Source organism: Chloroflexota bacterium, from assembly GCA_026389585.1.
Lineage (GTDB): Bacteria > Chloroflexota > Dehalococcoidia > UBA2247 > RBG-13-53-26 > JAPLHP01.
This window is the reverse complement of the sequence record JAPLHP010000030.1, coordinates 1-44,641: the sequence shown is the minus strand read 5'-3', so window position 1 is coordinate 44,641 and position 44,641 is coordinate 1. Positions and strand designations below refer to the sequence as shown.

At 51.5% G+C, this 44,641-nt stretch carries 41 protein-coding genes and 2 pseudogenes; 30 read left to right on the top strand and 13 right to left on the bottom strand.

The window, feature by feature from the left end; genetic code table 11:
* From NTZ04_02540 to NTZ04_02510, 7 genes and pseudogenes are all read left to right on the top strand, one after another.
* Positions 1 to 357: OB-fold domain-containing protein (locus tag NTZ04_02540; GenBank protein MCX5991197.1), on the top strand; the 357-nt coding region annotated here is incomplete at its 5' end.
* A gap of 12 nt (positions 358 to 369) precedes the next feature.
* Positions 370 to 1,614 (top strand): hypothetical protein, encoded by a 1,245-nt coding sequence (locus tag NTZ04_02535; GenBank protein ID MCX5991196.1) that lies wholly within the window; start codon positions 370 to 372, stop codon positions 1,612 to 1,614.
* 62 nt (positions 1,615 to 1,676) lie between these two features.
* Positions 1,677 to 2,087 carry a MaoC family dehydratase N-terminal domain-containing protein gene (locus NTZ04_02530; GenBank protein MCX5991195.1) on the top strand — a complete coding sequence of 137 codons (411 nt, stop codon included), beginning with the start codon at positions 1,677 to 1,679 and terminating at the stop codon, positions 2,085 to 2,087.
* A 364-nt stretch (positions 2,088 to 2,451) separates the two neighbouring features.
* Positions 2,452 to 2,679: pseudogene (locus tag NTZ04_02525) on the top strand (DnaJ domain-containing protein).
* Between the two features lie 510 nt (positions 2,680 to 3,189).
* Positions 3,190 to 4,257 carry an acetoin utilization protein AcuC gene (locus NTZ04_02520; GenBank protein ID MCX5991194.1) on the top strand — a complete coding sequence of 356 codons (1,068 nt, stop codon included), beginning with the start codon at positions 3,190 to 3,192 and terminating at the stop codon, positions 4,255 to 4,257.
* Positions 4,258 to 4,312: 55 nt separating this feature from the next.
* Positions 4,313 to 4,489 (top strand): annotated as a pseudogene (locus NTZ04_02515) (ISAzo13 family transposase).
* A gap of 150 nt (positions 4,490 to 4,639) precedes the next feature.
* Positions 4,640 to 6,328, top strand: coding sequence for an IS1634 family transposase (locus NTZ04_02510; GenBank protein MCX5991193.1), 1,689 nt, complete (start codon positions 4,640 to 4,642; stop codon positions 6,326 to 6,328).
* A 410-nt stretch (positions 6,329 to 6,738) separates the two neighbouring features.
* Here the strand turns inward: NTZ04_02510 and NTZ04_02505 are convergent, their stop codons facing one another.
* Both NTZ04_02505 and NTZ04_02500 read right to left on the bottom strand, forming a co-directional pair.
* Positions 6,739 to 7,611 (bottom strand): hypothetical protein, encoded by an 873-nt coding sequence (locus tag NTZ04_02505; protein MCX5991192.1) that lies wholly within the window; start codon positions 7,609 to 7,611, stop codon positions 6,739 to 6,741.
* A 207-nt stretch (positions 7,612 to 7,818) separates the two neighbouring features.
* The gene (locus tag NTZ04_02500; GenBank protein MCX5991191.1) at positions 7,819 to 9,945 is read right to left on the bottom strand and encodes a hypothetical protein; all 2,127 of its coding nucleotides are present in this window, start codon (positions 9,943 to 9,945) and stop codon (positions 7,819 to 7,821) included.
* Between the two features lie 594 nt (positions 9,946 to 10,539).
* Between NTZ04_02500 and NTZ04_02495 the strand changes: the two genes are divergently transcribed.
* Both NTZ04_02495 and NTZ04_02490 read left to right on the top strand, forming a co-directional pair.
* A complete protein-coding gene (locus tag NTZ04_02495) occupies positions 10,540 to 10,719 on the top strand; it encodes a hypothetical protein (GenBank protein MCX5991190.1) in 180 nt (59 codons plus the stop codon).
* A gap of 129 nt (positions 10,720 to 10,848) precedes the next feature.
* Positions 10,849 to 11,295 carry a DUF4145 domain-containing protein gene (locus tag NTZ04_02490; GenBank protein ID MCX5991189.1) on the top strand — a complete coding sequence of 149 codons (447 nt, stop codon included), beginning with the start codon at positions 10,849 to 10,851 and terminating at the stop codon, positions 11,293 to 11,295.
* A 249-nt stretch (positions 11,296 to 11,544) separates the two neighbouring features.
* On the opposite strand, the gene NTZ04_02485 is transcribed toward NTZ04_02490, so the two are convergent.
* Positions 11,545 to 12,366: a hypothetical protein gene (locus NTZ04_02485; GenBank protein ID MCX5991188.1), complete on the bottom strand. Its 822-nt coding sequence runs from the start codon at positions 12,364 to 12,366 to the stop codon at positions 11,545 to 11,547.
* Positions 12,367 to 13,000: 634 nt separating this feature from the next.
* Here NTZ04_02485 and NTZ04_02480 point away from each other — a divergent pair.
* Positions 13,001 to 13,303, top strand: coding sequence for a hypothetical protein (locus tag NTZ04_02480; protein ID MCX5991187.1), 303 nt, complete (start codon positions 13,001 to 13,003; stop codon positions 13,301 to 13,303).
* A gap of 13 nt (positions 13,304 to 13,316) precedes the next feature.
* On the opposite strand, the gene NTZ04_02475 is transcribed toward NTZ04_02480, so the two are convergent.
* The gene (locus tag NTZ04_02475; GenBank protein ID MCX5991186.1) at positions 13,317 to 14,516 is read right to left on the bottom strand and encodes a hypothetical protein; all 1,200 of its coding nucleotides are present in this window, start codon (positions 14,514 to 14,516) and stop codon (positions 13,317 to 13,319) included.
* 451 nt (positions 14,517 to 14,967) lie between these two features.
* Positions 14,968 to 15,894 (bottom strand): Swt1 family HEPN domain-containing protein, encoded by a 927-nt coding sequence (locus NTZ04_02470; GenBank protein ID MCX5991185.1) that lies wholly within the window; start codon positions 15,892 to 15,894, stop codon positions 14,968 to 14,970.
* 214 nt (positions 15,895 to 16,108) lie between these two features.
* Between NTZ04_02470 and NTZ04_02465 the strand changes: the two genes are divergently transcribed.
* Together NTZ04_02465 and NTZ04_02460 are read left to right on the top strand one after the other, a co-directional pair.
* The gene (locus tag NTZ04_02465) at positions 16,109 to 16,969 is read left to right on the top strand and encodes a hypothetical protein (GenBank protein ID MCX5991184.1); all 861 of its coding nucleotides are present in this window, start codon (positions 16,109 to 16,111) and stop codon (positions 16,967 to 16,969) included.
* Entirely contained in the window at positions 16,948 to 18,138 is a 1,191-nt protein-coding gene (locus NTZ04_02460) for a DNA adenine methylase (protein ID MCX5991183.1), read from the top strand. The genes NTZ04_02465 and NTZ04_02460 overlap by 22 nt, the downstream gene beginning before the upstream one ends.
* A 248-nt stretch (positions 18,139 to 18,386) precedes the next feature.
* Here NTZ04_02460 and NTZ04_02455 read toward each other — a convergent pair whose 3' ends face one another.
* Complete coding sequence (locus tag NTZ04_02455; GenBank protein MCX5991182.1) at positions 18,387 to 20,357, bottom strand: hypothetical protein; 1,971 nt, start codon at positions 20,355 to 20,357, stop codon at positions 18,387 to 18,389.
* Between the two features lie 603 nt (positions 20,358 to 20,960).
* On the opposite strand from NTZ04_02455, the gene NTZ04_02450 reads away from it, so the two are divergent.
* The 5 genes from NTZ04_02450 to NTZ04_02430 all read left to right on the top strand — a co-directional run bounded on the left by NTZ04_02450 (position 20,961) and on the right by NTZ04_02430 (position 27,558).
* Positions 20,961 to 21,317 (top strand): hypothetical protein, encoded by a 357-nt coding sequence (locus tag NTZ04_02450; protein ID MCX5991181.1) that lies wholly within the window; start codon positions 20,961 to 20,963, stop codon positions 21,315 to 21,317.
* Between the two features lie 580 nt (positions 21,318 to 21,897).
* Complete coding sequence (locus NTZ04_02445) at positions 21,898 to 23,274, top strand: glycosyltransferase (GenBank protein ID MCX5991180.1); 1,377 nt, start codon at positions 21,898 to 21,900, stop codon at positions 23,272 to 23,274.
* A 15-nt stretch (positions 23,275 to 23,289) separates the two neighbouring features.
* Positions 23,290 to 24,495: a glycoside hydrolase gene (locus NTZ04_02440; protein ID MCX5991179.1), complete on the top strand. Its 1,206-nt coding sequence runs from the start codon at positions 23,290 to 23,292 to the stop codon at positions 24,493 to 24,495.
* A 76-nt stretch (positions 24,496 to 24,571) separates the two neighbouring features.
* On the top strand, positions 24,572 to 26,725 hold the full coding sequence (glgP, locus tag NTZ04_02435) for an alpha-glucan family phosphorylase (GenBank protein ID MCX5991178.1): 2,154 nt from the start codon (positions 24,572 to 24,574) through the stop codon (positions 26,723 to 26,725).
* Positions 26,726 to 26,808: 83 nt separating this feature from the next.
* Positions 26,809 to 27,558: a flavodoxin family protein gene (locus NTZ04_02430; protein ID MCX5991177.1), complete on the top strand. Its 750-nt coding sequence runs from the start codon at positions 26,809 to 26,811 to the stop codon at positions 27,556 to 27,558.
* On the opposite strand, the gene serS is transcribed toward NTZ04_02430, so the two are convergent.
* Together serS and lysS are read right to left on the bottom strand one after the other, a co-directional pair.
* Positions 27,480 to 28,769 (bottom strand): serine--tRNA ligase, encoded by a 1,290-nt coding sequence (serS, locus tag NTZ04_02425; protein ID MCX5991176.1) that lies wholly within the window; start codon positions 28,767 to 28,769, stop codon positions 27,480 to 27,482. The genes NTZ04_02430 and serS overlap by 79 nt on opposite strands.
* Positions 28,770 to 28,790: 21 nt before the next feature.
* Positions 28,791 to 30,269, bottom strand: coding sequence for a lysine--tRNA ligase (lysS, locus tag NTZ04_02420; GenBank protein ID MCX5991175.1), 1,479 nt, complete (start codon positions 30,267 to 30,269; stop codon positions 28,791 to 28,793).
* Between the two features lie 140 nt (positions 30,270 to 30,409).
* Here lysS and NTZ04_02415 point away from each other — a divergent pair, with 140 nt between their 5' ends.
* The 9 genes from NTZ04_02415 to NTZ04_02375 all read left to right on the top strand — a co-directional run bounded on the left by NTZ04_02415 (position 30,410) and on the right by NTZ04_02375 (position 37,674).
* A complete protein-coding gene (locus NTZ04_02415) occupies positions 30,410 to 30,643 on the top strand; it encodes an AtpZ/AtpI family protein (GenBank protein ID MCX5991174.1) in 234 nt (77 codons plus the stop codon).
* The gene (locus tag NTZ04_02410) at positions 30,643 to 31,797 is read left to right on the top strand and encodes a F0F1 ATP synthase subunit A (GenBank protein ID MCX5991173.1); all 1,155 of its coding nucleotides are present in this window, start codon (positions 30,643 to 30,645) and stop codon (positions 31,795 to 31,797) included. Before NTZ04_02415 ends, NTZ04_02410 begins: the two co-directional genes overlap by 1 nt.
* Positions 31,798 to 31,825: 28 nt before the next feature.
* A complete protein-coding gene (locus tag NTZ04_02405) occupies positions 31,826 to 32,071 on the top strand; it encodes an ATP synthase F0 subunit C (protein ID MCX5991172.1) in 246 nt (81 codons plus the stop codon).
* Positions 32,072 to 32,270: 199 nt separating this feature from the next.
* Complete coding sequence (gene atpF / locus NTZ04_02400) at positions 32,271 to 32,783, top strand: F0F1 ATP synthase subunit B (GenBank protein ID MCX5991171.1); 513 nt, start codon at positions 32,271 to 32,273, stop codon at positions 32,781 to 32,783.
* 4 nt (positions 32,784 to 32,787) lie between these two features.
* Entirely contained in the window at positions 32,788 to 33,315 is a 528-nt protein-coding gene (gene atpH, locus NTZ04_02395) for an ATP synthase F1 subunit delta (protein ID MCX5991170.1), read from the top strand.
* Positions 33,316 to 33,410: 95 nt separating this feature from the next.
* Entirely contained in the window at positions 33,411 to 34,922 is a 1,512-nt protein-coding gene (atpA, locus tag NTZ04_02390; protein ID MCX5991169.1) for a F0F1 ATP synthase subunit alpha, read from the top strand.
* A 65-nt stretch (positions 34,923 to 34,987) separates the two neighbouring features.
* A complete protein-coding gene (gene atpG, locus NTZ04_02385; GenBank protein ID MCX5991168.1) occupies positions 34,988 to 35,839 on the top strand; it encodes an ATP synthase F1 subunit gamma in 852 nt (283 codons plus the stop codon).
* A gap of 15 nt (positions 35,840 to 35,854) precedes the next feature.
* A complete protein-coding gene (gene atpD, locus NTZ04_02380; GenBank protein ID MCX5991167.1) occupies positions 35,855 to 37,246 on the top strand; it encodes a F0F1 ATP synthase subunit beta in 1,392 nt (463 codons plus the stop codon).
* Between the two features lie 2 nt (positions 37,247 to 37,248).
* Entirely contained in the window at positions 37,249 to 37,674 is a 426-nt protein-coding gene (locus NTZ04_02375) for a F0F1 ATP synthase subunit epsilon (GenBank protein ID MCX5991166.1), read from the top strand.
* Positions 37,675 to 37,686: 12 nt separating this feature from the next.
* Here the strand turns inward: NTZ04_02375 and NTZ04_02370 are convergent, their stop codons facing one another.
* Positions 37,687 to 37,914, bottom strand: coding sequence for a KH domain-containing protein (locus NTZ04_02370; protein ID MCX5991165.1), 228 nt, complete (start codon positions 37,912 to 37,914; stop codon positions 37,687 to 37,689).
* On the bottom strand, positions 37,911 to 38,198 hold the full coding sequence (gene rpsP / locus NTZ04_02365; GenBank protein ID MCX5991164.1) for a 30S ribosomal protein S16: 288 nt from the start codon (positions 38,196 to 38,198) through the stop codon (positions 37,911 to 37,913). The genes NTZ04_02370 and rpsP overlap by 4 nt, the downstream gene beginning before the upstream one ends.
* 204 nt (positions 38,199 to 38,402) lie before the next feature.
* Between rpsP and NTZ04_02360 the strand changes: the two genes are divergently transcribed.
* On the top strand, positions 38,403 to 38,591 hold the full coding sequence (locus tag NTZ04_02360; GenBank protein ID MCX5991163.1) for a tautomerase family protein: 189 nt from the start codon (positions 38,403 to 38,405) through the stop codon (positions 38,589 to 38,591).
* 26 nt (positions 38,592 to 38,617) lie between these two features.
* Here the strand turns inward: NTZ04_02360 and NTZ04_02355 are convergent, their stop codons facing one another.
* Entirely contained in the window at positions 38,618 to 39,289 is a 672-nt protein-coding gene (locus NTZ04_02355) for a 50S ribosomal protein L25 (GenBank protein MCX5991162.1), read from the bottom strand.
* A gap of 123 nt (positions 39,290 to 39,412) precedes the next feature.
* The gene (locus NTZ04_02350) at positions 39,413 to 40,162 is read right to left on the bottom strand and encodes an alpha/beta hydrolase (GenBank protein MCX5991161.1); all 750 of its coding nucleotides are present in this window, start codon (positions 40,160 to 40,162) and stop codon (positions 39,413 to 39,415) included.
* Positions 40,163 to 40,329: 167 nt separating this feature from the next.
* On the opposite strand from NTZ04_02350, the gene NTZ04_02345 reads away from it, so the two are divergent.
* The 3 genes from NTZ04_02345 (at position 40,330) to NTZ04_02335 (ending at position 43,644) form a co-directional block, all read left to right on the top strand.
* Positions 40,330 to 42,240, top strand: a complete 1,911-nt coding sequence (locus tag NTZ04_02345) for a hypothetical protein (protein MCX5991160.1) — start codon at positions 40,330 to 40,332, stop codon at positions 42,238 to 42,240.
* Positions 42,241 to 42,303: 63 nt separating this feature from the next.
* Positions 42,304 to 42,978 carry an HAD family hydrolase gene (locus NTZ04_02340; GenBank protein ID MCX5991159.1) on the top strand — a complete coding sequence of 225 codons (675 nt, stop codon included), beginning with the start codon at positions 42,304 to 42,306 and terminating at the stop codon, positions 42,976 to 42,978.
* A gap of 156 nt (positions 42,979 to 43,134) precedes the next feature.
* Positions 43,135 to 43,644: a metallophosphoesterase family protein gene (locus NTZ04_02335; protein ID MCX5991158.1), complete on the top strand. Its 510-nt coding sequence runs from the start codon at positions 43,135 to 43,137 to the stop codon at positions 43,642 to 43,644.
* Positions 43,645 to 43,826: 182 nt separating this feature from the next.
* Here the strand turns inward: NTZ04_02335 and NTZ04_02330 are convergent, their stop codons facing one another.
* Positions 43,827 to 44,120: a hypothetical protein gene (locus NTZ04_02330; GenBank protein MCX5991157.1), complete on the bottom strand. Its 294-nt coding sequence runs from the start codon at positions 44,118 to 44,120 to the stop codon at positions 43,827 to 43,829.
* Positions 44,121 to 44,641 lie beyond the last annotated feature (521 nt).

Sequence of the window (44,641 nt, the reverse complement as noted above, 5' to 3'; positions counted from 1 at the left end):
CTGGCGAGCAAGTGCAAGAAGTGCGGTGCGTACTTCTTCCCGACAGTCCCATTCTGCGGAAATCCTGACTGCGCCAAGGACAAGGCCAACATGGAGGTCGTGCCTCTGAGCAACAAAGGCACAATGTACACCTATACTATTCACACGGCACAGCCGGCCCAGCCCTTCAAGATGGACCCGTTCAAGCCCTACGGCGTGGCCATGGTTGACGTCCCAGAGGGCATGCGCGTACTGGGCATGACCACTACCATCGAAGGCCTCAAGATCGGGCAGACGGTGGAGATGACGATCGGCAAGCTCTACGAGGATGCCGAGAACGAGTACATCACCTGGATGTGGAAGCCGGTGGGGAAATAGGAGATTATGACGATGAAACCAATGCGTGAAGTTGCAATCGTGGGCATCGGCCAGCATCCATGGGGACAGTTCCCCGAGAAATCTATGCAGGAAATGGGAGTGGAGACCATCGGCGCGGCCCTGAAGGACGCCAATATGACTTGGCGCGAAATCGAGAGCGCGGCCTTCGGCGCTTACATGTGGATCGCTGATCGCGGTGGCGTACCCTCCCTGCTCATGGGCACCTCCATCGCCCGCATGATGGGCGAGACCGGCATCCCAATGGTCAACTGCGTTAATGCCTGCGCCTCCGGACAGGCTATCCTGCGTGAAGCGGTACTGGCGGTCGCCTCTGGATACGCTGATACTGCCATCGCCATCGCCGCCGACAAGTCCGCTGGCGGGTTCTTCCGGCCCCAGCTCCGCGAGGCTGCTCCCACCAAATTTGACAAGGGTGGCTTCAATGATACCGACTACGTCCGTTTCTGCATGACCGGCGAGACTAACCCGGCCTACTGGGCCATGGAACTCAAGCGCCGTATGCACGACGTCGGCACCACCGACGAAACGCTGGCCTATGCCAAGCACCTCACATCCCAGGGCTCTGTGAACAACCCGTATGCCCGCTACCAGAAGGTCTTCACCATGGACGAGATCAAGGCCTCCAAGTACGTGGCCGAGCCACTCCGCCTCTTCGAAATCTGTGCCACTTCCGACGGTGCAGGCGCCGTTATCGTCACCACTTTGGACAAAGCCAAGAAGTACACCAAGAAGCCGCTTCTGGTCAAAGCCATCACGGTCGGCACCCCGACCTTCGGCGACCCGACCATACGGCTGACCTTCTGCTCTTCCTACCCGCGACCGGGCGTGCCCGACCTGTCCGAGTCCCGCAATGCTATAAAGGTTCTCTACAAGAATTCAGGTTTCCAGCCTGGGGACATCGACATCATCGAGCTCCCGGACAACTCGTCATGGCACTACCTGGTCTATCTGGAGTGCATCCTCGGTCTCAAAGCCGGCGAAGCCGACAAGATGCTCATGTCCGGTAAGGTACACCCGATCACGGGCGAACTCCCGGTCTGTTCCGGTGGCGGCGTGGCCGCCCAGGGCGAGGCCGTGGTAGCCCAGGGCCTTTCCCAGGTCTGCCAACTCGTCCGCCAGATGCGCGGCGAAGCGGGCGCCGGCCAGGTAAAGAAGACCAAGTTGGTCAACGGTCTTGCTCAGACATACGGCTACGCCGGCAACAATGCTGCCTGCATCCTGAGCAAGGCATGGTAGCAGTTATAGAATAATCATCTGGGCTGTCTCTATCGCAGAAGTCCACGAAAGGAGAACGGGATATGTTGAACATGGATGAAATGAAGAAGTTTGTCGGAAACAAGGGTAAGCCCACCGTTTTCGAGATCGACAAGACGATGATCAAGCGGTACTGTGAAGCCATTGGTGACCCTGATCCAAAGTGGCACGGTCGCCTGCCGCCAGGAATGTTGGCTGCCGCAATGCTAATGGGAGAGGGCGCGCAGATGCCTCCGTTTCCGTACCCCGGCATCGTTGATGCCGGGGGGGAGTGGGAGTTCCTCAAGCCGATAAAAGCGGGCGACACCATCACCATTGTGAATGAGTTCACCGGCGTCGAGGACAAGTCGAACGACAAGAGGAAAATGCTGCTCTTTTCCATGAAGTCCACGTTCACCAATCAACATAAAGAAGTAGTGGCCGCAGCCAGTGGCCGCGTGATGAACCTCGGCTAGAGAGAACAAGAGGATTTCTGCACCGAGAATACTACGCCAGTGGCAGCATGTTTGTAGTATAGGTGTAAGTCTGGCCAATCCTGATAGCCCTGTTCATGTTCAAATGGGCCCAGGTTGATGAGAAATCAACTCGGGCCCTGAACTTTTCATCAAGATTCATCCTCAATCATCAACCAGGCATAAATCACTAATATGGCAATCTGCATGCTCTCTCTACCAGCTTAATATCAAATGACAAATTGTATACAAGAAAGCTTATTACGGTGTGCTATACTCTATGATCGAGCGTTTGAATCACTGACCTGCGTTCGAATCGCTCATAACCCTGACTGGGCAAAATAACACAGAACCAATCTTCAATACAATAATGGTTAAGGACTACTATCAGATTCTAGGTGTTCCTGGGGATGCCAGCGACCAGGATATGAAGAAAGCTTATAGAAACCTGGCCATGAAATACCATCCAGATCGCAATCTTGGAAACGAGAAATGGGCCAATGAGAAGTTCAAGGAAATAAACGAGGCCTATGGAGTCCTGGGGGATAAAGAGAAAAGGAGACAGTACAATCAATTTGGAATAACCGGCAATGTTGGTGATATCTTCGGCAGCACTGCTACCAGAACTACCTTTGAAGATTTGATGCGGGAATTCAACGGAGCCGGTCTGGGCCACGAGTTCCTTGACGAAATATTCGGTGACATCCTTAAAGGTAAAGGAGGCTCATTCTCCTTCAGAACCTATGGCGGGCCAAGTGGCGGCATCAGGTTTGAGACTTGGCCACGGGGCAGGACTAATGCAGACGAGACCACCGATCATACCAAAAGAACACGGAGGCAAGATATTCGCTATGAATTGGCAATCTCTGCCGATGAAGCTGCCCAGGGAGTAAGGAAGCTGTTGACCCGGAAAGGCAAGAGAATGGAGGTAGGAATCCCCCCTGGGGTGAAAACAGGCAGTGTCCTGAAAATGAGCAATGCATGCAACATAACAGACAACCACCCTGGAGACATCTTGATTCGGGTCAAAATCAAATAGATGGCAGAGCCCCTGGCACAAGCAAGTAACCAGTACGCCATCTGTTATCGGTGATTATGGAGCCAGATGACGCTAGCTATAGCATATAGTGAGCAGATAAAAGGTTATGATTTCGGCCCTGGGCACCCTTTCAGGAGTGATAGGTATGCCAACTTCATGAACTTGCTGACGGAGAAGGTCAACAACTTTGAAGTTGTCGAGCCGAGGTATGCAACAGACAAAGAATTACTCCTTGTTCACGATAGAAACTACATCGACTTCCTGCAAGGTGACTCCAAGGGGATTTGGTTACCCAGCTACAGGTTTCTCAGCCCGGACACTCCCCTCCAGCCAGAAATGGAGAAAGCTGCCAGGTTAATCGTCGGAGCCTCTCTAACAGCAACAGAACTCGTTTGGAAGGGCAGTTTCACCAATGCCGTTGGCGTTGGCGGCGGCCTACACCACGCCAAAAGTAACTACGGGGCAGGGTTTTGCATCTACAACGATGTGGCTGTATGCGTTAAGAATCTAATTGAGAACCACGGTCTGGAGAGGATTCTGATTCTTGACACCGATGCTCACGCTGGAGACGGAACCTGCCAGATTTTCTACCAAGATCCGATGGTGTTGTTCATCGATATTCACCAGGACCCCCGAACCCTTTATCCAGGAACCGGCTTTGCCCATGAAATCGGGGAGGGAGAAGGCAAGGGTTTCACTGTAAATGTGCCTCTACCTCCAGGAGCCTCCGATGATGCCTACGAATGCGTATTGGATGAAATATTCACTCCTCTGGCAGAGGAATTTGCCCCCCAGATAATCATCAGAAACGGGGGCTCTGACCCCCACTTCGCCGATGAGCTGACTGACTTGGGGCTTACTCTCAAGGGCTTCGAAATGATCGGCAGAAAAGTGAGAGAAGTCGCCGAAAGAGTATGTGATGGAAAGGCAGTCGATCTCCTTGGAAGCGGATACAACCAAACAGTCCTGCCTTACGGGTGGCTTTCCTTGGTCTCAGGGCTGGCCAAACTCGACCTCGAGTTTACGGAACCTTTCTTGTTCTCTCTCAAGACTGACTACAAACTTAAAGAAACAAAAACGGTCATAAAGGAAGTCAAAGAGAACCTTAGGAGCTACTGGCGGTGCTTTGCTTAGGGACTGTCACTAAATAACCATTGCAAGTTATAGTATTCTATGCTATATTTAGGACATGGATACGCATTTGATCAAACAACGATTTGAATCCTTGGCAGGCTTTCTTGATGAGCGTCTTCGGAGGATTGTGGCTGCAGCGGAAGCCACCGCTATTGGTTATAGTGGGATTTCCATCGTCTCGCGTGAAACAGGGGTCTCGCGCCGCGCCATTTCGTTAGGATGCGAGGAGCTCACCTTAGCCCATGTTTGACAAATTGACATTGTTATTGGGGGAGGTTTAGCTTTGGGAGGGTTGGATCTGACGCCTGGCGGTTTTTGACGCGTAGTGACAGCATTGGCTTGACATGCTGGCTGTGGTCTGCTATAGTCAGCAGTGACAGCCATGTTTCTCAGATCCGTTAAGGCCCGTGGCAAGAAGGGCGAGAAGCACGAATACCTTCGCCTGGTGGAGTCGTACCGGGAGAACGGCGTCAACAAGCAGAAGGTAGTCGTCAACCTTGGCCGCAGGGACCTGCTTTGTGCCCATCTCGATAGTCTGGTGCGTCTCCTTCAGAAGGGAGACATCCCGGATAGCTGGGTGAAGTCGAGCCAGGTGATTCCCACACAGTCGGCCTGCTATGGGCCTGTCATGGTCATGAGACACCTGTGGCAAGAGTTTGGGCTGGAGGGTATCCTGGACGGCATCGGAGGTCAGAGGGAAAGAGACAACTCCCTGGCAGAGAGGGCTTTCGTACTGGCAGCCAATCGTCTTTGCTCTCCAGGGAGTGAACATCACCTGGCCTCGTGGCTGGAAACGGACTATGTCTGTGACCGGCATGGCCAAAGGTGGTTACCGGCGTGGGAAGAGCACGATAGAGTGCAGGTGAACCTGAGCTGGCTACAGCGCTGGTACCGCACGCTGAATGAACTGGTGGAGAACAAGGAGCGGATAGAGCAGGAGCTTTTCTTCAGGTTGCGTGACCTGTTTGCCCTGGAGGTGGAGCTGGTATTCTATGATCTCACCTCCACCTATTTTGAAGGAGAGGGACCACAGGAACTGGGGCGGTATGGGTATAGCCGCGATGGTAGGGGCAAGAACCGGCAGGTGGAGGTGGGTGTGGTCATGATAAACGGGTGGCCTATAGCCCATCATGTCTTTCCCGGCAACTTGAACGACTCCAAGACAGTAGCCGGCGTCATAGATGATCTACAGAGGCGCTTTGGGCTCAAGCGCGTGGTCTTTGTCGGGGACCGGGGGATGGTGACCTCGGACAATCTGACCATGCTTCGGGATCGGCAGCAGGGCTATCTGGTGGGACTGAAGCGGAGGAGGCGTGAGGGCATTTATGAGCTCATACAGAAGGCGACAGGGTCATGGCAAGAGTGTCCCGGGGAAGGGAAGACTCTGGTACAAGAGGTGGCCGGTGATGAGAGGGGCGTACGTGTCTTTGTAGTGGAGTCGGAGGAGCGGCTGGCATATGAGAGGGCGATGCGGGAGAAGGCCATGGAAAGGACCCGAGTAGAGCTTGAGGGTCTGAGGGCGAGGGTAAGCAAGGGACAGATCAAGTCGCCGGAGAAGATTGGAGCTGCAGCCAGCCGGATACTCTTAAGGCACCGCGGTCATCGCTACTACGGATGGGAGCTGAAGGAAGGGGAATTCCACTACTTTGAGCAGGCGAACCTGGAGCGGGAGAAGGCGTATGAGGGGAAGTATCTTATCCAAACAGAGGAAAAGGGCATAACGGCAGTAGAGGCAGTAGCAGCCTACAAGAGTCTCAGCGAGGTGGAGAGGGCCTTTCGGAGTCTGAAGGATGTCATCCGGATGCGGCCGATCTACCATCACACCGCTGCGCGTGTACAGGGGCACATATTCGTCGCGGCGCTGGCCCTTCTCCTCAAACGTGCCCTGGAGAAGAAGCTGAAGGCTCACGGCAGCAAGCTATCGGGAGAAGCGGCATTCGAAGCCTTGCGCACCATAAGCGTGGTAGAGATGGGGGTGGGGTCAGAGGTGAAGCGGGGAGTGACCTCCGGTAGCCACCGGGCCCGCGAAGTGCTGGGGGCCATGGGGATAACCTCCCTTTCTCTCCCATAAGACCAAACAAGAGGTCAAAAAGGCCTTTGTAGTGACAGACATGCCCCCAAAGCCCCTTTCTTGAAGCTACCCTTAACCCCTCTTGTCAAACATGGGCTAGATTGCCCAATATTCTACATCGAGTTGGGCCATTGTCAAATCGTGTAGCACTATACCAGGAGCATGAAAAAAACAGCGAAGGATTCTAGGCCAATGAAGTGAGGTAGTCAACCGAATGGAATGCAACCTCAGCTTCGAATATTACGAGGGCTTGTGGAAATACAGTGGGATGTGCAAAAAGAAGCCCCCAAGAGGGCCCGACTTTGGACACGCCATGAACATTCTGGACCCAAGTTGCCAATTGAACAGAACAGGCTTCTGTGTGATGCAACAGGATGGACGATTGTGCTCTCAATCCGCCTTGCTCTTTCCTACCTTAGCTTCGAGCGCTCTTCTTCTAGCCATTCCTCAATCTGGTCAATCTTCGCTCCTATATCCTGAATGGCACTCTCTTCTTCATCAATCCAACCTCCAACGCGATCCCTGAAATCGTCACTCCATGCAGACGCTTGCTTGTCGCGCAGCTCATCGAGATGAGATTCCTTGTGGTGTAAGACACCACTTAGTTTGTCAAGGCGCTCCTGAAGTTTTTCAATATTGGCGCGCACTCGATCTTCAAATGCTTCTCTCCCTTGCCTTTTTTGTTCGCGAAATGCCTCCCAAGCTCTGCCTTTTGCTTCACGCCATCTCTCCCAAGCCGCGTCAAGCTTTGCTTGCGCGTCGCTAAGTGCATCAAATGCTTCCTTCTTGTGCCGACCAAGCATTTCAACCTTATGCTCTGACAGAAGGTTCCAACCCTCTCGGAGCTTCCCAGAGCAGTGCAATAACATGTCCTTGGTTTCGTCAATTTCTGGTCCTGGGAGAAGCGCGTTAACCGCTCCTTTGACGGCCGTTTCAACTATCCCAAAAGTGACGGCATAGACACTTTCCTCGAAGCTGCTTGGTGGTGTCGCTTCGGAAGCGAGAACCATGATCTCGTCCTTCCAGCGGTCAGATGTGTTTTCCAGGTTCTCGCGCTGCGTTCTCTCCGAATTCTGCTCTTGCTTTACCCGCTCAACGAGGCTCTGAAAGCGATGCCAAGCTTGATCTTTCTCTTCCCGCGTAGGATAGCGCGTTTCCCTAAACGCGGCGCCTATTGTGCGAATGGAGTTCCAGAGCGGCTTCCAACGGGTGCGAAGCGGCTCGATCTCTTCGGCTTCGCTTTCGAGCAGGTCTATCAGCTGGTCTAGCGCGGAGTGGTCCATGCCCGATTATTGTACATCTGCGTGAGAAGGTCAACCTCTTGTATTCTCGTGGTTCTAATTGAACAAACCGCTATATTGTGCAGTAGTGATCCAAAAAGGCGGAGCCTTGTGCCATGCCTGCCGCGGACCTATAATTCGGCGCGTCAAGGATTCCGTTGCGACCTAACGGGTATTCGGTGTCGCCGAGTATTGGCGTCATGTGCCCTCTCAATGTATTGAATGAAACCCATGTTGGGTTACCCGAGGGCGGATGTGCGTCTTCACACACCCCTCTGTAAAGCGTCGATCCGTGGCCTCCTTGGCCCAGACGTAAGCCTCTCCGTTCCCAAGTGAGCTGACGTCCGAGGGCTTCAAGTTGGCGACGGCAGCGCATCCGCGCTTTATGTGCCGGAGCCAGTCCGGGGATGTCATACGATGCAAGATGACGATAGAGGACAGGCCGATAACTTTGTCAGGTATCGACAGCGGGTCTTGTGAGGCAATTACTAGAGCGGTTGCTTTATGGCGCATCTCTCGTACCAAGGTTTCGACCTCTTGCGCGAAGTCGGTGTGAAGGTATTTGTGTGCCTCATCTAATACAACAAGCTTCGGAATGCTTTGGCCCCGGAGTCTAAGATTCTGAAAACGGCGCAGGGAGACTAGGCAAAGGCGCATCGCCGCAAGCTCATCGATCATCTTATCTCGGATGTCTAGTATGGTTAGGAGGCCGGGCTGAGCGTAGTCGTTCCAGGATACCCCTTCATGGAGATAGCGTTGGGCCAGCTCGAGGCGGAGGGCCACCAGCCGCTTCTGGCCAGATGACATTTCCGACCGCTCAACGGTGTCCCAAATGCTCTCAACACCAATTGGGGGCTTCAAGTCTTGCAGGATAGCCTTGACGTACTCCATGTACAAGGTGTCACTACCAGGCACACCCATCAGAAGCTGCCAATCATCGGTGCTTAGCTCATTAGGATTGAATAACAACGGATGCACATCTATACCTGGGAGTTCTCTGCGGCGCTCCTCTAACCGTGAAGTTGGCACCAAGCAGATGACTTTCTCCACTGCTTGGGGCATGGCACCTATGGCCTCCTTGAGTGAGTGCAAATCCTTCTGTATTCTGTTAGGCGACCGAAGTCCCAGATACTCTGGGGGGTAACCTTCATCCTTGCTGTAGTGGAATACAACAGCAGCAAGGGGCTCTGTTAGTTGGTTAATGTTCGGAATCGACATGACGCCCATCTCCAGAATGACGCCAGTGGTATAGCTCTTACCACTGCCCTGAACGCCAAAAACGCTTATGGTCTGAGATTTTTCCTCTCCAGTTTCCTCGTCTAGGCCGATGCTTAGACTTAGCAGCACTCGACGCTTATCTACCCACCCCAATAGGCCCTGCTCCATTGCGCGCTCAGTGACCCCCAGAATTATCTCTCCTTTGCTATCGGGAGAGGCGGAGCTCAACTGCTTCTTCGGCACAACGGGCCAGGGATTCTTCTCAGGAATGGAGCCCTGTCGCAGCAGCATTTCTATAATTTGGTCAAGAAGAGGCCGAAACACTACGGCCTTGTACCGGTCTCGGTCAATCACCAAGAATGCCGGTCCGTCGTTTACCACCTTGGTCACGATCCCCTCTTTGATAGCCTCTTTGACAGAACCTTCCAGCATTTCCCTGGACACGCCGTTCCTCTCGAACTCTGCTAGGGTGGGTACGGGAGATCGACCCAGTAGGTTGAAATTCTGGATGGCGTCCTCCACCTCATCTAGGAAAGTCATATTGACCCCGACAAGCCCTCTGAGCTTTTCTGCTGCATCAGCGGTCAGGTAGATGAACACCGCCACCCATTTTGCCCCTTTGTATGCGCGGTCTTTATACTCGATGGCTAACTGCTGCTGTGCAAGATCGCTTCCCAAGTGAGTAATGTGGGGAAGGATCCTCCGGTGACCAATCAAGTCGGTCGATGATGAAATGGAGGTGACGCCGTCGAAGTCGTATGCGTCTTCCGGCACTCTCAAAGAATAGACATCCGCACCCTGGGATGCGGCTCTTAGGAAGAGTCCCACTATCGCTGGGGGATATCGCGACACAATTTCGTTCAGGACCTCCTCTGAAGCCTTAAGGTCAATGTCAACAAGCTCTCGTCCGATTACCTTGCCGCGCTCACTTAGAGTCGGCCAGCCCACCCCTAGCTGCTGGAGGACCTCTATTTGCCGTGATGCCACTTCCGGGGCTAAACGTCCGGCGCTAAGGTAAGATGCTCTGATTGCCTTCAAGAGCACATCAGCCGAATCGGTTAGGCCGTACTTTTTCAGCGTCTCCTTGAAACATTCCACTTCCGATAAACTGGATGTCATGGGCAACCTCCTGTTTTTTATGAAGTCGTTTGCTATACCTGCCGCGACTCTTGCAAGGGCAGTGCTAACATCTTGGCCTAGGAGCCTGGGTCACGACTATTTGCCCAAAGCTGGGCTGGGCGCAAGCGAACGGTTGTTTTGTGCCTAACTTATCCGCGTTGTCCGAGTGGTGACCCACCCTCCTAGATAAAGGCTCTAGCATCTGCATTGGCAGTCAGGGCCAATACAGCGTAGCCTTATAGGCGGCAACCTGTCAATCTTACGTGTGCCTTGGCACTGTTCGATTGTAGTTGATAGGTTACAACAGGGATTTATCTAGTTGGTCTTCTACAATCTGGCTGATCGTTCAGTACATGTCCTTTGCAGCACTGCTCTTTATCTTTTTTGATAAAATGATAAAGAGGTGGTATCGTACATGGGGCATTGGCCCAAGGTAGGCATGGTGATGGCTAGAAGTGACATTTGACATTGTGTATGTAGCAACAGCCCTGCCGGACATGCTTGAGGCAACGAGGAAGATGGGCCCAGGGATTGTCAGAGCCACACTAGGAGCAACCAGGGAGTTCCTCGTGGTTCTTGAGAAGGGGAACTTTTGTGAGCGTAGGCGTCAGGTCAGCTCTTGATCTTAACCTATTAGACCAGCAGGACCTGAGGGCTTATATTATCAACGCCCATCACTGCCTGCTCAAGGCGGTGGACAAGCTAATGCTCGATCTTCATCAAGAGCCCTCGAAGATAGAGCGGAGGTCGAGGGGTTTCCTGGGGATTTCGTAAGGGAGAAAAATGCCGTCCTTCAATTGTATTAGATGCGGACAGCAAAACAACCTTAACCTGTATGGCTACGGCGGTAGCTTTAAGGGAAAATTGACTTGTCAGAGTTGCAGAGCAGTTCATAGAGCACAAATGGAGGGTCACAACCTCATTGCTTTGGAATTAGCGGGATTTGATTCTATTCAACTACCACCAAATGTGCCCAGAGAGGCAAGAGAAGATTATCATGAAGCCCAGCGCTGTTCTCAAGTCGACGCCTATAAGGGTGTAGTAACTTTGTGTCGCCGCGCTCTACAGATCGCAGTCGAGTCTGTCGAGTCTAAAGAAGCAGATAAGAAAGGCAGCCTTAGAGACAAGATAGACAAATTAGCTCAGCAAGAAGTGATTTCTTCAGATTTTGCGAGCCTAGCTCATGGCATTCGTTTTTTTGGAAATTACGGCGCTCACCCACAAGAAGACGAACTTAAGCAAATAACGAAGGTGGAAGCTGAAACCACCTTTTACCTGACAGGACAATTGCTTAGTCGATTGTTTAAACTATCTGAGACCTCGACTGGTGATTGGCAAAAAGTGGAATAGGAATACTAAAAACTGGTCAAGATAAGCGGAAGCAAGAAAAACCTCGGGGTTTCGAGAGGTCTGTAGTCTGGTGGCTAGAATGGATGGATCAAGCGCGGCTGAACAAGTCCATTGCTTAACTATGCTCGATCGGTCTTCGCGCCGGCAGCAGTGTCGTTCGACATTCTGGCTTGCGGTTAGGTTCCTGTACTGCACGAAGTGACGAATTGTATCCTTTCGCCACGTTTTTCGTCTGCGGGCCAAAAAATCTTACGGGCAGAATCGTTTAGAACTATCGTCTTGAGGATATAAGCTTCTGAGGATCTCTCTTGATTTTTCTATGGACTCCTTGGCATCTTTCTTATACTTGTACAGAATTCCTGCTGTGCCTTTTTTAAGATCGACTCCATCACCACTGATATATCCCCTTTTTATCCGAATTGGAGGACTGCCTCTAAACTCAGCTAACGGAACAAACTCGTCTCGTGGGGAAATGCTAAGTAAATCTTGCGGTTCCTCTTCCACTAACAAGTGGATATGCTGAACTCTCAAATCATTTACGACATTAGATAACTCTATCACCTTACTTGTCACAAGCCGTCTGTTGTCATCCTTCAAGAAACGTATCAGATTGCCTAACATAGGCTTCTCGAACCTTTTCTTTAGCTCTCTTTCTAGCCGCTTGTCCTTTATCTTAAGCCTTAATGCTCCCTCCAGCATGGTCGCTGACAGAAAGATACAACCCCTAAAATGGCCATGAATATATGCCATCGATGCGTCGTTCCAAAGTCGAGGTATGGTGTCTATCAGGGCATCTTGCATGGGAGGAAGACTTACATCCGGTTCGGTGCCACCGACTCCGAGAGGACCCACTTCCCTAGCTCTCGAAACATATTCGTCCAAGTGCATGAAAAACATATTCGCCAAACTTTCATCGTCGTCCATGGTATATTCTTGATTTTCTCTTATCAACTGTATTTTTGTAGACACCCTTCGTTCGAGTTGTCTCAGATTCGCTTGAAGACCAGAGTACCACTCCGAGTGGGCGTTCAAGATTTCCTGCCTGCTTAGTTTGAGATGTTCTGTTCGCATCTTTATCTCCTTACCGCTACAACAGCGGTTAGACATCTCGACCAATTCTTAAATGATGCTCACACCTCATTGTAATGCAGTGTCTTCTGGACCTCAAGAACGGAAATCACCAGCTGGATCTAGACGGTCTCGACTGGCGGATAGCTCGATGAATAAGAATCGATTCCATTACGTTTGTATTTTCACTGTCCTGATAGTGTGGCTGGTATAGCCTATCCAGCGTACGGATAGTAATATTGATAATCCTGACCTATAGGAATTACCACAAGCCTCCTGTCACATATGAGAGTAAAATATGAGAACTTTGCTGTTTGCCAGGACGATGAAATGGGGATTTGTAAACATTTGTCCAGATTGTACACATTTGAACATAGACTGGGAGGCATTGACATACGAGACGCAGATCAAACGTCTGACGCCCGAGTCTCCTGATAGTGTAAGCATCCCCCAACTGGTAAACTGGATAATCAGAGAAGTGCAATCTTATGAAGAGTGAGGCACCAAAGACCGGAAGGTTGCGGATTTCCAATGCGCAACCAGTTGCGCTTCAGCAAGCATGCCATGCCGCAGCCGCCCACTTGTTTCATCAATCACCGATTTGCTCCACTGGCAGTAGTCCAAAGAAAGACCAGACGTGAACCCGACCCTCACCAAGGCTGTTATTGTCGTCACATTTGCGCTGTTGTTCTATTCAGTCGCAGTGGTGACTGAGCAAAGGAAGTCGTTGATATCGAAGCGGGTTCTATTCTTCCTGACCGGTGGGGTTTGTCTTGATATAACCTCGACTATCCTGATGATATTGGGGGCTCGGAAGACTCCTCTGACGGTTCATGGCGTCATCGGATACACTGCGCTTCTGGCAATGCTCGTCGATGCGGCGCTGATTTGGAGATGCTGGCTCAGCACATTCTTTGTCAGGAAATGCCTCTGGGGTTGACCTGACAATATCTCTAGAAGGACAACCATTTGCGTTCTTTCAAACGTTCATAAATCTTCTTCGAGACTCTGTAAGGCTTCCCTACAAATGGCAACTCTTCAATGATTGGCTCAAATACAAAGACTCCGTCTTTGACTAGTTCCTTGTGACTCAGGTTGAAACTGTCAATGAGCATCATCAGTAGACAGCAGAGATCGTAAGTCTCGTAGTATTCACTCTTGGAGTACCTGGACAAGGCATTGTACCTAGTTTCTGCAAAGGCTTCCAGAAACTCGTCGGGCATTGATCTGGACGCTGTCTTGAACGCATATGCCATCCTGACTTCAAACTGTTGCATGTTGCGGATACCGGTTTTCTTTCGATTCGCCATTGTGTATTCTGGCCTGTCATTCGCACGACAGTGCTCCAACAGCCTTTTGGGAATCTGATGCACCAGGGGGGAATTGCAGTCAATTAGGAGCTTGTATACTTCGGGGTATGTTCGGGCTGTGAATGGGAGAGCACCAGACTCGTGTTCGTATACCCAAAGACCGCTCTTCTGTTCTACCTGGAGTGTCAAGAAAGCTAATGTCGAGCTTATTCTATTCTCAAGTTGCGCCCTGAGATCATCATAATCACCAGACTTCAAAGCCAAATGGAAGAGGTATGCCGCGTGTGCTGAACAAAGAATGTCAGAAGTTGTGTGCTTCTTGTCTGCTATCGGCCAACCACCGTCTCTATTCTGTATATCACTTGTCAAGAGTTTTCTTAGGATTTTGCTCTCAATGTCAGACCTTCGCTCCAGTAGCCGAAGGATTATCGCTGCCCCTACTGTGTGTCTGTAGGAAATGAATTCGTCGATTGGGCCAAAAGCTATCTTCTCGTGCATCGTGATGAAGAATTGGTTATCGCTGTGTTGAAGAAGCAATCGCTCTGCGAAGTCTCCGGCGATATTCACAGCCTGACGCATCTTGTCTTTTCGCTCCTCCAAAACTGGCCTGAAAACACTTTTGTACGATGATTGTGAGATGGAGTAACGGAGATACTGCAGGGTCTGGACGGCATTAAACGTCATGTAGAGTTCGGGTTTCTCTTTTAGAGGCTCTCCATCTTTTTGGACTGCAGCTCTCGTACTCTTGTCTCGGTTCCTTGCAAATTGTCCATGGAATACGCTTTTGCGGTTGGATTCCTGATCTTCCAGAAGCCTGTCCAGAATCTCCTCAAAGATGTACATGTAATTCCTCCAGTCCGAAGGGTCTTGCCGTTCGCAGTGTCTTCCAATCGACGTTCGTAGTATACTATTGCGACCGAATCCGGTCAATGGCGACATGTAAGCGGCAACACAACATCTGTATACTGTGAAAAGGCTGACTTGTTCTAGAGGTTGTGCCATGTCACAAGCTGTAGCTGGTCATGGCCTGTGGCGACAGCGACGGAATTGGCAGTCCAGAACAACGTCTCTCTGGAGCCGCTGGTCTTCAGGGAAGGTTGGTGCGGCTCGGTTCTACTATCCCCGTTTTGGCGCATTACGTTTGACGGTCAAACGCCAAAGCTCCTCCAAACCGTTGAATAATCGTCCAGAATGGTGAGTCACAATCCGTCGGAATGTTCAGGGTGTGTCAAAAACCGAGTCTGTTTAGCACGATGTGGGATACTGTGTGCGATGAGGCTAACACCCGACGCTGCTACGCTGACTTCATGCAGTCCAGAAGCTCTGTGGAAAACATCCTGAGCTTTGCCACTGCGGACGACGTGACTGGGCGTGAGTGAGCGATATCATTTCGGATTGGGTCTAACTCGCCTAGACGCACTTCAATGAAGCTCCGTTTCTTCAAGAACTTGACGAAAGCCTTCTGCCAGTTGTCCTCTTCGAGAATGATGCGGTGATAGTCGGAGAAGTCCAAGTAGTCAACAACATTTGTGGATGTCGGCGGATACCAAGGCCACATACTCTCGGAGCGCAACTTCCTTCTTTCGGCATTGTTTCTGATCTCCAGAGGCACGCGCTGCCACCAATCCTTGCCCACTTTGCTCAGCTCACGTTCAATGAATCTCCTTAGAGACACTTCAAGGTCTTTCAGAAGTTTCGCAGCATCTGGCGATGGCTCTGTACGTACTGACTTCGGCGAGGCTTGAGGAAGATTCGAGTTGTAGACAAGACCCTCTGCCTTCGTCGACTTCAGCTCAATAACGATGTGTTGAACTCGGGTCTCCAGCCTCTTGTATCTGTCAGACCGCTTCACTCGCTTGACCAGCTTGTCACTGTTGCCTGGGGCAGTCACCCCCGGCGCAGAGGTCGAAACCTGGCACAGAAAGCGAATGATATCGCTCTCCCATGCGGCAAAAAGCTCCTCATACTTGGTCATGATGGTTCGCCGGTTTTCGCTAACTTTGCCTGCAAGAAATGCTCTCGTCGCCTTCTTCCCAACTCTTCTCGCCTTCTTCATCCCGAGAATGTCAACAGCCAGTGCGCCCGCGCCCTCGGCAAGGATATCCCTGGTAACCACAGCTGCTGGCGTCTCAAGCTGGCCGAGTTCTTGGGAAAGTCCTCGAAGAATTCCATTCCCCTGAGAAATGAGGTCTTCAGCATGCATGTCTGGTGCCATGTCCATACTAATCACCTTGCCCGATAGATATTGTCAGCCTATTATAGGAAGCACAGATAACCTATTACAAGACGCGTATGCCAAACCAACTCTCCACCATATTCATCCAGGAAGCTCAGGTGGGTGTGTAAGTGTGCTCGCAAGCTCTGTAATTGTGGATATGGTGAGTGGCTGTGTTAGAATATGTCCAGTTGCCAGAATACTGGAGTGAGGTTTAGGTATGCTTCTACCATGCCAGAATGACCCTGGTGCTACAGCTCAAGTAAATCCTGCAATCGACCTGCTACGTAACCTTGATAGCAAGCACCCCGACGTTCTAAGCGCTCACGGTGTGGAGCCAGCCGACTACCATTCCAAACTGGTTTTTAGGTCTGCCATCGAGAGTATAAGAGGGACATATATCGCCTCATCACTAACTCAAAGACAAGGTTTGGTAGCTAACGTTTTTGAAACTATGAAGCAGATGAACCTTATCGCTGAATATCAGTTACAAGGGGCAGCCCAGAGATTCGATTTTCAAGTCATGCTGACATCCCAGCCCAAAGAAATGGTGGCTGTGGAGGTAAAGGGTGGAGAAGGAAACAGCATCAACATATCGGAAAGACCGCTTTGGGCAAACGAATTCATTCTTTGGTGTCATTTGGACGGGGCTATTGTCAACCAGCCATCCCATGGGGCAGCCGCAATTATCTTTAATCGCGTCGAGAACGAAATGGTAAAGCGTGGTAAGCACGTTGATGTCGTAGTGTTCAGAGATGCCAGGTGCAACACACCTCTTCGCCCGTGCCCCAAATACAAGAACAAACCACCAACCACAGTCCTTGGAGTTGCGCCAGACATCTTCCTGTTGCCTAGGGCAATACCGACAGAAGATGATCCGGAACCGAAGTCTCACGACTTGAACAATACTCAGTTACCAGCCAAGATTTTAGCTGCATACGGTGTGGCTCCAGGAGATTTTGATGAACATATATGGCAGGTAAATATTGCACTTGTCAAAGATGATAAAGGACGTATTTTACGGGAAACAAAGGTCTACCATAAGGGGAAGATGGTGGAATGGAGAAAGCCACGGAGATAAATGTGGAAGCGCTGCAAGCTGAACAACCGCGCTTGTTTCATGAAGAGCACATTGAGCTAGATGCACAACTTTGGTCTGGATCATTCAATGCCAGGGAAAGCTCAATGCATCAGTTGGCCCCCTATGTTGGGAAGTTGAAGTCAGGGATGGTTCGTGTGCTTATTGAGCTGTATTCCCGATCAGGTGATGTTGTTCTGGATCCTTTCTGCGGTGCCGGAGTGGTGCCACTGGAATGCGTCATTATGGATCGTCCTGCAGTAGCCAACGACCTCAGCCCATATGCCTATGTTATTACGAGAGGAAAACTATCTGCACCGTTCAGTAAGCAAGAGGCTTTGCACGAAGCAGAGGAAGCCCTACGAGAAATCGAGTCCCGTGTTCACACTGCTAGTGTTGATAATGTGCCCGACTGGGTTCGTAAGTTCTTCCACCCTGACACACTCAAGGAGATTGTTACTGCCTTCCAGGTACTTGAGGAAAGGCAGAACTACTTCCTTATGGCTTGCCTCTTGGGTATATTACACCACGTGCGCCCAGGGTTCCTTTCTTATCCTGCTAGTCACTTGACTCCTTATCTGCGCCTAAAAAAGTACCCTCCTGAAGAGTTCCCTGAGATGTACTCATACCGTGACCTCCGCTCCAGACTTATCGCCAAGGTAACACGAGCCTATCGTCGAACTGGCTTTACGCAGTCAAGAAACCAAACGACTTGGCAGGTATTACAAGAGAACACGATGAATTTGTCACTACCCTCAAATTCTATTGATGCTATTATCTCAAGCCCACCATATTTCGGTGCCCTGGACTATGCAAGAGATAATAGGCTCAGGCTGTGGTTTCTTGGCGTTCCCGATTGGAAAGGATTGGATCGTTCTTTAACAGCTAACGACCATGTATACATAACACAGATGAAGCAGTGCTTGAGGCAAATGGACAGAGTTCTCAAAGACGAGGCCTACTGTGTGCTTGTCCTTGGTGACGTTGAGCGGAACGGTGTGAAGAAACCTACGGCTCAGATCATTTCTGAACTAGCTCACGAGGTCAGCGATGGGCGTCTGGTGCAGAAGCTCATTTATACTGATGAGATCCCCGACATACGGCGCTCAAGGCGGCAGACGCGGACGACCAAGTACGAAAGAATACTAGTAATGCAAAAACTAAGTAGCTAACAGCTCTATTTCTCCGCTGCGCTGTCCCTTGCCTTTGTGTAGGAGCCGCCTTTTCCAGCCATAATCTCGCGGTTTGCAGCGATGAAAAACCGACTTACCTGAGGCGAAAACAAGACTTAACAAGACTGACTTTTGTTACCTCGTTTAACATCTTAGCGATTAGTGCAACGATTCCACTGCTCCAAAATGACAACTCCTCCCTGGAACTTAACAAAGATGTAGAATTGCCCAGTGCCAGAAGGACTCGGTTATGAGCCTTTTCCGAATATGCGGGACAAGAGGCCCTGAGGTTGCCCCAGCCACCTATCGAACTCCCTGGGGTTCTCTATGATAATCGTGGCACCTCTTCTCTGATATTTGACGGTCTGAGGAAGATATGACTGATAGTCATTGATTTCCCAGTGCTGCATATCGTCGTCAAATGTCACGAGTTTTCGATTTCCTTGCTCAGTGACTGCCGCCTTGTGCAGACCGTAGAGAAGGTCACGCCAATCCCTGCGTCCTGGGTCGTAAAGCTTCTCGACAGGTTCACCAGGGAAGAACTCTGGGAGCGGGCGTTTGGAGTATTCATATAGCTCCTTCATCACTGCTCTGGCCAACCCAAGTTCATCATCACTTGCGAATTCCTGATCGCTGAGGTGTTGAAGATACAAATAGGAAAACCATCTGAATACAGGGTTGTCTGTCGAAAACAGTCTTGCCAATTTCTCTTTGGCACCCTCCGTAGGTGAAAAATGAACATCAAAGTCTATTCGTTTCACACGAGATTTTGCCCACTCCTTAAGCCTAGGATTATTGGAAGCGATCACTATCTGAGGGCACACGTACTGATCGTTCCACCAGCGTTCCCAATAGGATTTGAACACGTCTTCAATTCCAGAAGTGCCAGACGAATCTACATCATCGAAGATCAGAGGGAAGGAAGAACCTGTTAGGGCGGCATTGGCAATCCTTGTCTTCGTGAAGTCGTGCCTCGACAGAGGCTCGATAGACTTTCCGGATAATAGCTTAAGCGAAAAGCGCAGGAAGGTAGATTTGCCATTCTGCGATGGTCCATAGATATATAGGAAGCGTGGACCTCGGGTGTCGACAGGGCCGAACTTGGCCCTTCTGGATTTCATATAGTCGTGTGCAAATGGAGTGAAGAACACGTATAGGAGGGCTTCAAACATGCTCCTCTTTGCAGACAGTGGGTCAGATGATTCGCCGAAGTCCACGGTTTGGAGATAGGCCTCCATCAGTCCCAGGGACTGGCTAACTAAGGTGGTATCGGAAGGTGCTTGGGTAAGCGATGACATTGGCACGTCAAGACCCAACAGTAGCTCACGTCGCTCGTGGGAGAGAATCAGCAACGGGATGTGATGCGTCTCATAGACGTAGCGAATGAAAGCGGAATTGCTCACCTGTATCTGGTTTTGACCAGCGGACACGGGTTTTAGCGGTGCGAGTTGTCGTTCAAACCGCTTCCTGTCCAGTGCTGAACCCTTCAGCTGCAGTACAGTTACTGGCTCCTCTTTGGTAGTGGAGGATTCGGCAACACTGAATGAGAGGTCATGGAAGAGCCGTCTCATCTCAATATTCTGGTCTTCAGAGGTAGCAGCGCCCTTGAGCCAAGCTTCAATCAGCCCTTTTCTATCTGTCACCCGGGACTCCTTAAGAAGGTTGCTCAAATCTTCCATGAAAAGGGTGCATCCATGAAGATGAGTTTCATAGTCACTCGTCAATTGCTGCAGAAAAGGATGACCTACAGGAATGTCCAGATACCACGCGTAGTTGATCTGCTTCTTGGCTTCTTGCGCCGTCGCCGTCAGATTGGCACTCGTTTGAATTACCCTAGTGACGTCGTCCCTCTGAAGAATGTAGAGTTTCGTATGTATTGTGCGAGTGGGAACAAAGACTCGCAAGACGCCCTGTTCTATCAGCCCGGCAAGCCGTTCTGTCACGTCCACACTTTTCTGTTCCAAATCCTTTCTATATGATTCAGAAAGGTTCTCTCCCACCAAAACCTCAACTTCTGTATAACCACGCTTGTCGAACAACTCTAGAAGCAAGTCTGGTGATACAACATACGAGATGGCCCGCATCCGTTTGAATCCTTCAAAAAGACCATCGAAGTCTGTCCTTCTGGCAATGACTCGTGTCTGTATCGGAGACAGTCCAGCAAAAAGGTCTCCCTGGCATGGGCTAGGACGCTGAGCACGTTTATGGAAGTCGGTCACTTCACCCTGCTTTTCGGTATGTCCAGATACCACTCGATCAGCTAACCTGGAATCAAATGCCTCGTCTTCTTCGCCTTGTTATGCAGTCCTGTTTCGCAGGTTGATTGACTTCAGGTGCATTACTGGGTTCAGTATTGCATGGTAACCGCGTCTTTGGCAATGGACTGAACGGCAGTATCTCTAACACCTCTCGATTTGATTTGTCTGACTGTCGTGGGGTCGAACTGGGACTCTGGTACCACTTCCCAGCCACAGTACCAATGTACGTCAGCCAACCCAATGGCATTCACTGGCCCATTCTCAATAGACTAGAGCAGACGTCTTCTCAAAAATCCTGGTTGCTCTAAGAATACTGGCCTGCCCCCTGAAAACTGGTCCAGGTGAAGTGCTCCCTCGTCACTAGCGGTACCTTGTAGAACTTCAGACTGTGTAGGGTTCTTCCACTGTGGCACTGTGGCCTCACCAAATGCTCCAGGACAAACGATGCTCTGTCGAGGGATACCGTCTCCCGCATAGGGAAGTGAACCTGAACCCCTTGACAGAGGTTTGTGGAAATAATATAGTGCCTTCGGATATAGAGGGACATATAGGAGCTGAAGCTAAGTGACGAAAGATAAATATACCTTCATAGTGGAGATGGTACCCACCCAAAAAGAGAAGCTGGACTTCCTCAGCTCTACCCTGAAGTTATCTCGCAGCGAAATTGTCCGTATGGCAATCGATTCGCTTACCTTGGATCTGGCAAAACAACTGCGAGTTGAGAAGCTGCGCAGGATGGCATTGCTGGTGGAAAATGGTAGCACTGCGGCAAGGCAGTTGCCTTTAGCGGAACCACTTCGGATTAAGAGGCATTACAAGAAGCGAATAGGCACAAAACGAAAGAGAGCCGGTGCTAGTAACACTGGCTCTCAAGATAGTGGGCTTAGAAGTGTCCCTCCCTCTTCCTCAATTGAAACTTAGCATGGGTCCAACAGACTGGGTGTTAGGATTTATGGTTGTGCTAAGTTAGGGTGGATGAGGGGCTAAAGCAATGGTGCTTGCTTCTCTTGAGCAGAGCGCCTTGGAGAGATTGCCCATAGGGCAAAACCCTACAGAACTGCCCGGGTATGGTACCGGTCAACTAGCTTTGAAGTTTAACGGCTGCCCATTCAAAACCGTCAAATTTAACCCCTGAGTTGAACACCAAGTTCAACCACCTTGGCACAAAGGGAAGTGCATCGTCATCATCATCTTCAGGAGGACAAACGCTATCTTTTGGTAATAACCAGTCCAGCATTTGCACCCCTCGCTCGTTAATCTGCCCCGTTAGTTTCACACCCTTACACGGAAGGGTAAACTTCGTGTATTGTGACCATATGACCAACAAGCTCAGGGAAGTAGAAATTCTCCTGAGCCAGGGTTCACTCAAGCCTTTTCTCATGCATCTCCTACCCTGACATTCCCGCGGAAGCGGGTATCCGGACGCTTCTTGGATGAGGAATGGTTCGGGGGAAACCAATGTGTTACAATAGATAAAGTTTTTGGAGTATAAGATTCTATCATGGTGCGGACAAATATCACTCCCAAGAATACAGAGTTTGTGATCCTCTCATTTGAGGGGCCAGATGCATATTCTATAGCAGGCGGCCTCGGGGTACGAGTGAATAACCTGTCGGCGACACTGGCGATGATGGGTTTTACCACACATCTCTTCTTTATCGGCGATCCGTATGCCCCGGGAGAGGAGACGAGATACCATGATAAGCTGATCCTGCATCGCTGGGGCCAGTGGATCAGCCAGCATCACCCCAATGGTGTCTATGATGGTGAGGAAGAGAAGCTTTATGATTTCAATGAATCCATCCCCTGGTTTGTCAAAGACCGCATCGTGAAGCCGGCAGTGGCTGAGGGTAGGCTGGTTGTTATCCTTGGGGAGGAGTGGCACACTGCGGAGGTGATGTGCCGCCTCAGCGATGTTCTCTATCACGATAGCCTCCGGGACAAAGTGGTGATGTTCTGGAATGCGAACAATACCTTCTCCTTCTATCGCATCAACTGGGGCAGGTTGAACTTCACTACCACTATCACCACGGTAAGCAAGTATATGAAGCACGTCATGTGGGGTATGGGCTTGAACCCGCTGGTTATTCCAAACGGCATACCGAAGAGCTTAATTCATAAGGTGGAGCCCGGTCTGGTCGACCAGATTAGAAATGCAATTGGTGCTGAGATCCTGCTGTGCAAGGTAGCCCGCTGGGACCCGGATAAGCGCTGGCACCAGGCTGTGGAAGCGACAGCCCGCCTGAAGGGGAGGGGTTGCCAGACTACGTTGCTGGCCAGAGGTGGGATAGAGCCTCACCGTCAGGAGATAATTGACAGTGCTCGTTCTCTGGGCCTTGTTTGGAAAGAAACGACCACAGGCACGCGTTCTTATGATGCTTACATGGCTGCGTTACGGGAGGCCTCTCCCGCTGATATCATTGACATCAGATTTCAGTTGCCTTCAGACTTCCTACAGGTGCTCTACTGTGCGGCTGATGGCGTGCTGGCTAACAGCGGGCGCGAGCCGTTCGGCCTGGTTGGGCTGGAGGCAATGGCCGCCGGTGGGATTGTCTTTACGGGGTCTACCGGAGAGGATTACGCGATCCCCTTCGTAAACTCCTTTGTGCTGGAGACAGCGGACTCAATGGAGATTGTGAACCATGTGCTGTATCTCCAGGAATACCCTGAGGAGGGTGAGAGGATGCGGCGTGCTGCGAGGCATACTGCTACGCAATTCACGTGGGAAGAAGCGGTGCAGAACCTGATCAGCAAGCTAGTGAACCAGGCCAGGATGCAGGGTGCCCTCAAGGGGAAGCCTGCGCCCTGTGTGGCAGACTCCATACCACTCAGGGTGCCACCTGAATTGCTGCCAACAACGCTGAAGAAGGGTGTATGAGAGGCTAAGGAGATCATGGCAGAAAACCTGGTGATCTATGCTGTCGTGCACCAGCCCAGGCGTCTGAAGCTTCCGGCACAGCCTATTCCATCTGGTGCCACCCCTGCTGATATTGAGAATTGTCTCTTCGATGAGGCAATGAATGAGGCGTATCTCCACAAGGTAGCGACCTGGTGCTACTATCCTGCTGCTGAGATGTTCCTCGAACTTGCCAGACAGGGGATGAAGTTCTCGATAGGGTTCTCGGTCTCCTTCCTCAGGCAGGCCGAGGCCTGGGATCGGAAGCTGTTTCAGCTTTTCCGCGAGCTGGCAGCCCAGCCTGCCGTGGAACTGGTGAACGTTGAGCCCTACCACAGCTTTCTGCCGCTCTTGGATGTGCCTGCCTTTGCCAGGCGGATGTCCTGGTCCCGCGATCACCTGGAGAAGGTCATGGGCAAGAGGCCGGAGGTGACCGACACCACGGAGATGCTTATGTCCGATACTATCTATCATGCTCTGGATAGCGTTGGCTTCAGCGGCGCCTTTCTTGACGGACGGCCCTGGGTGATGGAGTGGCGCGAGCCGACTCACCTTTACCATAAAGGGAAGGGTCTGATGCTGCTGCCGCGGCACTATGAGCTGAGTGACGATGTGGGTTATCGCTTCTCCAATAAGGGGTGGTGGGGTTATCCTTTGATGGCTGACAGGTATGCTCAGTGGCTGAGGGATGCGTGGGGTGATTTTGTCACCTTGGCCTGGGATTTCGAGACCTTCGGTGAACATCATTCGCGGGATACCGGCATATTTGACTTCATGCGGTGTCTGCCCGGGGAGCTCGCGAAGCGGAAGATGATGACGCTGACACCCAGCGAGGCGATAGCGCAGTACCGCGAACAGAGTCACTACCTGCCTTTGTCAACCTTCCCCTCCACCTGGGCGGGGCAAGGAGGCATGGAATTCTTCCTGGGCAATTCGGCTCAGGAGGCGGTATTCCAGTTGATGATGCAGGCGTACAGCAAGGCCCTGCTGACCAAGAACCAGAGGATAATCGATCTGGCCCTCTGGCTGGCTCAGTCCGACAACCTGCATCTCATCCAGTGGTTCGGCCGCTCCGGATCGGAGGCCGAGGTATCGGCCTACTTCACACCGAAGGAGTGGTGGCGGCTGGGACCCTATGGCATCATCTGGGAGATACAGCAGGTATACAAGAACTTCATCCGGGCGCTGGACGCCTACCTGTAGGGTAAGTGAATGAAGCGAATTCACCAGCTAGACTTCTACCCGTAGTGCTGGTCAGACGGTAGGACAGAAACCACACATGAGTACCCTTCGCTGGAAGATCCCCGAACGTATAGGCAGACTCGAAGAGTTCGGCAATAATATGTGGTGGAGCTGGCACCATCGGGGGCGGGACGTTTTTCGGGCTCTGGACTATGTTCTGTGGAGGGTTAGTGGGCACAACCCGGTGAAGCAGCTTCGAGACATCAGTCAAGAGAGGTTACTGCATGTTGCTGCTGATCCCGAGTTCCTCAAGCTTTATGATTCTGTGATGGCTGAGTTCGACGCCGAGATGGCCATACAGGATACTTGGTTCAGTGCTCATTATCCACATCTGCTAAGTGGCCCCGTGGCTTACTTTTCGATGGAATTCGCCATTCACAATTCCCTCCCTATCTATGCCGGTGGACTGGGGGTCTTGGCTGGCGATACGTGCAAGGAGGCTAGTGACATAGGGCTGCCATTTGTGTGCATTGGCTTCATGTACCCTCAGGGGTATTTTCATCAGCATATCTCGGCTGCTGGCATGCAGGAGGAAATCTACAAGCAGTTGGATTTTGATGAAGCACCGGTGAGTCCCGTTCTTGGTCCTGATGGGCAAAGATTGCTGGTGAGGGTTGATCTGGGTTCGGGGTCTTTGCTAATCGCTGTGTGGCAGGTTCGGGTGGGTCGGGTGAATGTATATCTTCTGGATACTAATGTGGAAGACAATGAGCCGCACCAGCGGAGGCTATCGGCCCGACTCTATGTTGCTGATCAGGAAGTACGCTTGCAGCAAGAGATCGTCCTTGGCATGGGTGGGGTGCATGTCCTGCGGGCGCTGGGTATTAAGCCTGCTATCTGGCATGCCAATGAAGGACACACAGCTTTTATGATGCTGGGGCGCATCAGGGAGGAGATTGAGAAAGGGAGGTCTTTTGCTGATGCTGTCCAGAGGGTTCGCGCAACGACAGTTTTTACCACTCATACGCCTGTACCTGCAGGCCAGGATGTTTTCTCCATACACCTTGTAGAGAAGTATCTCGATAGATATTGTGAATCCCTTGGGATCAGCCGACAGGAGTGCCTGGCGTTGGGGCAACAATTTGGTACGGATGATCAGGGCTACAATATGGCTGTGCTTGCCATGAGAACGGCTGATCATCGGAATGCCGTGAGCCGACTGCATTCTGGGGTGGCAAGGAAGATGTGGCATGGCCTCTGGCCAGAGGTTGAAGAGGAGCATGTGCCTATTGAGTATGTTACCAACGGTGTACATGTGCCTACCTGGATTGCTGGGGAGATAGGCGACCTCTACGAGGAGTATCTTGCCGGGGATTGGATGGAGAGACATGATGATGTGAGTCTCTGGGAGAGTGTTAAGGATATACCTGATGAGGAGCTGTGGAGAGTGCGTTGTATCCTCAGACGCAAGCTTATTGGTGGCATACTGGAATCAGCTCAGGTAGCCTGGGCCAAAGGTGACGTGGAACCCCAACATCTGGTAGCTATAGGAGCCTTACTTCACCCGGATGTATTGACTATAGGGTTTGTGCGCCGATTTGCTGAATATAAGCGGCCAGCGCTGATCTTCCATGATGTCGATCGATTGAAGCAGATCGTGAGGAATGCTTTGCGGCCGGTCCAGATAGTCTTTGCCGGCAAGTCCCATCCTGCTGATTCTCCCTCGAAACATCTGGTACAGAGAGTGTTCTCTTCGGCCACAGATCGGGATTTTATGGGCCGAATTGCCTTTGTCGAGGACTATGATATGCATATGGCCCATTACCTAACACAAGGTGTAGACGTCTGGCTCAATACACCGCGGCGACTGAATGAGGCTTGTGGCACCAGTGGTATGAAAGCCTGTCTCAATGGTGTTCTGCACCTGAGCGTTCGCGACGGTTGGTGGGACGAGGGCTACAATGGTGCCAATGGTTGGGCCATTGGTCAGATTGTTAAGCCAGAAAACCCGGAAGAAGAGGATACGATGGATGCTGAGTCCATCTATTCCCTGCTGGAAAAGGACATAGTCCCTCTGTTTTACACAAGAGACAGGAAAGGTGTGCCAGTTGGGTGGGTCCGCATGGTCAAGGAAGCTATCCGGTCGGTGTCACCTGCTTTCTGTACCCGTCGTATGATGAATGAGTACTGTGAACGGCTCTTGGGTCCGGCTGCCAGACAGGCAAGCCGCAAGGGAAGGGTGCAAGGGTAGGAAGAGCTAAACCCACCGTCGGGAGTACAGCCAGGTGTATGTGGTGAGTGAAGATACCCACCATCCATAGGCTGGGAGGATAAATGGAGATCAACGTTCTTGGCGTAAGTGGTAGCCCCATTAAAGAGGGTAATACCGAGGTCTTTCTTAGAGAGGCGCTGAAGACGGCTGAAGGCTTGGGCAATGTGAGCACGGAATTGATCCGCTTGGCGGGTAAAAACATTAGTGATTGCCGGCACTGCAACTGGTGCACTGCTAAGCAGGAAGAGGGCCGTTTCTGTGCTTTGCAGGACGACATGCTGGAGATATATCCCAGGATGATTAAGGCTGATGCACTGCTCTTGGCAACCCCGACCTATGCTGGCCGACTATCTGGATATATGGCTGTCTTCCTGGACAGATTCCGGGCACTCGTTCTGGGCAAACACTACCGTGGGGCGCTCAAAGGCAAGGTGGGTGGAGCTATGACAGTTGCTTGGATGAGAAACGCTGGTCCTGAAACCACCCTGCTTAGCGTGATCACCCCTTTTCTCATGTGGGGGATGGTGGTGGTTAGCCCTGGCGAAGGCTCCTGTCAGTTTGGGGCTGTTGGCTTATCGAGCGACGGTGGAACGGGGAGATTTGATGCACAGGAGAGACTTGGTGTATTGAAGGATGAGGTGGGCATGAAATCAGCCCATACCTTGGCCAGGCGCATGGTGGAGATGACGTTTATACTCAAGGCGGGGAGGGAGGCCGGGGAGATTACTTCTACCTACTTGATGACCTCAAGACCGTCCATGTACGGCAGCAGTGCGTCAGGTACCAGTATGCTGCCGTCAGATTGTTGGTAGCTCTCCAACACTGAGATGAGAACCCGTGGCAAGGCCAGGCCTGAGCCATTCAGGGTCTGCAAAAACTGAGGTTTAGCTCCGGGCTCGGATCGGTAGCGAATATTGGCCCTTCGTGCCTGGAAATCGGTGCAATTGCTGCAACTGCTAACCTCCAGCCACTCCTGGCAGCCAGGGGCCCATAACTCAATATCGTAGCTCTTGGCGGAAGCAAAACCAAGGTCTCCGGTGCAGAGCTGTACCACGCGGTAGGTTAGGTCTAGCCTGCGGCAGACCTCCTCTACATTCTTGACCATCTTCTCCAGTTCATCCATGGAGTGGTCGGGGTCGGTGAACTTGTAGAGTTCCACCTTGTCAAACTGGTGCCCCCGTTTTATGCCGCGGGTATCCTTGCCGGCGGCCATTTTCTCACGGCGGAAGCAGGCAGAATAAGCTACATAGTACAGGGGAAGAGTGCCAGCCTCGAGGACTTCGTCACGATGAAGGTTTGTCAGAGGTACTTCTGCGGTGGGGATGAACCAGAAGTCATCTTCAACGTCATGGTAAAGGTTGTCAGCGAATTTGGGCAGATTGGATGACCCTATCATGCATTCCTGTTTTACCATGTACGGCGGATAGATCTCAGTGTAGCCATGTTCACTGATATGAAGGTGCAGCATGAAGCTGATGAGCGCTCGCTGCAGACGGGCTCCGGGGCCCTTGAGTACATAGAACCGCGTGCCACTTAGCTTTACTCCTCTCTGGAAGTCAATGATGTCCAGCGCTTCACCTAGATCCCAGTGTGGCAGTGGAGGAAAATCAAACTGGCGGGGCTCGCCCCAGCTTCGTACTATTATGTTGTCAGAGGCATCCTTACCGATGGGGACGCTGGAATCGGGAATATTGGGCACGCGGAGCAAGAGATCGTGTAGCCTTTCCTCGATGGGCTGGACCTCGGCTTCTGCCAGCTTGATTTGTTCGCGGATGTTGGCCAGTTCCCCGGTCGCACCTTCGGACGTTGTGCCTTCTGTTGTATCAGCAGTCCCTGTCTTCAGCCTGCCATATTCCTTGCTCCCCTGTTTGCGCTGTGACCGCAGCGATTCCACCTCAAATAACAGCTTGCGGTGCTGTTCATCGAGAGCCAGGATCTCATCCAGCGGTGCACTATCATGCCGCTTCTCCATGGCCGCTCTCACTGCCTCTGGGTTCTGTCTGATAAACTGAATGCTCAACATTGCTTGTGGTCTCTCATTGTACTACTTGGTCTTCAGTTGAGGAAAGAGGATCACTTCGCGGATCGACTGCTGATTGGTAAGAAGCATTACCAGTCGATCAATACCCACCCCAAGGCCGCCCGTAGGAGGCATGCCATGCTCCATGGCCAGGATGAAATCTTCCTGGTAACATTCTGCCTCTTCATCTCCGAAATGATCTCGCCATGCTTCTTGAGCAAGAAAGCGATTAGCCTGCTCTATCGGATCATTGAGCTCAGTGAAGGCATTGGCGAATTCCATGCCGACAGCAAAAGCCTCAAACCGCTCTACTACTCTCGGGTTGTCGGCCTTGGTCTTGGCCAAGGGGGTGGTTTCCACCGGGTAGTCCATCAAGAAGGTTGGCTGAACAAGGGTGGGTTCCACGAAGGTGGAAACCAGCTTGTCTACCAGATAGGCTGGGCTCATAGTCTGATCAAGCTCTATGCCTTTTGCTTGCATGACTCGGCGCAAATCTTGACCGCCGTCTTTGAGGCATTCATCAAGATCAATGCCGCAACTTTGGAGAACGGCATCACGCAGTGTCTGGCGCTTCCAGGGAGGAGTGAAGTCGAGTGTGTGTTCCCCAAATGTGAGTCTGGTGGTCCCCAGTACTTCCTGGGCGATGTGCGAGACCATGTTCTCGAGCATGTCCATCACATCATGGTAGTCGGCGTAGGCCTCGTAACTTTCCAGGGTAGTAAACTCCGGATTATGCTTGGTGGAGATGCCTTCATTTCGGAATATGCGGCCGATCTCGTAGACCTTGTCGAAGCCACCTACGATGAGCCTTTTGAGGTAGAGTTCTGTGGCAATGCGCAGGTAAAAGTCCTGATCCAGGGCTTGATGATGGGTAACGAATGGTTGTGCCCTGGCTCCCCCGGCTATGGGTTGGAGCACTGGGGTCTCCACTTCGATGAAGCCCCTGTCGTCAAGGAAGCGACGGATGGCAGCAATAACGCGGCTGCGCACCAGAAAAATCTCCTTCGTAGGTTGATTGGAAATGAGGTCCAGGTAACGCTGGCGATAGCGCTTCTCGACATCAACCAGCCCGTGCCATTTCTCCGGCAGAGGTTGGAGTGACTTAGCGAGCATCGTGAAATCGGATACGTTGACAGTGATTTCGCCCCTGTGCGTTTTGAATAGTTCCCCACTGACGCCGATGATATCTCCAAGGTCTAGTTCCTGCACTAGCCCATATCTTTCCTCGCCTATTTGCTTGCTACCGAAGTAGATTTGGATCTTGCCTGAGCCATCCTGCAGATCGATGAATGTAGCCTTACCCATATTGCGGTGAGCTACAATGCGGCCGGCCAGGCTTACTGCTAATCCTGCGGTCAGCGCGTTTTGTTCGCACAGGCCTTTGGCTTGCTGAGCTGTGTGAGTGCGGTGATAACGATTGGGGTAGGGATTAATACCCCGCTCGCGAAGCCGTTGCAGTTTATCGAGCCGCTGCTGGGTTATGCTTTCTAGTCTTTTGGTCATTGGCTTCAGTGAATAGCGACTATTATAAGGTATCTCTTGTGCATGCTGCAAAGGTTGTGCCCAGATTTTGACTCAGAACGAAGCTGCATAGTATACTTAAAACCGTCCATGATAAGTATCTGTGACATGGCACGGGCGAGATGGAAAATTGGGGCCTTGCGGCTAAGTTCATCGGTATTGGATGGTATATCGGTATATCGATTGTCGGCGGGATCCTCGGTGGGCTTTGGCTTGACAGGAAGTTTGGGTATTCGATAATATTTACTTTGGTTGGACTCTTTCTTGGGTTGGTGGTGGCTGCCTTTGGAACCTATAGAATGATAGTGCCGCTAATTAAGGAGCAGGAAGACAAGAGCCGGGAGGACAAGCAGTAGTGTCCAAGCGTGGATGCTCTATCATCGGCCTTGTAATTGTAGTCCTTTTCATATTTGGCTTAGCTGGCGGTGCCATAGGCAGGGGCCTCAATATTAAGCTGCTGCCACAAATTCTCAGTGTCCCGGTACTTGAAGTTCACTCGTTCTTCCGTGGTGATGTACTCTTCCAAGCTGGCCCTCTGCCGATTTCCAATACGCTACTTGCCTCCTGGATCACCATTATTGTGGTTGTGGCTCTCTCGTTTGCCGCTACGCGCAAGATGAGGATCATCCCTCGCCGTTTGCAGGGTCTGTTTGAAACAGCCCTGGAAATGCTCTTGAACTTCGTAGAGAGTGTTGCCGGGCACAAGAACGGTCGCCGGTTCTTCCCTGTGATTGCTACTATCTTCATCTTTGTGATGTTCAATGCCTACCTTGCCCTTCTTCCCTTTTATGGGCCTGGTATCTTTGTCAAGGAGGCAAAAGAGGTTGTGTCCCCGGTAGCTGGGACGGTTGAAGGGCTTGTAGTGCCTGCTGAGGGGGAGACGGTGGTCAAGGTCAATGAAGGAGACGTGGTATTTCAAGTAAACACCGGATCCACCACTGAGGATGTTACGGCCCCTAAGACTGGTGAAGTAGAGTATGCTGTTGCTGAAGGTCAATCGATCTCAGTTGATGAGCCTGTGGCCGAGATTGTGAGCCGGCCGCCATTGTTCCGCTCTGCCAGCACAGATATCAACATGACCCTGGCTCTGGCAGTCATGGCGGTCTTATTCATCGAGTTCTGGGGATTGACTGGCAGGGGATTCCGTCACTATATCACCGAGTATGTCAATCTGGGAGAGCTTGTCCGGGGCATAAAGCTGTTATTCAAGGGCAAGATTGTTGATGCCATCATGGCCTGTGTCACCGGTGTGATCAATGCCGTTATCGGTGGCCTGGAGGCCATAAGCCATATGACCCGGATGATCAGCTTCGCCTTCCGTCTCTTTGGCAATATGACGGCAGGGGAGATATTGGTCTTGTCAGCTACGTTCCTCGTCCCTTGGGTAATGGCCATACCCTTCTACGGCCTGGAGCTTCTTATTGGCTTCATTCAGGCCCTTATCTTTGGAGGGCTGACTCTGGTATTTGCCAGCATAGCTGTTTCCCACGGGAGTGAGGAGCATGGGTAATTTTACTAAGAGAGAAGGAGGTAAGTAGATGGACCCAGTTGTAGCCAAGTATCTAGCCGTAGCGATCACAGGTAGCATTGGCCTCTTAGGTCCGGCACTAGGATTGGGCCTGATAGGGTATGCCACCGTGACGGCGCTAGGACGCAATCCAGAGGCCAGAGGCGCGATCTTGACCAACATGATCCTGGTAGCGGCGTTGACAGAGGCTATCGGTATCTATGCCCTGATCGTGTCGATCATTATTGCCATGGTCTCCAAAACAGCAACAGCATAAGAGTAACTTCAGGAGGGATGAAACATGGAAAATGAGAGTCTGCCAGTACCGATACTGGTTTTCGTACTTGCAGTATTCTTGAGTGCGATGATCTTTGTCGGGGTGATGGCGATCACGATTATGTATCTAAGCACGACACATCCACTAGTAGCTACACCGTAGCCAGTAGTCCGGTCAATCTGTATGAAGAGGAGCTAAAATGCTCAATGACCTTGGAATAAATCTACCAAGTCTGTTGGCTTTCATAATAAACTTCTTTCTCTTGCTTGGGCTGCTGACGCTGGTCTTGTATAAGCCTATCACGAAGATGCTGGATCAGCGGGCAGGCAAGATAAAGGAGAGTCTGGATCAGGCGGAGCGCATCAAACAGGAGATGGCTCATGCTGAAGAGACCGTGAAAGCTCAGATTGAGGCTGGACGCAAAGAGGGCCAGGCCATCATGGCTCAGGCTTCGCAGACATCAGATAGGCTCAAGGAAGAGGCCAGGGCTGAGGCCAGGAAAGAAACAGAGGCTCTCATTGCCAAAGCCAGGGCTGAGATTGCCATGGAGAGAGAAGAAAGTTTCAATCAACTGCGTCGGGAGTTTGCCGATCTGGCAGTTCTGGCGGCAGAGAAGGTAATTGAACAGTCCCTGGACAAGAAAGTGCACCAGCAGCTAATTGACAAGGTTTTAAAAGAAGGACTTGCTTCCAAGAAGAGTGAATTGAACTAGAACAATGGCTAAGGGTATTTCAGGCAGACGGCATGCGCAGGCAGTTTTTCTAATTGCCTTAGAGACCAATCAATTGGACAGATGGCAGGCTGACCTGGAGAGTATAGCCAGTGTTTTGCACGATCCGGAGATAGGCTCCTTTCTGGAGAATCCCAAGGTTAGTTCAGAAAGAAAAAGAGAGCTACTGCAGCAGGCTCTCAAGGGTGTTACACCTACGGCAATGAATCTGGCGTATCTCCTGGTTGCCAGGAATCGCCTCCACATAGTCCAGGGCATTGTGGCTGAGTACAGACGTTTGTCATATGCTCACAAGGGGGTAGTTGAGGCAGAAGTGGTTACGGCTATCCCCATTGGTGACCAAGAAGAAGAGATCATTGGGAAGGGCTTGGCTGAGATCACTGGCAAGACAGTAATGCTTGGTGCGAAGGTGGATCCTGAAATCATAGGGGGCTTGGTGGTCAGGTTGGGGGATAAGTTGCTGGATGGAAGTGTCCGCACCAGGCTTCAGGAATTGAGAAGAAGCTTGGCGTGATTCATCTGGAGGATGTTTGGTATTTGAGGCGCTGGTTCCCGGTGCAAGGGGTTGTTTGGTTGTGCCAACAGGAGTTGTGTTGGAGGTGAGATAGTATGGTCACTCGTGGTGAAGATATAGTCTCTGTCATCAAGCGGCAGATAGAAGAGTTTGGCACCAGAGTAAGCATGGTCGATGTAGGTACTGTGGTGCAGGTGGCTGATGGTTTAGCCCGCATCCACGGGCTGTCGGGTGCCAAGGCTAACGAACTGCTGCAGTTCCCCAATAGCATCATGGGGCTGGCCCTCAACTTGGAGGAAGACGCAGTAGGAGCGGTCATTCTTGGCGATCCCTTATCGATCAAAGAGGGTGATGAGGTTCGATGCACGGGAAGAATCCTGGAAGTGCCTGTGGGTGCAGGCCTCATTGGTCGGGTGATCGATCCTCTGGGAGTACCGCTTGATGGTAAGGGCCCTGTTAAGTATGACAAGGTGCGTCCCTTGGAGAGAGTGGCACCGAACGTTGTCCGGCGTGCGCCGGTAAATGTCCCGGTTCACACCGGTATCAAGGCCATAGATGCCATGATACCCATCGGACGTGGGCAGCGTGAGTTGGTCATCGGTGACCGCTTTACCGGCAAGTCAGCAATTTGCCTTGACACGATTGTCAGTCAGAAGGGCGGGAACCTTATCTGCATTTATGCAGCAATTGGACAGAAGACCTCAAAGGTGGCTCAGATGGTAGCCATTCTGGAATTCTATGGTGCTATGGAACATACCATAGTGGTGTCTGCCGGTGCCTCTGACCCTGCCTCCATGCAATACCTTTGTCCTTATGCTGCCTGTGCCATAGGCGAAGAGTTCATGGAGCAGGGGAAGGATGCCCTGGTTATCTATGATGATTTGACTAAGCATGCTTGGGCCTACCGTCAGATTTCCCTGCTGCTGCGCCGTCCCCCGGGACGTGAAGCCTATCCAGGTGATGTTTTCTATCTTCACAGCCGTTTGCTGGAGAGAGCAGCCAAGCTTGCTCCAGAATACGGTGGCGGATCTCTTACCGCTCTCCCTATTATCGAGACGCAGTTGGGTGACTTCTCAGGGTATATCCCCACGAACGTGATATCTATCACTGATGGCCAGATCTATCTGGAGACGGATCTTTTCAATGCGGGCATCCGCCCGGCCCTGAATGTGGGTTTGTCAGTGTCAAGAGTGGGTGGGGCGGCACAGACGAAGGCCATGAAGAAGGTGGCTGGGAAACTCAGGATGGAGTTGGCGCAGTACCGCGAACTGGCTGCCTTCGCCCAGTTTGGAGCTGCTGACCTGGATAAGGCAACCAGGGCTCAACTGGACAGAGGTCAGAGGAGCACTCAGATTCTCAAGCAGCTCCAATTTAGCCCCTTGCCTTTGGAGAAAGAGATAATTACGCTTTATGCTATTACCAGTGGTTATGTAGATGATGTGCCAATAGGCAATGTAACGGCTTTCGAAAATGATCTTCAGAAATTCATGGAAACGAGCCATCCTGAGATAGGCAAATCCATTGCCAGTAGCAAGGACTTGACGCCGGAAACAGAAGAGGCATTGAAGAAGGCATTTGTTGAGTTCAAGCAAAGTCGGGCACGCTAGGAGAAGAGGCGAGACTTCTGGTCTGTGCCGAGAAGAGGGATTAATACTGGAGCAGATAAGAGACAATGGCTAACATACGTTTGATTCGGCGGCGTATTCGGAGCGTTCAATCGACAGCTAAGATTACCAAAGCCATGGAAATGGTGGCTACGTCCAAAATGCGGAAGGCTCAGGATCGCGATTTAGCCGGCAGGCCTTATGCTGAGAAAATTCAGCAAGTTTTGGCCGATCTGGTTGCACAGCAAGGAGGCAGGATTCACCCCTTGCTGGAACGACGGGAAGTGAAGAAGATCGAGATAATTCATATCACGCCTGATCGTGGTTTGTGCGGAGGCCTGAACGCCAATATGAACCGAAGCACAGCAAGTTTCATATTGGAGCATGTCTCTCCCTCTGTGATGATCACGGTAGGTCGCAAAGGCAGGGACTACATGCTGCGCTACGGTCGCGAGGTTCGGGCCGAGTTCACCGGAATTGGAGATCGGCCTTCCCTTGTTGATACCCTGCCGATGTCCCGCATTGTCATTGATGACTATAGCAATCGATTTGCCGATGTGGTCTATCTGGCCTATACCCGGTTTGTCAGTACCATGACTCAGCGGCCAGTGCTGCAGCAATTGCTTCCTGTCGAACCAGCCAAGAGAGAGCGTGGCGGTGAAGCAGAGTATATCTATGAGCCCGGCAGAAAATCAGTGCTGGCAGAACTTCTCCCCCGGTTTGTGGAGATGCAGGTATACCACGCCATTCTGGAATCGATTGCCAGCGAGCAGTCGGCGAGAATGGTAGCCATGCGCAATGCCACTGATAACGCTAACGAACTTGTCCAGGATTTGACCTTGGTGTACAACAAGGCGCGCCAGGAGATGATCACTAAGGAACTTCTTGATATCACTGGTGGAGTAGAGGCAATAGGCTAGGAGGTAGTAATCATTATGGCCAAGGGTAGAGTCGCTCAAGTAATTGGCACGGTAGTTGATATTGAATTTCCTCCTGAGGAGTTACCGCCACAGTACAATGCCATCGAAATCACTAGTAATGGAGAAAAGATGGTACTTGAGGTTCAGGCCCACATCGGTAATAACTGGGTAAGGTGCTTGTCCATGGCTCCGACCGAGGGCCTGGAGCGGGGCATTGAGGCTATTGACACAGGTGCTCCTATAGCTGTTCCTGTGGGCAAGGCCACCCTCGGCCGATTGTTCAATGTCATGGGTGAACCCCTGGATAACCTCGGTGAGGTCAAAGCTGAGCAACGTTGGCCGATTCACCGTATGCCGCCCGCTTACGAGGATCAGGAAACCAGTACCGAGATGCTGGAGACCGGACTCAAGGTGATTGATCTGATCACTCCCTTCACCAAGGGCGGGAAGATAGGTGCCTATGGCGGCGCCGGCGTAGGGAAGACAGTCATCATTCAGGAGCTTATCCATAGTATCGCCACCGTTCACGGTGGTTTCTCTGTTTTTGCTGGAGTTGGCGAGCGCTCCCGTGAAGGAAATGACCTCTGGCTGGAGATGAAGGCGTCCGGTGTTATCAACAAAACGGCGCTTGTTTTCGGACAGATGAATGAGCCGCCTGGAGTTAGAGCCCGCATTGCGCTGACTGGTCTGACTATGGCGGAGTACTTCCGGGATGTTGAAGGTCAGGACGTATTGCTGTTTATTGACAACATCTACCGCTATGTCTTGGCCGGCATGGAGGTATCGGCATTGCTGGGACGTATGCCGTCAGCCGTAGGCTACCAGCCGACGCTGGCTACAGAGGTAGGCGAGTTGGAGGAAAGGATTACTTCGACCAAGAAGGGGTCCATCACCTCCTTCCAGGCTATCTATGTTCCTGCTGACGACTATACTGACCCCGGTATAGTCACTACCATGGGCCACCTTGATGCGGTGATTGCCCTGGAACGTTCCATCGCAGAGATGGGAATCTATCCGGCTGTGGATCCTCTGTCTTCCACTTCCCGCATTCTTGACCCGAAGATAGTGGGCGAAGAGCATTATGGTGTGGCTAGAGGTATCCAGAGGGTGTTGCAGAGATACAAGGAGCTTCAGGATATCATCGCTATCCTGGGCATTGAGGAGTTGTCTGAAGAAGACAAGCTCACTGTGGCCCGTGCCCGGCGCATTCAGAGGTTCCTCTCTCAGCCCATGTTTGTTGCGGAAGCCTTTACCGGCACAGAAGGGAAATATGTGCCTATCAAGGAGACCGTGCGCGGTTTCAAGGAGATTCTGGAAGGGAAGCATGATGCTTTGCCTGAGCAGGCATTCCTACTGGTAGGGACGATAGATGAGGCGGTTGAGAAAGCAAAACGTCTAGGAATGTAGTCATGGCCATACTGAAATTAGAGATTGTCACTGCAGAGGGCCCGGTGTACTCTGGCGAGGCGGATACTGTGATCGCTCCAGGGGTGATGGGACAGTTCGCTGTCTTGCCTCATCATGCTGCTTTCATGACCATGCTTGAGCCTGGTGAACTCTGCATTAGACGATCTGGTGAAGAGATCTTTATGGTTGTAAGCGGCGGCTTTCTTGAGGTGCTGGACAATAAAGTGGTAGTTCTGGCTGATACTGCTGAGCGTGCTGATGATATTGATGCAGCTCGTGCTGAGGCTGCCAAGCAACGGGCTGAAGAGCAACTCAAACACCCCGGAGAGGGAGTAGATCTTGCGAACGCAGAGGCTGCCCTGCGGAGATCTCTGGCTCGTCTCAAAGTTGCTGGGCGAAGAAGAAGGAAGGAAAGGAAGTCTATCTAGGGGCTTTCAAACCTAGAGGATTTCGAGTTGAACTCGAACCCCTTCCCGTACTGCCGCCACCCTGAGTAAGGTGCGCATTGCTTGGGCCACCCTTCCCAGCTTCCCGATGACCCTACCTCTGTCCTCTGTGGCCACCTGAAGCTTGAGGATGACGTTACCAGCGCTGCTCTCTTCGTTTACGACCACAGCATCGGGCAGCGTCACTATAGACTTGGCAATGTATTCTACCAGGTCCTTCATGCTACCCCTTGGTTGGCTTGGCTGGCTTTAACGGCCTGGGGCTTATTGACGACCCCCAGCTTTGAGAGCAATCTGGCCACTGCCTCGCTCGGCTGGGCGCCACGCTGTAGCCACTTGAGTGCCCCTGCTTGGTCGATAACCACCGTCTCTGGATCGGTCAGAGGATTATAGTGTCCGAGTCTCTCTAAATAGGCACCGTCTCTAGGTGATCGAGAATCTATTACCACCACGCGATAACTAGGTTGGTTCTTGGCTCCCACTCTTTGAAGTCTCATTCTTACCATAGTGCTTGTATTATCAGGCGTTATTCACAAATTGTCAACATTGATGTGTACAGCGGAATATTCTAAAGAGTTTCTGTTCAACCAGGCTTTTGGAATGGATACTATGTCCTAGCACAAGACAGCATCTGAGTTAGTAGCTCTTATGATAAAATACCATTTAGATAGTCGGGGTCAAGTGAACTTGAGGAATACGGAGGTGTTATCATGCCAATAATAAGAGTAGAAATGTGGCCAGGCAGAACCCATGCTCAGAAGGCGGAGCTTGCCAAACGTATCACCGAGGCTGTAGTAGGTGTGGCTCACACCACACCTGATGCTACTATAGTTATTTTTGAGGATGTGGCCAAGGAAAACTGGGCCATAGGCGGAGTGCTTGCCTCTGATACCAAGTAGATCTGGAAAATGCAGAGAGTTCCTCTCTACTTCTCTTTCTTCTCTTTGGCTTCCTCTACAGGCGTTGGGGCTGCTTCAGCAGCACCCTCAGTCACTGCCTCTGCCTCTACCACCTTCTCCACCTTTTCCACCTTCTCGATGGCCAGCAGCGCAACTCGCACTATAACGTGCTCAGGGTCGTCTAGAACGGTAATACCCTCAGCGAGCGAGATGTCTTTCACGTGAATGGATTGGTCTTCTTCTGCAAGAGAGCTTATGTCTACCTGGACATTTGCCGGAATACTGTCAGGGAGGCATTCAACATTAAGTCTGCTCAGTTCGCGTACCAGCATGGTTCCCTTTAATCTCAAAGCTGGCGCCTCTCCAATCAGAGTGATGGGAACGTCAACCTTTATCTTCTCTGTCATGCTGACCTGGTAGAAGTCCACGTGTATTATCTCACCAGACAGCGGATGCTTCTGGACCTCGCGAACAACAACGCTTCTCAACTTCTTGGCTCTGTCCAGTTTGAGACCAATGAGCCTTGTCTTACCAGAGTGAGCCAATACATGCTCAAGCTGTGTTGTGTCGCACTGTAGAGCCAGTGGCTCAGTGTCGTGACCAAACAGGTGCACCGGGGTTATACCCTGGCGGCGTAGAAATCTAACCTTTTTGCCCAGAAGTTTGCGGCCAGTGGCCCGCAACTCTACTTGCTCCATCCATCTCTCCTTTTATCTACCAACTCCAGACTGCTGCCAGGCCAGAGTGAAAAATAGGCATCTCTTTTGCTTCTTGTTGCTAATGATACATCAATGTACGGGAGATGAGCAAGGATGCTGTCTCTAACTCTGAGCAAGGAAAGCCAGCAATATCCTGTTGAAGGAATCCCGTTCCTTTCGGTGAGGGGCATGGCCATACCCAGGGAAGACCTCCAATCGTGCCTGTGGTATCAACTGCTTGGCTTTGATGGCCCCAGCCAGGGGATAGTAGGGATCATAACGGCTCCATACCATGAGGGTTGGCACTTTGAGCTCGGACAGCTTATCCAGGCACATCCAGTCTGCATATGCCCCATTCTCCTTAATGAATCTGGGGTATGGTTGTGGGTGGCGCATTAACCTGCGCAGACTCCAAGAAGCACTGCCCAGGAAGCTTCCCAATCGACCCAGCTTGCTGAATCCTGCTGTATCAATGAGCACAAGTCTGCTCACCATCTGGGGGTGAAGAAAAGCAATTTCCAGACCTATCCTCCCGCCCAGGGAGTGGCCTACCATTACGGCGGAATCTACGCCCAGAGTTCGAAGGAACTCTACAGTGGATTCCACGAAGTCAGATAGACGGTAGCCATCCTCATTTCTATCGCTCGAACCATACCCTGCAAGGTCGGGAGCGTATAAAGTATGAGTGATTGAAAGGGCAGCCATAGTTTCTATCCAGTCGCTTGAGTCACTGGAGCCGCCATGTAATAGGACCACTGGTGGGCCACTGCCTGCCTTACGGAAGTAAATATGCGAATCCCCGACCTTCAGTCTGTGACCGTTCGTAGGCCCTCCATCCTGAGGGTCAGTCGAGTTCTGGGGGCAAGTTGTCATGCGGCTTATTAAATAATGATAGGCAACATGCGGCTCTGATGCAAGGCGCTTTTGTTGTTATCAACCTTTATCTATATCTACAGATCAGGACGAGATGCGTGCTCTGGAAGTGTATAATTTAAGCAGTACTCTGGAAGCCAGAACATCTTTGAATGGCGGGGTAGCAATTGTCTGCATTCGGATATGCCGGAAAGATACTGAAGGTGGATTTGTCCTCGGGGAATACCAGTGAGGTCTCCACGATGGACTACGCTGGCAGATTTCTTGGAGGAAGAGGCCTTGCTGCTAAGGTCTACTGGGATGAGGTTCCGCCAGAGGTTAATGCCTTTGATCCGGCAAACAGGCTGATATTTGCCAATGGCCCCTTGGCGGGAATCCCGGTACTGGGTGGATCGAGGTGGACCATCTGTGGAAAATCACCTGTGCCCACCCCTCAGCAGTTCTGCTACAGCAACCTGGGGGGACGGTGGGGAGCCGAGCTAAAATTCGCTGGCTACGATGCCATTGTGGTTCAGGGCAAGTCGGAAAGTCCGGTTTACCTTTTTCTTCACGATGGTATGGCTGAATTGAACGATGCCTCTGCGGTATGGGGAAAAGGGGCCATTGAGACGAGGCAAACCCTGAAAACCAGATTGGGAAGCTCGGCGCGAGTAGTATCCATAGGCCCTGCTGGTGAAAACATGGTTACCATGGCCAGTATGCTCGCTGATAATGATGCCAGCGGCTCCGGGGGACTGGGAGCTGTAATGGGTTCAAAGAAGCTAAAGGCCATTGTGGTAGAAGGTGACAAGAGGCAGGTGAAGATCGCCAAACCGGAAACACTGGGAGAGCTGACCAGATACTTTCGTGGATTGGAGAGAGGCGTTTTCACTGCATGGGGTACGGATTTCCAGGTAACCGGGCCCGGAACAAAGAAGGACCCCTGCTATGGCTGTCTGGGCAACTGCCTCAGAGTAGTGCACAGCGCTGAGAATGGGCAGAAGGGGAAGTTCATGTGTCAGTCAGCCCTTTTCTATCAGCCATGGGCCTACAGATATTATGGCAGCCAGAACGATGTCCCCTTTTACGTCAATAGACTCTGTGACGACTATGGGATCGATACATGGGCCATTGATATGATGCTGGCTTGGCTGAACAGATGTTACAGAGCCGGCATACTCACCGACGAGAACACCGGCATACCCCTCTCCAGCCTGGGCAGCCTGGAGTTTATGGAGACCCTCGTCAGGAAGATATCGCTTCGGGAAGGCTTTGGAGATATCCTGGCTCAGGGCATGGCGAAAGCTGCCCGCTCCATAGGCACCGGGGCGGAATCGCAGATCAGGCATAGTGATCCATACGATCCCAGACTGTATATTACGACAGCGCTGCTATGGGCCACTGAGCCGAGGGAGCCCATACAGCAACTCCATGCCGTTGGTCTTCCTCTGGCCCAGTGGGTAAGCTGGGTCAACAAGGTCAAGGAGGCTCATGTCTCCACCGGGGTACTGCGTGCTATTGCTGAGAGATTCTGGGGAGGTGAAATAGCCGCCGATTTCTCTACGTGGGAGGGGAAGGCCATGGCGGCCAGGAAGATCCAGGATCGGGAGTATGCCAAGGAATGCCTTGTCCTTTGTGACTGGGTATGGCCTATCATGGACAGCAAACATTCCCGTGACCATGTAGGCGATCCTACGCTGGAAAGCCAGATCCTTTCGGCTGTCACCGGTGATGAAGTGGATGAAGAGGGACTCTACCGTGTCGGCGAGAGAGTCTTCAATTTACAGAGGTCGATACTGGTTAGAGAGGGGCGTGGGGGCAGAGAAGATGACAAACTGCCCGACGATTGGCACATCAGGCCCTTAAAAGCGAACTCGACGAACACTGAGTGCATAGTACCTGGAAAGGCAGGGGCGGTGATCTCGCGGAAGGGTGCGGTAGTTGACAGGGCGGAGTTTGAGAGGATGAAAGACGAGTACTATCAGCTCAGGCAGTGGGACGTCGCGACAGGGCTCCAGACAAGGGCTAAACTTGAGGAACTGGGGTTGGGTGATGTTGCCAATGACCTGGAGGGCAAGGGCCTGATAGCAAAGGGTTAAGGAGGCAGAAGGGCTGGTCAAAATGGATTGGTATACTTGTCTGGAAGAGATTCATGCGTCTGCATGATAGGTGATTTGAAGTTGAACGATGTCCCTGCAGTGAAAGTAGTTTCTTTCGATATGAACGGAACCGTTACAGGAGGCAGGTTTACTGAGCTTGTTTGGAGCGAAGGTATCCCTGGACTGTACTCCCTGAGAAAGAAAATACCTCTGGAACAGGCCAAGAAGTGTGTGTTTGAGGAATATGCCAAATTGGGTGAAGGAAGAAGAGAGTGGTATGACATCAAGTACTGGTTCAGGTTCTTTGATCTGGGAGAGAACTGGAATGGGCTATTGAAAAGTCTCGAACATGAGATAATGACCTTTCCAGAGGTACCTGCAGTCTTGGAGCTATTGGGCAAAGAGCATCAGCTTGTTGTGACCTCAAATGCTTCGAGAGAGTTTACTGATATCGAACTCGAGGCCTGTGGTGTGAGGGCATACTTTATGAGTGTCTTCTCCGCTGCCTCGGATTTCGGTGAGGTGAAGAAGACCCCCGATGTCTACCTGAAGGTATGCCAACTGCTTGCTGTGAAGCCTGAGCAAGTGGCCCATGTTGGGGATCATTACACCTTCGATTTTGTTGTACCAAGGCAACTTGGTATCCACGCCTTCTATCTTGACAGGCAGGGTAAAGAACAAGGAAACTTTGTCGTCCATGACCTGGCCGAGTTTAGCCAGAGAATCCGTTCAGGGTAGTGATTCCCTTGTTCCGGTGCTTAGTTGCAGGAATAGGCGTTATTTACTTTGTGGGAGGAGACCCGCTTGCCCATTGTGTCATTCTGAGCGCAGCGAAGAATCTCGGTTGTTATGCTGACTTGTGCAACCAGGCACTAGTATAGTTGTGTGATTTGAATGCATATTGGACTCTTGTCAGATACACATATCCCTGATGATGCGTCGGAGCTGCCACACAGTATAAAGCACGTCTTCGATGGGGTTGACCTTATCTTGCATGCTGGGGATATCTATACCTCCTCGGTTCTCGATGAACTAAGTGCTATTGCGCCGGTGCTTGCTGCCAGAGGGGATGATGATTCCGGGGAAGTGCTGAGAGACGAGCGCGTGAAGTGGAAGCACGTCTTGAAGCTGGAGAACCATACAATATGGCTCATTCATGAAATGCCCTATCCATACCCCGTGGCGTCATGGCGTTCAGGGACCCTTAGGGTTGGAAGTGACTACAATGTCCCTGACATTGTAGTATTCGGTCATGATCATTGCACCATCGTAGAGCGACATGACCGGGTTCTGATGGTCAACCCTGGCAGCCCCACGTTCCTCAACTATCGTTGTGGGCCTGGGACTGTGGCCCTGCTCGATATTATGTCAAGTGAAGCCCAGGTCCGCATTGTGGAATTGTAGTGCAGGCCTGTCTCTCTGGTGCCCCTACTGTTTCAGCCCCGTTCCTGCTTGCCCATTAGTAAGAGACTTCATAAATGCCACAGCATAGAAGGCCTATGCTTCCCCGCCGTCACCTTGAAGCGGTTTCATTACTGACAAACTGATACGTTGGCCTACCATGGACTCACGCAGGCAGGGTAGCCTTAAGGGTAACGTCGTTTGAGGTCACCCTGATTCCTGATTGCTCCCTCTTCAACCAGCTCCTGCAACCCTTTACCGGTTGTGGGGAATTTACTATCTTCGGGGGCTGAAGTGGCTGATGCGGGCCTGAGTATTTCCTCGGCCTTTGATTCTGCGAGTGCTATTAACCCTCTGAGTTCCTTGGCATCATGTTCCAGCGATCGAGCACGTGTAATTGCCTCATCCTTTTCTCTCTCAAGCAATCTAACGCGTGCCAGAGCCTCATCCAGTTTTTGAAGTAGTGTTTGCTGTGGCATTTGGTCTCCTTTCTTTTGATTTGTTACAGTGGCTGTGCGGCCTGTAAAGGTTGCTGCTGAATATCCTGTCGGGATTCGTCAGCTTTACCTTCTAGCTAAGATAGAGTCTACTGGTGTGATCTCACATTCATATCTCAAGAGGAGCTTTGAAGTTCACAAACTATTCTCCTTCAGGAGCGAGCCGGGATGATCACCAAGAGTGGGTGTCATCCTTCCGCAGAAGGATCACCCATGACCGTGTCATTCTGAGCGCAGCGAAGAATCTCGGTCGTTACGCTGATTCGTGCAACTAAGCACTAGCCTGAAGTTCCCCCCTATTTGAGGGACAGCCAGGCACGATCCAGGAACGGAGTGGGCGGCATTATGTAGCCACGAGTATGTCTGTCAAGACTCTTTAGAAATGACCTCTTTCTTGACTCATTAGAAATGTCCCATATTGGTTCCTGCTAACTATAGTTCCAGGCAGCCTTGCGTTTGAGAGACCTCAAGCTCATATGCCTCCAAGGGTGATCCGGGGAAGG

Excerpts from the sequence above, each read along its gene's own strand:
- NTZ04_02415 (MCX5991174.1), top strand. The coding sequence starts at position 30,410 with ATGGAAAATTGGGGCCTTGCGGCTAAGTTCATCGGTATTGGATGGTAT.
- glgP (MCX5991178.1), top strand. The coding sequence starts at position 24,572 with ATGAGTACCCTTCGCTGGAAGATCCCCGAACGTATAGGCAGACTCGAA.
- NTZ04_02530 (MCX5991195.1), top strand. The coding sequence starts at position 1,677 with ATGTTGAACATGGATGAAATGAAGAAGTTTGTCGGAAACAAGGGTAAG.
- NTZ04_02370 (MCX5991165.1), bottom strand. The coding sequence starts at position 37,914 with ATGAAGGACCTGGTAGAATACATTGCCAAGTCTATAGTGACGCTGCCC.
- NTZ04_02375 (MCX5991166.1), top strand. The coding sequence starts at position 37,249 with ATGGCCATACTGAAATTAGAGATTGTCACTGCAGAGGGCCCGGTGTAC.
- NTZ04_02350 (MCX5991161.1), bottom strand. The coding sequence starts at position 40,162 with ATGACAACTTGCCCCCAGAACTCGACTGACCCTCAGGATGGAGGGCCT.
- NTZ04_02440 (MCX5991179.1), top strand. The coding sequence starts at position 23,290 with ATGGCAGAAAACCTGGTGATCTATGCTGTCGTGCACCAGCCCAGGCGT.
- NTZ04_02405 (MCX5991172.1), top strand. The coding sequence starts at position 31,826 with ATGGACCCAGTTGTAGCCAAGTATCTAGCCGTAGCGATCACAGGTAGC.
- NTZ04_02340 (MCX5991159.1), top strand. The coding sequence starts at position 42,304 with ATGATAGGTGATTTGAAGTTGAACGATGTCCCTGCAGTGAAAGTAGTT.
- NTZ04_02490 (MCX5991189.1), top strand. The coding sequence starts at position 10,849 with ATGGAGGGTCACAACCTCATTGCTTTGGAATTAGCGGGATTTGATTCT.
- NTZ04_02465 (MCX5991184.1), top strand. The coding sequence starts at position 16,109 with ATGCTTCTACCATGCCAGAATGACCCTGGTGCTACAGCTCAAGTAAAT.
- NTZ04_02535 (MCX5991196.1), top strand. The coding sequence starts at position 370 with ATGAAACCAATGCGTGAAGTTGCAATCGTGGGCATCGGCCAGCATCCA.
- NTZ04_02445 (MCX5991180.1), top strand. The coding sequence starts at position 21,898 with ATGGTGCGGACAAATATCACTCCCAAGAATACAGAGTTTGTGATCCTC.
- NTZ04_02430 (MCX5991177.1), top strand. The coding sequence starts at position 26,809 with ATGGAGATCAACGTTCTTGGCGTAAGTGGTAGCCCCATTAAAGAGGGT.
- atpF (MCX5991171.1), top strand. The coding sequence starts at position 32,271 with ATGCTCAATGACCTTGGAATAAATCTACCAAGTCTGTTGGCTTTCATA.
- atpH (MCX5991170.1), top strand. The coding sequence starts at position 32,788 with ATGGCTAAGGGTATTTCAGGCAGACGGCATGCGCAGGCAGTTTTTCTA.
- NTZ04_02485 (MCX5991188.1), bottom strand. The coding sequence starts at position 12,366 with ATGCGAACAGAACATCTCAAACTAAGCAGGCAGGAAATCTTGAACGCC.
- atpG (MCX5991168.1), top strand. The coding sequence starts at position 34,988 with ATGGCTAACATACGTTTGATTCGGCGGCGTATTCGGAGCGTTCAATCG.
- NTZ04_02475 (MCX5991186.1), bottom strand. The coding sequence starts at position 14,516 with ATGTACATCTTTGAGGAGATTCTGGACAGGCTTCTGGAAGATCAGGAA.
- NTZ04_02460 (MCX5991183.1), top strand. The coding sequence starts at position 16,948 with ATGGAGAAAGCCACGGAGATAAATGTGGAAGCGCTGCAAGCTGAACAA.
- rpsP (MCX5991164.1), bottom strand. The coding sequence starts at position 38,198 with ATGGTAAGAATGAGACTTCAAAGAGTGGGAGCCAAGAACCAACCTAGT.
- NTZ04_02355 (MCX5991162.1), bottom strand. The coding sequence starts at position 39,289 with ATGGAGCAAGTAGAGTTGCGGGCCACTGGCCGCAAACTTCTGGGCAAA.
- NTZ04_02520 (MCX5991194.1), top strand. The coding sequence starts at position 3,190 with ATGACGCTAGCTATAGCATATAGTGAGCAGATAAAAGGTTATGATTTC.
- NTZ04_02330 (MCX5991157.1), bottom strand. The coding sequence starts at position 44,120 with ATGCCACAGCAAACACTACTTCAAAAACTGGATGAGGCTCTGGCACGC.
- NTZ04_02510 (MCX5991193.1), top strand. The coding sequence starts at position 4,640 with ATGTTTCTCAGATCCGTTAAGGCCCGTGGCAAGAAGGGCGAGAAGCAC.
- lysS (MCX5991175.1), bottom strand. The coding sequence starts at position 30,269 with ATGACCAAAAGACTAGAAAGCATAACCCAGCAGCGGCTCGATAAACTG.
- atpA (MCX5991169.1), top strand. The coding sequence starts at position 33,411 with ATGGTCACTCGTGGTGAAGATATAGTCTCTGTCATCAAGCGGCAGATA.
- NTZ04_02335 (MCX5991158.1), top strand. The coding sequence starts at position 43,135 with ATGCATATTGGACTCTTGTCAGATACACATATCCCTGATGATGCGTCG.
- NTZ04_02470 (MCX5991185.1), bottom strand. The coding sequence starts at position 15,894 with ATGGACATGGCACCAGACATGCATGCTGAAGACCTCATTTCTCAGGGG.
- serS (MCX5991176.1), bottom strand. The coding sequence starts at position 28,769 with ATGTTGAGCATTCAGTTTATCAGACAGAACCCAGAGGCAGTGAGAGCG.
- atpD (MCX5991167.1), top strand. The coding sequence starts at position 35,855 with ATGGCCAAGGGTAGAGTCGCTCAAGTAATTGGCACGGTAGTTGATATT.
- NTZ04_02505 (MCX5991192.1), bottom strand. The coding sequence starts at position 7,611 with ATGGACCACTCCGCGCTAGACCAGCTGATAGACCTGCTCGAAAGCGAA.
- NTZ04_02500 (MCX5991191.1), bottom strand. The coding sequence starts at position 9,945 with ATGACATCCAGTTTATCGGAAGTGGAATGTTTCAAGGAGACGCTGAAA.
- NTZ04_02360 (MCX5991163.1), top strand. The coding sequence starts at position 38,403 with ATGCCAATAATAAGAGTAGAAATGTGGCCAGGCAGAACCCATGCTCAG.